The following is a 57,671-nucleotide window of genomic DNA, read 5'->3' on the forward strand; positions in this document are numbered from 1 at the left end:
AGGAGGTGTTCTGTGTGTACTCTCGGTATTGATGTCAGTAAAAATAAAATCGATCTTTGTCTGCTTACTGCCGGCCCCGGCGGTAAAAAAAAGCACAAGGTTCTGACTAACGAACCCGCCGTTGCCCGTAAAGTTGTCGACTGGCTGAACGCACAAAAATGCGTTCCTGAAAGCGTGACTGTCGTACTGGAAGCGACGGGTATTTACCATGAAAATCTGGCGTATGGCCTGCATGAGGCTGGTGTCAGCGTCTGCATGGCCAACCCCTGTCGTGTCCGTGAATTTGCCCACGGGATGGATATCCTCAACAAGAATGATGCTGTCGATGCCTTCGTGCTGGCCTGTTATGGAGAGCTGAAGTCCCCGGCTGTCTGGGTTCCGCCTTCGCCTGAAGTACGTAAGCTGAGGGCATTGCTGCGCCAGCGGGATGCGCTGAGAGAGGATGTACAGCGTACGGTGAACCGGCTGGAAAAAGCGAATTCCACATCCACACCACAGGAGGTCATCCGTTCACTTGAGCGAACAAAGAGCTGGCTGAACGAGGAACTGGCCCGGATAGAGAAGCTGATAACCGATCATACGGATAACGATCCGGGGCTGAAGGCTGATCTCGATTTACTGAAATCAATCAAGGGAGTGAAAGATCAGGTCGGGCGGGAGATGCTGGCGTTGCTGAAAGACGGAATGTTCAAAAGCGCCTCACAGGTAGCGGCCTATCTGGGGCTGACACCGGTAGAGAAAACGTCGGGGAGTTCAGTGCGTGGCAGACCACATATGTCAAAAACAGGGCCGTCAGGAGTGCGGGCTAAGCTGTATGTTGCAGCGCTGACCGCGAGCCGCTGGAACAAACAGGCGAAGGCTATCTATGAAAGGCTGGTCGCAAAGGGCAAGGCGAAGAAAGCCGCGCTGGGAGCAGTGATGCGCAAACTGGTGCATTTATGCTTTGGCGTGTTGAAAACGCGGCTTCCGTGGGATGAAAATTATGTAGCTACCGCTTGACGTTCAAGACGGTAGCTATAAAAGCCAACGGGCCGCATTTGCGGCCCGTTTTATTATGTTCGTTGTAGGCCGGATAAGACGCGTTAGCGCCGCCATCCGGCAATAATGCACTCAGTTAGTCTGATAAATATCCTTATACAACCGACTCTCGAAGCGTACCAGCGGGATTCGGCGATTACGCTGATCGGCAGGTGGAACCGCGTAGCCGGACAAATACTGTACAAATGCCATCCGTTGCCCGCTTGCGGTGGTAATAAAGCCCGCCAGATTATACACGCCCTGCAGTGACCCGGTTTTCGCCGAAACCTTACCGTCTACGCCCGCCTGATGTAGCCCGGCGCGGTATTGCAATGAACCATCATAGCCCGCCAGCGGCAGCATAGAGATAAAGTTCAGCTCGTTATCGTGTTGGGCGATATATTGCAGCACCTGCATCATCGTGGCGGGAGCGATCAGGTTATGGCGAGAAAGACCGGAACCGTCGGCAATAATGGTATTGCCGATATCAATTCCCGCCTGTTGGCGTAGGATCTGGCGAACGGCATCCGATCCCGCCCGCCAGGTGCCAGGCACGTTAAACCTGACATGACCAATCATCCGAAAAACAGTATCGGCGATCATGTTGTCTGACTTTTTCAGCATAATCTTAAGCAGATCGTGCAGTGGCGCCGACTGTTTACTGGCGACGATCGTTCCGGGCTCGTTAACCTGCGTCTGGCGCAGCAGCGTGCCGCGGTAAGTTATCCCGGCCTCTTTCAGTTCCTGCTTGAGGATCGCGCCCGCGTAGCTGGCGCCGTCCTGAATAGCAAAGGCCAGCGGCAGCGGGTCGGCGCGCTGTGGTAAACAGCCGGTAAGCGTATAACGGTTCAAATCGCCAGGCACAACATCCAGCTCGCAATACTGCGCGTCTGCCGAACCGCGCGGCAGAGTCCGTACCTGGCTGAACATCGTTACCGGATAATAAGAGGCCACGCGAATAAAGGCTAAATCGTTTGGTTTTTGCGCGCTATAAAGCGACACAGAAAAACAGTTGCGGTCAACAATGGCGGCGGCGGGAGGCGCGCTGAAACACTGCGTCAGGTCGTTCCACGGCCAGCCTGGCGCTTTATCGTGGCTGGCGAAAATCGACGTGTCGATAAGCACATTACCGTCGATTTGCGTGACGCCGGACTTTTTCAGCGTCGCGACCATATTGCGAATATCCTGACGTCTTAGCGTTGGATCGCCACCGAAGCGCGCAATTAAGTCACCTTTCAGGATGCCGTTATCGACGTTGCCTTTAGTCTCCAGCGTGGTCGTAAAACGGAAATCCGGGCCGAGTTGAATCAGCGCCGCCAGCGCGGTAATCACTTTTTGGGTACTGGCGGGAAGCGCCATCTGCTGACTATGATAATCAATAGCCGGCGCGGGCGCGCCAATCTTTTGCACCATCAGCGCGAGGTTGGCGCCGGCCGGAAGCTGTTTGATGTATTCGTCAATATTCGCGGCCTGAACGCTGAACGCTATACTGGTGGTCAATCCGATGATAAATCTGGAAAATCGCATAATCTCGCGCTAACACCCTGGAAACAAGCCGTCATACTACGGCGCAACGCCCTAAAAAGTAAACGATGACCCATAGGGAACTCCAGGGTAAAATGGTTATCAAAGAGGAAATTGTAGCTGACCTGGGACTGCGCGCCCGGGTTGGTGTTTTTTTGCTTCTGACCCTGGTATGGCATATGCCGGGGCTGGCTTAGCAGCCGGGGTAGAGTTCATTGCCCCCTACAGGAATGTTCAAGAGGTATAACAAATGCAAGCTATTCCGATGACCTTACGCGGAGCCGAAAAACTGCGCGAAGAGCTGGATTTTCTGAAATCTGTGCGCCGTCCTGAAATCATCGCCGCTATCGCCGAAGCGCGCGAACATGGCGATTTAAAAGAAAACGCGGAGTATCATGCTGCACGCGAACAGCAGGGTTTCTGCGAAGGGCGCATTAAAGATATCGAAGCAAAACTGTCGAATGCGCAGGTGATTGATGTCACTAAAATGCCGAACAATGGTCGCGTAATTTTCGGCGCTACCGTCACGGTGCTGAACCTGGACACCGACGAAGAGCAGACCTACCGCATTGTTGGCGATGATGAGGCGGATTTTAAGCAAAATCTCATTTCGGTAAACTCGCCAATCGCTCGCGGTCTGATCGGCAAAGAGCAGGATGACGTCGTGGTGATCAAAACGCCTGGCGGCGATGTGGAATACGAAGTGCTTAAAGTGGAATACCTTTAAGCAGTACTCAATACGCAAATTGTTGGTGTATTGTAAAGAAAGGAAAAAGGCCGCATAGCGGCCTTTTATCAACGGAGAGAGCGTGGCATTTTGCTCTCCTGCTCGTGGAAAACCCCTCGTTTTACACAGATTTTGTGTTCGACTTTAGGATATCCTTAACGCGGCAGCGAGATTTTACGCTCTTTAGTTGGGCGATACAGCACCAGCGTTTTACCGATGACCTGTACGTTACAGGCGCCGGTTTCGCGCACGATAGCGTCCACGATCAAGGTTTTTGTTTCGCGATCTTCCGAGGCGATTTTCACCTTGATAAGTTCATGGTGCTCTAACGCTTGTTCAATCTCGGCCAGTACCCCTTCGGTCAAACCATTATTGCCAAGCATAACAACAGGCTTGAGCGGATGTGCCAGACCTTTTAGGTGCTGTTTTTGTTTAGTACTCAGATTCATCGTATATTTTTGCTTACGTTGGGATTGAAAACGGGTCATTCTACCGCCATCTCCCTTATATCGCCAAATAGGCGTGTAGAAATTTACGCCATTGGCTACGATGAACTGCCCCGACGGGAAAGTTAAATGACAGGTAAAAAGCGTTCTGCCAGCTCAAGCCGCTGGCTTCAGGAACACTTTAGCGATAAATATGTTCAACAGGCGCAGAAAAAGGGGCTACGCTCCCGTGCCTGGTTTAAACTTGATGAAATACAGCAAAGTGACAAACTTTTTAAGCCGGGAATGACGGTAGTCGATCTCGGCGCTGCGCCAGGAGGCTGGTCACAGTATGTGGTCACGCAGATTGGCGGCAAAGGCCGCATCATCGCTTGTGATCTTTTACCTATGGATCCTATCGTTGGTGTGGACTTTCTTCAGGGCGATTTTCGTGATGAACTTGTCATGAAAGCGTTACTGGAACGCGTGGGTGACAGTAAAGTACAAGTTGTCATGTCGGATATGGCACCAAACATGAGCGGAACACCGGCGGTGGATATCCCCCGCTCCATGTATCTGGTGGAGCTGGCGTTAGAGATGTGCCGCGATGTGCTGGCGCCAGGCGGAAGTTTTGTAGTGAAGGTGTTCCAGGGCGAAGGTTTCGATGAGTATCTAAGGGAAATTCGCTCCCTGTTTACGAAGGTTAAAGTTCGTAAGCCGGACTCTTCGCGTGCGCGTTCGCGTGAAGTGTACATTGTAGCGACCGGGCGAAAGTGATAACCGGCAGATTTCAGACGTAAGGTTTGAAAGAAACTGGATATAGAGTATCCTGACGCTGTTTTTAACACAGTTGTAATAAGAGGTTAATCCCTTGAGTGACATGGCGAAAAACCTAATACTCTGGCTGGTCATTGCCGTTGTGCTGATGTCAGTATTCCAGAGCTTTGGGCCCAGCGAGTCTAATGGCCGTAAGGTGGATTACTCTACCTTCCTGCAAGAGGTCAATCAGGACCAGGTTCGCGAAGCGCGTATCAACGGACGTGAGATCAACGTTACCAAGAAAGATAGTAACCGTTACACGACTTACATTCCGATTAATGATCCGAAGCTGCTTGATAACCTGCTGACTAAAAACGTCAAGGTTGTTGGCGAACCACCTGAAGAGCCAAGCCTGCTGGCTTCTATCTTCATTTCCTGGTTCCCGATGCTGTTGCTGATCGGCGTCTGGATCTTCTTCATGCGTCAGATGCAGGGCGGCGGTGGCAAAGGCGCCATGTCGTTCGGTAAGAGCAAGGCGCGTATGCTGACGGAAGATCAGATCAAAACCACGTTTGCTGACGTTGCGGGTTGTGACGAAGCGAAAGAAGAAGTGGCGGAACTGGTCGAATACCTGCGTGAACCGAGCCGTTTCCAGAAGCTGGGCGGTAAAATTCCGAAAGGTGTCCTGATGGTCGGCCCGCCGGGTACCGGTAAAACCCTGCTGGCAAAAGCCATTGCGGGTGAAGCGAAGGTGCCATTCTTTACGATTTCCGGTTCTGACTTTGTGGAAATGTTCGTCGGTGTCGGCGCGTCTCGTGTGCGTGACATGTTCGAACAGGCCAAGAAAGCGGCGCCGTGCATTATCTTCATCGATGAAATCGACGCCGTAGGTCGCCAGCGTGGCGCAGGTCTGGGCGGCGGTCACGATGAACGTGAGCAGACGTTGAACCAGATGCTGGTTGAGATGGACGGCTTCGAAGGTAACGAAGGTATCATCGTTATCGCCGCAACTAACCGTCCGGACGTTCTGGACCCGGCGCTGCTGCGTCCAGGCCGTTTTGACCGTCAGGTGGTGGTAGGCCTGCCGGATGTGCGCGGTCGTGAGCAGATTCTGAAGGTGCATATGCGTCGCGTACCGTTAGCGACGGATATTGATGCGGCGATCATTGCGCGCGGTACGCCGGGCTTCTCCGGTGCGGACCTGGCGAACCTGGTCAACGAAGCGGCGCTGTTTGCAGCTCGTGGTAACAAGCGCGTTGTGTCGATGGTTGAGTTCGAGAAAGCGAAAGACAAAATCATGATGGGCGCCGAACGTCGCTCCATGGTGATGACGGAAGCGCAGAAAGAGTCGACCGCGTACCACGAAGCGGGCCACGCGATTATCGGTCGCCTGGTGCCGGAACACGATCCGGTGCACAAAGTGACGATTATCCCGCGCGGTCGTGCGCTGGGCGTGACCTTCTTCCTGCCTGAAGGCGACGCGATCAGCGCCAGCCGTCAGAAGCTGGAAAGCCAAATCAGCACGCTGTACGGCGGCCGTCTGGCGGAAGAGATTATCTACGGCGTTGAGCATGTTTCCACCGGCGCGTCGAACGACATTAAAGTCGCGACTAACCTGGCGCGTAACATGGTCACCCAGTGGGGCTTCTCGGAGAAACTCGGTCCGTTGCTGTATGCGGAAGAAGAGGGCGAAGTGTTCCTCGGCCGTAGCGTCGCAAAAGCGAAACATATGTCTGATGAAACTGCGCGTATCATCGACCAGGAAGTGAAAGCGCTGATTGAACGTAACTACAATCGCGCTCGTCAGATCCTGACTGACAATATGGATATTCTGCACGCGATGAAAGATGCGCTGATGAAATATGAAACCATCGATGCGCCGCAGATTGATGACCTGATGGCGCGTCGTGAAGTGCGTCCGCCTGCGGGCTGGGAAGATCCAAACGGCACCAATAACTCTGACAGCAATGGTACGCCTCAGGCGCCGCGTCCGGTTGATGAACCACGCACGCCGAACCCGGGCAACACGATGTCAGAGCAGCTGGGCGACAAATAAGCGTTTGTTGTACAACATTATGTTTAGCGCTCACCGAAACCCTGGGGCTTGCCCCGGGGTTTTTCTTTTTTTAACTCACCATAAATAAAACAGGGATTTTGACCATGAAACTCTTCGCTCAGGGCGCCACGCTCGATCTCACTCATCCGCATGTTATGGGGATCCTGAACGTAACGCCGGATTCTTTCTCCGACGGCGGCGCGCATAACACGCTGATTGAGGCGGTGAAACATGCGAATTTAATGGTGAATGCCGGGGCGACAATTATTGATGTGGGGGGGGAATCAACGCGACCAGGCGCGGCAGAAGTGAGCGTGGAAGAAGAGCTGGATCGCGTTATTCCGGTACTGGAAGCAATCGCGCAACGTTTTGAAGTGTGGATTTCTGTGGATACCTCTAAACCCGAGGTGATCCGTGAAGCGGCAAGGGCGGGCGCGCATATTATCAATGATGTCCGTTCACTCTCCGAACCCGGCGCGTTGGAAGCGGCAGCGGAAACCGGCTTGCCGGTCAGTCTTATGCACATGCAGGGCAACCCCAAAACCATGCAGGAGGCGCCGAAATATGACGATGTCTTTGCCGAGGTGAATCGCTACTTTATTGAGCAAATAGCACGTTGTGAGAAGGCCGGCATCGCAAAAGAGAAATTGTTGCTCGACCCCGGATTCGGTTTCGGTAAAAATCTCTCTCACAATTATACCTTACTGGCGCGGCTGGGTGAGTTTCATCATTTTAACCTGCCGCTGCTGGTGGGCATGTCACGTAAAACGATGGTTGGTCAGTTACTTAACGTGGGACCATCAGACCGTCTGAACGGCAGCCTTGCGTGCGCGGTAATTGCCGCGATGCAGGGCGCGCAGATCATTCGCGTCCATGACGTCAAAGAAACCGTAGAGGCGATGCGGGTGGTGGAAGCCACTCTGTCTGCAAAGGGAAACAAACGCTATGAGTAATCGTAAATATTTCGGTACCGATGGGATTCGCGGACGTGTAGGCAATGCCCCCATTACACCTGATTTCGTGCTTAAACTGGGTTGGGCTGCCGGAAAAGTGCTGGCGCGTCATGGTTCGCGTAAAATCATTATCGGTAAAGATACGCGTATTTCCGGCTATATGCTGGAGTCCGCGCTGGAGGCGGGCCTTGCCGCTGCGGGACTGTCGGCCTCGTTTACCGGACCTATGCCAACGCCAGCCGTCGCCTATCTGACGCGGACTTTCCGCGCGGAGGCGGGTATCGTTATCTCGGCTTCGCATAACCCGTTCTATGATAACGGCATTAAATTCTTCTCTATCGACGGTACGAAACTGCCTGACGATGTGGAAGAAGCCATCGAAGCCGAAATGGAAAAAGAGATCACCTGCGTAGACTCCGCTGAGCTGGGTAAAGCGAGCCGCATCGTCGATGCCGCCGGACGCTATATTGAGTTCTGTAAAGGCACCTTCCCGAACGAACTGAGCCTCAATGGCCTGAAAGTGGTTGTGGATTGCGCCAACGGCGCTACCTACCATATCGCGCCGAATGTGCTGCGCGAGCTGGGCGCGACCGTTATCGCCATCGGCTGTGAGCCAAACGGCGTCAACATTAACGAAGAAGTGGGCGCGACCGACGTGCGCGCGTTGCAGGCGCGCGTGTTGGCGGAGAAGGCGGACCTCGGCATCGCGCTTGACGGCGACGGCGACCGGGTCATCATGGTTGACCATGAAGGCAATAAAGTCGATGGCGATCAGATCATGTATATCATCGCGCGCGAAGGGCTGCGCCAGGGGCAACTGCGCGGCGGCGCGGTGGGGACGCTGATGAGCAATATGGGGCTGGAGCTGGCGCTCAAGCAGCTTGGCATTCCGTTTGCCCGGGCGAAAGTGGGCGACCGCTACGTGCTGGAAAAATTGCAGGAAAAAGGCTGGCGCATCGGCGCGGAAAACTCTGGTCACGTTATTCTGCTGGATAAAACGACCACTGGCGACGGTATTGTAGCGGGGCTACAAGTTCTGGCGGCGATGGTGCGTAATCATATGAGTCTGCACGATCTGTGCAGCGGTATGAAAATGTTCCCGCAGATTCTGGTTAACGTGCGTTACACCGCCGGTAGCGGCGATCCGCTGGAAAATGAAGCGGTGAAAGCGGTAACGGCGGACGTAGAAGCCACGCTCGGCAATCGTGGGCGGGTACTGCTACGTAAATCCGGTACCGAACCGCTGATTCGCGTGATGGTGGAAGGCGAGGATGAAGCGCAGGTTACGGCATTCGCCCATCGTATCGCGGATGCGGTAAAAGCCGTTTAAGCGTTTAAGTGACTAAAAAGGCGGCGGTTGCCGCCTTACGGCCCGCAAAAAACAACGCTTTTGCTGTTTTTTTCCGCAGTTGATACAATGCGCTTAAATTGCCCTTGCGAAGGTCATTCGCTTTGGTTAGTATTCACACCCGCTTCAGTGGGAAACAGTAAAAATCCCGCTTTATTGGTAGAAGCATTGGTACGCGGCAACTCCGCAAGGAACAGGTTGATTATGTACGAAGCTCTTTTAGTTGTTTTCCTTATTGTGGCAATTGGCCTTGTAGGTCTGATCATGCTGCAGCAAGGTAAAGGCGCTGATATGGGAGCCTCCTTCGGAGCAGGCGCTTCCGCTACGCTATTTGGTTCAAGTGGTTCTGGTAACTTCATGACCCGAATGACGGCGGTATTGGCGACGCTGTTCTTCATCATCAGTCTGGTGTTGGGTAATATCAATAGCAACAAAACCAATAAAGGAAGCGAGTGGGAAAATCTGAGCGCGCCGGCGAAGACCGAGCAGACTCAACCTGCTGCACCGGCCCAGCCGACCAGCGATATCCCGCGCTAATAGCAGTATCCGTGCCGAGGTGGTGGAATTGGTAGACACGCTACCTTGAGGTGGTAGTGCCCAATAGGGCTTACGGGTTCAAGTCCCGTCCTCGGTACCAATATTCCGAAAGAAAGACGCTGAAAAGCGTCTTTTTTTTCGTCTGTTGAAACTGCTCTCAGAGAGGAGGTTGAAGCACGCTTACACGCGTCCCTGGCATGGCCCCGTCAATACGTTGAGATAGCCCTACATACATACTCATGTATGTCCTCTCTGGTGATCTCCCTGCGTCAGGTTCACTCCACCGATTACGAGATCATCTTCGTTCATTGAAGCCAGTAGTTGCTCAGCTATAATCTGAAATGCTTGTATCTGTTATCCCCCTCCATATCTTTTGCTCAAGTAGTTTTATCTAATCTTCCTTTGCACTGAGCCGAATATCTAAGGAAGAGATTAATGAGTTTATTTTTCGATCGTGCTGGATTGATTGCTGAATTGCGCACATCCAATTTGAGCTCTGCTATTCAGGAGAAAGTCGTGCAACAGGCACGTGCTGCTATTGCATTTAAACGTTGTCTGCGGGATATGGAAACAGTAAAGGTGGGGGCATCGCGGTTGGGCGGTCTACCCGACTGGCCATTAGGACAAAGCTGGCCTATACGAAAAAAATCGGTTAATGCCACATCTCGCGTACTAAAGCTGAAAGCTGAAAAAACGCGAAATGCCAGGTTTGTTCATGAAATGAAAATGAGTTATGAGCTGCTCAATGAAGGGCGTAAGCTGCTTGGGCAGCCAGCGGAAGATTTTGACGAGGAAAAGTATCGGTTAGTGCAGCAGCGGTTATTAACCGAAATTGACATCCGCATAGAGAATCAGTTGGTTGATTTTCCGCTTGCTTTCGTTGCCCAACTAAACTTGAGTGACCTGGCGTTACTCCCGGGGTTTGATCCACTGCTTCCCAGGCGGGGGTTATTGAGCTTCTTTGTCGATGTTACCTGGGAAGATCGGCAGCCCTTTGTTTTCTGGCACGATGTTGAGGTAGATACATTAAGCACGCTAGCTGTGCCAGATGACTTGCTGGCTTTTTACAATAAGATTGAATTTCGTGAACCATGGCAATTGTGTACACAGGTTGAGTGCCTGGAACCTCTTTCCGTTATCAGTGTTTCGTCAGTCTGCGAGGGGTTAAGCGTTACGCAGCAGAAAGCGTATGAATCATGGTATGACGCGTTAAGTGATTACGAACAGGACAACCCGTATCGAGTTGATGCCTGCTATTCCGGCGATCTTCTGGGAGGGTGGACAATTCCTCTCCAACGTAGTGTGGAAGATGAACTGAATCAAAATGATACAAGGTGGCGACAGCTTTTTAGCTGGGATGAAGAAATTCATTCTACAACAGCATTACTGGCTGTCGCTGGGCCGGATTTTGGCGGGGGCATTGACTATATAATGATGACTGAAAAAGACATGGCTGCACAATGCTTTGACAGGGTGCGAAATGTTGTCCAGTTAGATTAACCGGCAAATCAGCCATTTGCATCAACCTGGGGTGATATTCACAAAAAAGGCCGCTTTCGCGGCCTGTTGCATCAACGATGCGGGCTTATTTGCCTTTGTTTTCCAGATTCTCAACCTGCGGCAGACCGGTCGCGGAAGAGGCGGTTAACAGACCCGCTTTCGCGTAGCCGAACAGTTTCTCGCGGGTATCGGTAATGTCCAGATTACGCATGGTCAGCTGGCCAATACGATCGTCCGGTGAGAATACGGACTCGCCTTTCTCCATGGTCAGACGTTCAGCCTTATAGGTCAGGTTGTCTGACACGGTGTTCAGGATGGAGTAGTCGTTGCCGCGACGCAGTTCCAGCGTCACTTCACCGGTAATCTGGCTGGCGACCCAACGTTGCAGGCCGTCACGCAGCATCAGCGCCTGCGAGTCGAACCAGCGGCCCTGATACAGCAGTTTACCCAGCTGACGACCATGAGAATGATACTGTTCAATGGTGTCTTCGTTGTGAATACCGGTCAACAGACGCTCGTAAGCGATGTGCAGCAGCGCCATCCCAGGGGCTTCATAAATACCGCGGCTTTTTGCTTCAATGATGCGGTTTTCAATTTGGTCGCTCATGCCCAGGCCGTGACGGCCGCCGATGCGGTTCGCTTCCAGCATCATCTCAACATCATCGCTGAAGGTTTTACCGTTCAGGGCAACAGGGTGACCCTGTTCGAAGCGGACGGTCACCTCTTCTGCCGGGATCTTCACGCTCTCGTCCCAGAACTTCACGCCCATAATCGGGTTGACGATCTTGACGCTGGAGTTAAGAAACTCCAGATCTTTCGCTTCATGCGTGGCGCCGAGCATGTTGGAGTCGGTGGAGTAGGCTTTTTCGACTGACATCTTATAGTCGAAACCGCAGGCAATCATAAATTCAGACATCTCATGGCGACCACCCAGCTCATCGATAAAGTCGGTATCCAGCCACGGTTTGTAAATCTGTAATTCAGCATTCGTCAGCAGGCCGTAACGATAGAAACGTTCAATATCGTTGCCTTTATAGGTACTGCCGTCGCCCCAGATATTCACGCCGTCTTCTTTCATCGCGGCGACCAGCATCGTGCCGGTTACGGCACGGCCCAGCGGCGTGGTATTGAAATAGGTCAGTCCGCCAGTCGTATTATGGAAAGCGCCGCACTGAATCGCTGCGATCCCTTCTGCAACCAACTGCTTGCGGCAATCAATCAGGCGAGCATTCTCTGCGCCATACTCCATTGCGCGACGAGGAATGGCGTCATAGTCATCCTCATCCGGTTGTCCCAGATTCGCAGTATAGGCATATGGGACAGCTCCTTTTTGTCGCATCCACAGCAGCGCGGCGCTGGTGTCCAGACCGCCGGAAAAAGCGATACCAATACGTTGACCTGCTGGAAGATGCTTAAGAATCGTCGTCATAGAATAGAACCCTGCTTGATTGACTGATAATGAGATCGGTTTCTGCTTTATTGCATTTTTATGCAAAATAAATGAGTTTTCATTTAATCATCTTTTAGCAGAGACAGGAAGCGTTTAGTGAAGGTTTACTGAAATAACGTTGTGAAATGCGTGTATAAGCCGGAGAGGTGGGATGAGTATAACGAAGAGTGATATTCATTCATCTGCATATTGGGAATAGGGTTGACATAACTCATGCCTGGTCACTATACTGTGCGCAGATTTTACGTCCCGTCCTCGGTACCAAATCCCAGCAGTATTTGCAAATTTTGCCCAAAACGAGTAGAATTTGCCACGTTTCAGGCGCGGGGTGGAGCAGCCTGGTAGCTCGTCGGGCTCATAACCCGAAGGTCGTCGGTTCAAATCCGGCCCCCGCAACCACTTTCCCTTAGAGTTCTTTTTCAAATATACTGTGAAGATTATGTCCTTCGTAGCTGGATTTGAAAAAAATTCTTTCGGAAGGTACACCAGACCGCCGTTGCGGTTATAGGGTTCAGTTATCTAAAGCCCCGATTTATCGGGGTTTTTTGTTATCTGACTACAGAATAACTGGGCTTTAGGCCCTTTTTTTATGTCTTGGGGGTGGGCTTGTCCACATTAGAGCAAAAATTAACAGAGATGATTACAGCGCCAGTTGAAGCCTTAGGCTACGAGCTGGTCGGCATCGAATTTATTCGCGGTCGCACATCCACACTGCGCATCTATATTGATAGTGAAGATGGCATCAATGTTGATGATTGTGCTGATGTGAGCCACCAGGTAAGCGCGGTGCTGGACGTTGAAGATCCTATCTCCGTGGCTTACAACCTTGAAGTCTCGTCACCGGGTCTCGACCGTCCTATGTTCACTGCCGATCATTATGCGCGTTTCCAGGGTGAAGAAGTCGCGCTGGTTCTTCGCATGGCGGTACAGAACCGTCGCAAGTGGCAGGGCATTATCAAAGCGGTGGACGGTGAAATGATTACCGTCACAGTCGAAGGCAAAGATGAAGTGTTCGCGCTGAGTAATATCCAGAAGGCGAACCTGGTTCCCCACTTTTAACAGTCTGGATGAGGTGAAAAGCCCGCGATGAACAAAGAAATTTTGGCTGTTGTTGAAGCCGTCTCCAACGAAAAAGCGCTGCCACGCGAAAAAATTTTTGAAGCGCTGGAAAGTGCGCTGGCGACAGCAACAAAGAAAAAATATGAGCAGGAGATCGATGTTCGTGTAGAAATCGATCGTAAAAGCGGTGATTTTGATACTTTCCGCCGTTGGTTGATCGTTGAAGAAGTGACCATGCCGACGAAGGAAATTACGCTGGAAGCGGCGCGTTTTGAAGACGAAAGCCTGAATGTCGGCGACTATGTTGAAGATCAGATTGAATCTGTCACCTTTGACCGTATCACCACGCAGACTGCGAAACAGGTTATCGTACAGAAGGTCCGTGAAGCTGAACGCGCGATGGTTGTCGATCAGTTCCGCGACCAGGAAGGCGAAATCGTCACTGGCGTGGTGAAGAAAGTGAACCGCGACAATATCTCTCTGGAAATTAAATCCGAAGGGATGGCCGGTAACGCTGAAGCGGTGATTCTGCGTGAAGATATGCTGCCGCGCGAAAACTTCCGTCCGGGCGACCGTATTCGCGGCGTGCTGTATGCTGTTCGACCGGAAGCGCGTGGCGCGCAGCTGTTCGTCACCCGTTCCAAGCCGGAAATGCTGATCGAACTGTTCCGCATTGAAGTGCCGGAAATCGGCGAAGAAGTGATTGAAATTAAAGCGGCGGCTCGCGATCCGGGTTCTCGTGCGAAAATCGCAGTGAAAACCAACGATAAACGTATCGATCCGGTCGGCGCTTGCGTGGGGATGCGCGGCGCGCGCGTTCAGGCGGTCTCTACCGAACTGGGCGGTGAGCGTATCGATATCGTGCTGTGGGATGATAACCCGGCGCAGTTCGTCATTAATGCGATGGCGCCGGCAGACGTCGCGTCTATCGTGGTGGACGAAGATAAACATACCATGGATATCGCCGTTGAAGCCGGTAATCTGGCGCAGGCGATCGGACGTAATGGTCAGAACGTCCGCCTGGCTTCGCAATTGAGCGGCTGGGAACTCAACGTAATGACCGTTGATGACTTGCAGGCTAAACATCAGGCTGAAGCACATGCCGCTATCGAGATCTTTACTAAATATCTTGATATTGATGAAGAGTTCGCGACCGTTCTGGTAGAAGAAGGTTTCTCCACGCTCGAAGAACTGGCCTATGTGCCAATGAAAGAACTGCTGGAAATTGACGGCCTTGATGAGCCGACCGTTGAAGCACTGCGCGAGCGTGCTAAAAACGCACTGGCCACTCTGGCGCAGGACCAGGAAGCAAGCCTCGGTGATAACAAACCGGCTGACGATCTGCTGAATCTGGAAGGATTAGATCGCGATATGGCTTTCAAACTGGCGGCTCGTGGTGTTTGTACGCTGGAAGATCTCGCCGACCAGGGCATTGATGATCTGGCTGATATCGAAGGGTTGACCGACGAAAAAGCCGGTGAGCTGATTATGGCTGCCCGTAATATTTGCTGGTTCGGCGACGAAGCGTAATAAACTGTAGCAGGAAGGAACAGCATGACAGATGTAACCCTAAAAGCGCTGGCCGCAGAGAGACAGGTTTCCGTGGATCGCCTGGTACAGCAGTTTGCTGATGCAGGTATCCGGAAATCTGCTGACGACTCTGTGTCCGCACAAGAAAAACAGACTTTACTGGCGCACCTGAACCGCGAAGCGGTTTCTGGTCCCGATAAACTGACGCTGCAGCGTAAGACGCGCAGCACCCTGAACATTCCAGGTACCGGTGGAAAAAGTAAATCGGTACAAATCGAAGTCCGCAAGAAGCGCACCTTTGTGAAACGCGATCCGCAAGAGGCTGAACGCCTGGCCGCGGAAGAGCAGGCGCAGCGTGAAGCGGAAGAGCAAGCCCGTCGTGAGGCAGAAGAACAGGCCAAACGCGAGGCGCAACAAAAAGCTGAACGCGAGGCCGCAGAACAAGCTAAGCGTGAAGCCGCTGAAAAAGCGAAACGTGAAGCTGCGGAAAAAGACAAAGTGAGCAATCAACAGACTGACGATATGACCAAAACCGCCCAGGCCGAAAAAGCCCGCCGTGAGAATGAAGCTGCAGAGCTGAAGCGTAAAGCGGAAGAAGAAGCACGTCGCAAACTCGAAGAAGAAGCGCGTCGTGTAGCAGAAGAAGCTCGCCGCATGGCGGAAGAAAACAAATGGACCGCAACGCCTGAGCCAGTAGAAGACACCAGTGACTATCATGTCACCACTTCTCAGCACGCTCGCCAGGCCGAAGACGAAAACGATCGTGAAGTAGAAGGCGGTCGTGGTCGTGGCCGTAATGCAAAAGCGGCGCGTCCGGCGAAAAAAGGCAAACATGCCGAATCTAAAGCCGATCGCGAAGAAGCGCGTGCTGCGGTTCGCGGCGGTAAAGGCGGCAAGCGTAAAGGATCTTCTTTACAGCAAGGCTTCCAGAAGCCCGCTCAGGCCGTTAACCGCGACGTGGTGATCGGTGAAACCATCACCGTTGGCGAACTGGCGAACAAGATGGCGGTGAAAGGTTCTCAGGTCATCAAAGCGATGATGAAGCTGGGCGCCATGGCCACCATCAACCAGGTCATCGACCAGGAAACCGCACAGCTGGTTGCCGAAGAGATGGGCCACAAAGTTATCCTGCGTCGTGAAAACGAACTGGAAGAAGCGGTAATGAGCGACCGTGATACCGGCGCTGCGGCTGAACCGCGCGCACCGGTTGTGACCATCATGGGCCACGTTGACCACGGTAAAACCTCTCTGCTGGACTACATTCGTTCCACGAAAGTGGCCTCTGGCGAAGCGGGCGGCATTACCCAGCACATCGGTGCCTACCACGTTGAAACTGACAACGGGATGATCACCTTCCTGGACACCCCGGGCCACGCCGCGTTTACTTCTATGCGTGCTCGTGGTGCGCAGGCAACGGATATCGTGGTTCTGGTGGTAGCGGCAGACGACGGCGTGATGCCGCAGACTATCGAAGCTATCCAGCACGCGAAAGCGGCAGGTGTGCCGGTCGTGGTTGCGGTGAACAAAATCGATAAGCCGGAAGCCGATCCGGATCGCGTTAAGAACGAACTGTCCCAGTACGGCATTCTGCCGGAAGAGTGGGGCGGCGAGAGCCAGTTCGTTCACGTGTCTGCGAAAGCAGGTACCGGTATCGACGAACTGCTGGACGCTATCCTGCTGCAGGCCGAAGTTCTGGAACTGAAAGCGGTACGCAAAGGTATGGCGAGCGGTGCGGTTATCGAATCCTTCCTGGATAAAGGTCGTGGTCCGGTGGCTACCGTTCTGGTACGCGAAGGTACGCTGCATAAGGGCGATATCGTGCTGTGTGGCTTCGAATACGGTCGCGTGCGTGCGATGCGTAACGAACTGGGTCAGGAAGTGCTGGAAGCGGGTCCGTCCATTCCGGTGGAAATCCTCGGCCTGTCCGGCGTTCCGGCTGCGGGTGACGAAGTGACCGTGGTTCGCGACGAGAAGAAAGCGCGTGAAGTGGCTCTGTATCGTCAGGGTAAATTCCGTGAAGTTAAACTGGCTCGTCAGCAGAAATCTAAACTCGAGAACATGTTCGCCAACATGACCGAAGGCGAAGTTCACGAAGTGAACATCGTGCTGAAGGCCGACGTACAGGGTTCTGTGGAAGCGATCTCCGACTCTTTGCTGAAACTGTCTACCGACGAAGTGAAAGTGAAGATCATCGGTTCTGGCGTAGGTGGTATCACCGAAACCGACGCGACCCTGGCTGCGGCGTCCAACGCCATTCTGGTGGGCTTCAACGTTCGTGCCGATGCCTCTGCGCGTAAAGTGATCGAATCTGAAAGCCTGGATCTGCGTTACTACTCCGTCATCTATAACCTGATCGACGAAGTGAAAGCGGCGATGAGCGGTATGCTGTCTCCGGAACTGAAACAGCAGATCATCGGTCTGGCTGAAGTGCGCGATGTGTTCAAATCGCCGAAATTCGGCGCGATCGCGGGCTGTATGGTTACCGAAGGTACGATTAAACGCCATAACCCAATCCGCGTACTGCGCGACAACGTGGTTATCTATGAAGGCGAGCTGGAATCCCTGCGCCGCTTCAAAGATGACGTTAACGAAGTCCGTAACGGCATGGAATGTGGTATCGGCGTGAAGAACTACAACGACGTTCGCGTTGGCGATATGATTGAAGTATTCGAAATTATCGAGATCCAACGTACCATCGCTTAATCTTCGTCGTCTTTTGGGCCGCAACGGCGTTGGCTGCGCTCGCTCACCCCGGTCACATAGTTATCTATGCTCCCGGGGATTTACGAGCTTGCCGCCTTGTTGCAATCCAAAATCCTTAGAAGATGATTAGGCGTAGGCCGGGTAAGCGAAGCGCCACCCGGCAAGAAATTTAAAAAGGGGCTTATGGCCCCTTTTTTGTCTTTATTCTGGAGAATTTATTATGGCGAAAGAATTTGGTCGCCCTCAGCGCGTAGCGCAAGAGATGCAAAAAGAGATCGCAATCATCCTGCAGCGCGAAATTAAAGACCCGCGCCTGGGCATGATGACTACCGTCTCCGGTGTCGAAATGTCCCGTGACCTGGCCTATGCCAAAGTGTTTGTCACCTTTTTGAACGACAAAGATGAAGACGCAGTAAAAGCGGGCATCAAAGCGTTGCAGGAAGCGTCTGGTTTCATCCGCAGCTTGCTGGGTAAAGCGATGCGTCTGCGCATCGTACCGGAACTGACCTTCTTCTACGACAACTCGCTGGTGGAAGGGATGCGTATGTCCAACCTGGTGACTAACGTGGTGAAACATGACGAAGAACGTCGTGTGAACCCGGACGACAGCAAGGAGGACTGATGAGTCGTCCTCGTCGTCGTGGCCGCGACATTCACGGCGTTCTGCTGCTGGATAAGCCGCAGGGTATGTCCAGCAATGACGTGCTGCAGAAAGTTAAGCGCATCTACAATGCCAACCGCGCCGGGCATACCGGCGCGCTGGACCCGCTGGCGACCGGCATGTTGCCGATTTGCCTCGGCGAAGCGACAAAATTTTCGCAGTACCTGCTGGATTCTGACAAACGCTATCGTGTTATTGCCCGTCTGGGGCAGCGCACGGATACCTCTGACGCCGATGGTCAAATCGTGCAGGAGCGTCCGGTGACTTTCAGCGCTGAGCAGCTTGCGAGCGCGCTGGAGACCTTTCGTGGGGATATCGAACAGATTCCCTCGATGTATTCGGCGCTGAAGTATCAGGGCAAGAAACTGTACGAATATGCCCGCCAGGGTATCGAAGTGCCGCGCGAAGCCCGCCCGATTACCGTCTATGAGCTGCTGTTTATTCGCCATGAAGGTAACGAGCTGGAGCTGGAAGTTCATTGCTCCAAAGGCACCTATATTCGTACCATTATTGATGATTTAGGTGAGAAACTGGGCTGTGGCGCGCACGTAACGTACCTGCGTCGTCTGACGGTCAGCAAGTATCCGGTGGATCGTATGGTGACGCTGGAGCATTTGCAGACGCTGGTAGCACAGGCGGAACAGCAGGGCGTTCCGGCGGCGCAGTTGCTCGATCCATTATTGATGCCAATGGACAGTCCAGCTTCGGACTATCCTGTTGTTAATCTGCCATTAACATCTTCGGTATACTTCAAAAATGGCAACCCGGTTCGTACCACGGGCGCGCCGTTGAAGGGACTGGTTCGTGTGACGGAAGGTGAAGACGATAAATTTATCGGTATGGGCGAAATTGACGACGAAGGCCGTGTCGCGCCTCGTCGGCTGGTAGTAGAGTACCCGGCGTAATGTCGCTTCGTCTTGCGATAAGAGAGCGCTGCGAGTAGAATACCGCCGCTTAACGTCGCGTAAATTATTTAACAGTTTACGCGGCGTACACTGGGATCGCTGAATTAGAGATCGGCGTCCTCTCATTCTTAAATACTTTGGAGTTTTAAAATGTCTCTAAGTACTGAAGCTACAGCTAAAATCGTTTCTGAGTTCGGTCGTGACGCAAACGACACCGGTTCTACCGATGTTCAGGTTGCTCTGTTGACTGCACAGATTAACCACCTGCAGGGTCACTTTGCAGAGCATAAAAAAGATCACCACAGCCGTCGTGGTCTGCTGCGTATGGTTTCTCAGCGTCGTAAACTGCTCGACTACCTGAAACGTAAAGATGTTGCACGCTACACCGCGCTGATTGAGCGTCTGGGTCTGCGTCGCTAATTCTTTCGAGTTTCAGAAAGAGGGGGCCTTCATGGCCCCTTTTTTCCAGCAGATGGCAGCAATTCGCTGGAAACTAATGTATTGTTGCTATGAATGATCTTCCGTTGCAGAGGTTCGCGCGGCTAATGAGAGGCTTTACCCATATCAGGGTTAGGGTTGTCATTAGTCGCGAGGATGCGCAGAAGATCGGGTATTAACGACGGCGCGTATTATGCCGTCAAAAATTGGAAAGGATATTATTTTGCTTAATCCGATCGTTCGTAAATTCCAGTACGGTCAGCATACCGTTACGCTGGAAACTGGCATGATGGCGCGTCAGGCCACTGCCGCTGTTATGGTAAGCATGGATGACACCGCCGTATTCGTTACCGTTGTCGGCCAGAAAAAAGCCAAGCCAGGCCAGGACTTCTTCCCACTGACCGTTAACTATCAGGAGCGTACCTACGCTGCTGGTCGTATCCCGGGCAGCTTCTTCCGTCGTGAAGGCCGTCCAAGCGAAGGCGAAACCCTGATTGCGCGTCTGATTGACCGCCCGGTTCGTCCGCTGTTCCCGGAAGGCTTCGTTAACGAAGTGCAGGTTATTGCGACCGTCGTTTCCGTTAACCCGCAGGTTAACCCAGACATCGTTGCCATGATCGGCGCATCCGCTGCGCTGTCGCTGTCCGGCATTCCGTTCAACGGCCCAATCGGCGCGGCGCGCGTAGGTTACATCAATGACCAGTACGTGCTGAACCCAACCCAGGACGAGCTGAAAGAAAGCAAGCTGGACCTGGTGGTTGCCGGTACCGAAGCGGCTGTGCTGATGGTGGAATCCGAAGCTGAACTGCTGAGCGAAGACACTATGCTGGGCGCGGTGGTATTCGGTCACGAGCAGCAGCAGGTTGTTATCCAGGCGATCAACGATCTGGTGAAAGAAGCCGGTAAACCGCGTTGGGACTGGCAGCCGGAAGCCGTCAACGACGCGTTGAACGCGCGTGTTGCTGCGCTTGCTGAATCTCGTCTGAGCGACGCGTACCGCATTACCGATAAACAAGAGCGCTATGCTCAGGTTGACGTAATCAAATCCGAAACCATCGAGCAGCTTATTGCAGAAGATGAAACTCTGGATGCTAACGAGCTGGGCGAAATCCTGCACGCCATCGAGAAAAACGTGGTGCGTAGCCGCGTACTGGCAGGCGAGCCGCGTATTGATGGCCGTGAAAAAGACATGATCCGTGGTCTGGACGTGCGCACTGGCGTACTGCCGCGTACTCACGGTTCCGCTCTGTTTACCCGTGGTGAAACGCAGGCGCTGGTTACCGCGACTCTGGGTACTGCCCGTGACGCGCAGGTGCTTGATGAACTGATGGGCGAGCGCACTGACAGCTTCCTGTTCCACTACAACTTCCCTCCGTACTCCGTAGGCGAAACCGGCATGGTCGGTTCTCCGAAGCGTCGTGAAATTGGTCACGGTCGTCTGGCGAAGCGCGGCGTGCTGGCAGTGATGCCGGACATGGATAAATTCCCGTACACCGTTCGCGTGGTGTCTGAAATCACCGAATCCAACGGTTCTTCTTCTATGGCTTCCGTGTGCGGCGCTTCTCTGGCGCTGATGGACGCTGGCGTGCCAATTAAAGCCGCCGTAGCAGGTATCGCTATGGGTCTGGTGAAAGAAGGCGACAACTACGTTGTACTGTCTGACATTCTGGGCGACGAAGATCACCTGGGCGATATGGACTTCAAAGTGGCGGGTTCCCGCGACGGTATCTCTGCGCTGCAGATGGATATCAAAATTGAAGGTATCACCAAAGAGATCATGCAGGTTGCGTTGAACCAGGCTAAAGGTGCGCGTCTGCACATCCTGGGCGTGATGGAACAGGCGATCAACGCGCCGCGCGGCGATATCTCTGAATTTGCGCCGCGTATCCATACCATCAAGATCAGTACGGACAAGATCAAAGACGTGATCGGTAAAGGCGGTTCTGTGATCCGCGCGCTGACTGAAGAGACCGGCACCACCATCGAAATTGAAGATGACGGTACTGTGAAGATCGCGGCGACCGACGGTGAAAAAGCGAAATACGCTATCCGTCGTATCGAAGAGATCACCGCAGAGATCGAAGTCGGCCGTATCTACAATGGTAAAGTGACCCGTATCGTTGACTTTGGCGCGTTTGTTGCCATCGGCGGCGGTAAAGAAGGTCTGGTTCACATCTCTCAAATCGCGGATAAGCGTGTAGAGAAAGTGACCGACTATCTGCAGATGGGTCAGGAAGTCCCGGTTAAGGTTCTGGAAGTTGACCGCCAGGGCCGTGTACGTCTGAGCATTAAAGAAGCAACCGAGCAGTCTCAACCTGCGGCTGCGCCGGAAGCTCCGGCGAGCGAACAGGCCGAGTAAGGTAGCCTTTTGCCCTCCGCAGTGCGGAGGGCTTTAGACCTGGCTGGACGCCTTGTTGAGCCACCGGGGAACAGGACGTTCATTCAATCGTTGTCTTCGGGAGTGGGAAATGAAGCCTTTTTTGCGCTGGTGTTTCGTTGCGACAGCACTTACGCTTGCAGGATGCAGTAATTCCGCTTGGCGTAAAAGTGAAGTCCTCGCAGTACCATTGCAACCGACTTTACAGCAGGAAGTGATTCTGGCGCGTATGGAACAGATTCTTGCCAGTCGGGCTTTAACCGATGACGAACGCGCACAGCTTTTATATGAGCGCGGAGTGTTGTATGATAGTCTTGGTTTGAGGGCATTAGCGCGAAATGATTTTTCACAAGCGCTGGCAATCAGACCGGATATGCCTGAAGTATTCAATTACTTAGGCATTTATTTAACGCAGGCAGGCAATTTTGATGCTGCCTATGAAGCGTTTGATTCTGTACTAGAGCTTGATCCAACTTACAACTACGCGCACTTAAACCGCGGTATCGCATTGTATTACGGCGGCCGTGATAAGTTAGCGCAAGATGATCTGCTGGCGTTTTATCAAGACGATCCCAATGATCCTTACCGCAGCCTGTGGCTGTATCTTGTTGAGCAGAAGCTTAATGAGAAGCAGGCGAAAGAAGCGTTAAAAGCACGCTTCGAAAAATCGGATAAAGAGCAATGGGGATGGAACATTGTCGAGTTCTACCTGGGCGACATTAGCGAAGCAACGCTGATGGAAAGGCTCAAGGCGGACGCAACGGATAACACCTCGCTCGCTGAGCATCTCAGTGAAACCAACTTCTATTTAGGTAAGTATTACCTAAGTCTGGGGGATTTGGACAGCGCCACGGCTCTGTTCAAACTGGCGGTGGCCAACAACGTTCATAACTTTGTTGAGCACCGATACGCATTGTTGGAATTATCGCTCCTGGGCCAGGACCAAGATGACCTGGCAGAATCGGACCAGCAATAGCTGACGAACATATCAGCCCGTAATCTTTTTGATTGCCATCACCTTCGCGGGTGAGGGCGTTGTTGTTCGTTAATACACCTACTTTGAGCCGGTTCACACTTTTCAATGAAAATTGCAGATCAATTTCATGATGAGTTATGTAGACTGGCCGCCATTAATTTTGAGGCACACGTACTACATGGCTGAATTCGAAACCACTTTTGCAGATCTGGGGCTGAAGGCTCCTATCCTTGAAGCCCTTACCGATCTGGGTTACGAAAAACCATCTCCAATCCAGGCAGAGTGCATTCCGCATCTGCTGGGCGGTCGCGACGTGCTGGGCATGGCCCAGACCGGTAGCGGCAAAACCGCAGCGTTCTCTTTACCGCTGCTCAACAATCTTGATCCTGAGCTGAAGGCACCTCAGATTCTGGTGCTGGCGCCAACCCGCGAACTGGCGGTACAGGTTGCCGAAGCCATGACGGATTTCTCTAAACACATGCGCGGCGTAAACGTGGTTGCCCTGTACGGCGGTCAGCGTTATGACGTGCAGTTACGCGCCCTGCGTCAGGGGCCGCAGATCGTTGTCGGTACGCCGGGACGTCTGCTTGATCACTTAAAACGCGGCACCCTCGACCTCTCTAAACTGAGTGGTCTGGTGCTGGATGAAGCCGACGAAATGCTGCGTATGGGCTTCATCGAAGACGTTGAAACTATTATGGCGCAGATCCCGGAAGGTCATCAGACCGCTCTGTTCTCCGCCACCATGCCGGAAGCGATTCGTCGCATTACCCGCCGCTTTATGAAAGAGCCGCAGGAAGTGCGCATTCAGTCCAGCGTGACTACCCGTCCTGACATCAGCCAGAGCTACTGGACTGTCTGGGGTATGCGTAAAAACGAAGCGCTGGTGCGTTTCCTGGAAGCGGAAGACTTTGATGCGGCGATTATCTTCGTGCGTACCAAAAACGCGACCCTGGAAGTAGCAGAAGCGCTGGAACGTAGCGGCTACAACAGCGCCGCGTTGAATGGCGATATGAACCAGGCGCTGCGTGAGCAGACTCTGGAACGCCTGAAAGATGGTCGTCTGGACATCCTGATCGCCACCGATGTTGCGGCACGTGGTCTGGACGTTGAACGTATCAGCCTGGTGGTGAACTACGATATCCCGATGGACTCCGAGTCCTACGTTCACCGTATCGGTCGTACCGGTCGTGCGGGTCGCGCCGGTCGCGCGCTGCTGTTCGTTGAGAACCGCGAGCGTCGTCTGCTGCGCAACATCGAACGCACCATGAAGCTGACCATTCCGGAAGTGGAACTGCCGAACGCAGAACTGCTGGGCAAACGCCGTCTGGAAAAATTCGCCGCGAAAGTTCAGCAGCAACTGGAAAGCAGCGATCTGGATCAGTACCGTGCGTTGCTGGCGAAAATCCAGCCGTCTGCTGAAGGTGAAGAGCTGGATCTCGAAACGCTGGCCGCCGCACTGCTGAAAATGGCGCAGGGCGAGCGTCCGCTGATTCTGCCGCCGGATGCGCCGATGCGTCCTAAGCGTGAATTCCGTGACCGTGACGACCGTGGTCCGCGCGAGCGTAATGACCGTGGCCCGCGTGGCGATCGTGAAGAACGTCCGCGTCGTGAACGTCGTGACGTTGGCGATATGCAGTTATACCGCATTGAAGTGGGCCGTGATGACGGCGTTGAAGTTCGTCATATCGTGGGCGCTATCGCTAACGAAGGCGACATCAGCAGCCGTTACATTGGCAACATTAAGCTGTTCGCGTCTCACTCCACCATCGAGCTGCCGAAAGGTATGCCGGGCGAAGTGCTCCAGCACTTCACGCGTACCCGCATTCTGAACAAGCCGATGAATATGCAGCTGTTGGGTGATGCGGTTCCGCACGCGGGCGGCGAACGTCGCGGCGGTGGTCGTAGCTTCAGTGGCGAACGTCGTGAAGGCGGTCGTAATTTCAGCGGCGAACGTCGTGAAGGTGGTCGTGGTGATGGTCGTCGCTTCAGCGGCGAGCGTCGTGAAAGCCGTGGTCCGCGTCGTGATGACTCTACCGGTCGCCGTCGTTTCGGCGGTGATGCGTAACTCACGCTGACCTGCGCATTCACAGCGTAAAGTAAAATATACAGCCCCGATCGTCACAATCGGGGCTTTTTTTATTTCTTTTGTACTCATGTACTGGTACAGTGCAACGTATTGAGAGATAGTCACATTATAAATGACTGGAGAGAGAGCTGAATGGCAACACTTACCACCACCCAAACGTCACCTTCGTTGCTTGGCGGCGTGGTGATTATCGGCGGCACCATCATTGGCGCGGGGATGTTCTCCCTGCCGGTGGTCATGTCCGGGGCGTGGTTCTTCTGGTCGATGGCGGCGCTGGTCTTTACCTGGTTTTGTATGCTGCACTCCGGGCTGATGATCCTCGAAGCCAACCTGAACTATCGTATTGGCTCCAGTTTCGACACCATCACCAAAGATCTGTTGGGGAAAGGCTGGAACATTGTTAACGGCATTTCTATTGCCTTTGTGCTCTACATCCTGACTTACGCCTATATCTCGGCGAGCGGCTCGATTCTGCATCATACCTTTGCTGAGATGTCACTGAACGTTCCGGCGCGAGCGGCAGGTTTTGCCTTTGCGCTACTGGTGGCGTTTGTTGTGTGGCTGAGTACGGAGGCGGTCAGCCGGATGACGGCGATTGTGCTGGGCGCGAAAGTGATTACTTTCTTCCTGACCTTCGGCAGCCTGTTAGGGCACGTTCAGCCTGCCACGTTGTTTAACGTGGCTGAAAGCCACGCGTCATATACGCCGTACCTGCTGATGACGCTGCCATTTTGTCTGGCCTCTTTTGGTTATCACGGTAACGTACCGAGCCTGATGAAATATTACGGCAAAGATCCGCGCACCATCGTGAAATGCCTGATTTATGGGACGTTACTGGCGCTGGCGCTCTATTCCGTCTGGCTGCTGGGGACGATGGGCAACATCCCACGTCCGGAATTTATCGGCATTGCGCAGAAAGGCGGCAATATTGATGTGCTGGTACAGGCGTTGAGCGGCGTGCTGAACAGCCGCAGCCTGGATCTGCTGCTGGTGGTGTTCTCTAACTTTGCGGTCGCCAGTTCCTTCCTCGGCGTGACGCTGGGGCTGTTTGACTATCTGGCGGATCTGTTTGGTTTTGATGACTCGGCAATGGGGCGTTTCAAAACGGCACTGCTGACGTTTGTCCCGCCAATTGTCGGTGGCCTGCTGTGGCCGAACGGTTTTCTGTACGCCATTGGTTATGCAGGTTTAGCTGCAACTATCTGGGCTGCCATTGTGCCAGCGCTGTTGGCACGTAAATCCCGCGAACGTTTCGGCAGCCCGAAATTCCGTGTCTGGGGCGGTAAACCGATGATTGCCCTGATTCTGGTCTTCGGTGTCGGCAATGCGGTTATCCATATCCTGTCGAGCGTTAACCTGCTGCCAGTGTACCAGTAGAAAAATTGCCCGGTGGCGCTACGCTTACCGGGCCTACAGAGATTGAGTAGTCTGGATAAGGCGCAGCCACCATCCGGCACAAATTGTACTACCCCAACAATTCCTGCTTCACATCCATCGCCAAATCAAATGAGTGTAGCCGCGCCTGGTGATCAAAAATCTGGCCGTTAACCATAATTTCATCAGCCTGGGTTTCACGCAAGATAGCCTCCAGCCCGTGTCGCACTTTCGCCTTATCACCGACCAGCGACATACTCAGCGCCTGTTGCACGCCATACTGCTCGGATGGCGACCAGAAGGTCTCCATATTCTCAATCGGCGGCGGCAGTTGGCCGGTTTCCCCACGGCGTAGCTTCACGAAAGCCTGCTGCATGGAGGTAAACAGGAATTCGGCGTCGCGGTTGCTGTCGGCGGCGATAATATTGATACACACCATCGCGTACGGTTTTTCCAGCCGCGCTGAAGGTTTGAACTGGGTACGGTACAGATGCAGCGCCTGGAACAACATATCCGGCGCGAAATGCGAAGCAAAGGCGAACGGCAGACCAAGCTGGGCCGCCAGTTGCGCGCTATACAGGCTGGAGCCCAGCAGCCAGACCGGGACCTGCTCGCCGTAGCCGGGCACCGGGCGCACATGCGGATTAGGGTCGCGAGCGTCGAACCAGTCCACCAGCTCTGCGACATCGCGTGGAAAGTTATCGATATCGCCGCTCATATGGCGACGTAGCGCGCGCATCGTCGGCTGATCGCTACCCGGCGCGCGTCCCAACCCTAAGTCGATACGTCCCGGATAGAGCGTATTCAGCGTGCCGAACTGCTCGGCAATCACCAGCGGTGAATGGTTAGGCAGCATCACGCCGCCGGAGCCAAGATGTAATGTTGTGGTATTGGCCGCCAGATAACCAATCAATACCGAGGTCGCCGCGCTGGCGATACCGGTCATGTTGTGATGTTCTGCCAGCCAGTAGCGGTGATAACCGCGCTTTTCAGCCAGCCGTGCGAGATCCAGCGAGTGCGTGAAGGCTTCTTTTGCCGAAGATCCTTCAGGGATCGGCGCCAGATCCAGCACCGAGAACGGAATAGTTTTGTCAGTCATAACGGCTCACTTTGTTACCGGTTAATCTTTTAATACTGCATTAAAGATTAGCGAATGTTGTTAACAAAGTGAGCTTTATGAGACTGACGGCAAAAACAATACCCGATGGCGCTGCGCTTATCGGGCCTACGGGATCGCTATTTGTAGGCCGGATAAGGTATTGATGCCGCCATCCGGCTAGGACTGTAGCTCCAGCCCGGCCAGCCGCTTCCAGTAGCCGTTGCAGTCGCTATGCGCGGCAAGCGCTAATGGCGCGCCGCCGTTTTCGTTAGCGCGAAAGGCATCAAGCATGGCAAATGTCTCCGTACCCAACGGCGACAGCCGCACGATATCGACCAATCCCTGCATCGACGTCAGTTCGTTGCCAAGGTTATAGACATAGCCGCTCATGGTCTGAATACCGTTAAGCACAAACACCTGCTGATTCTCTTGCGAGAGCACGTCACGACCGTTTGGATACTTGATACAGCAGGTTTCGCACTCATCTTTCGGGCGGTCTTCCGAACGGGCGGTAAAGCAGCGAGCGGAGTAGGCCAGCGGCAGATGCCCGTAGCTCAACACTTCCACTTCAAACTGATTGCGGATGCCCAGTTCATCGCACTGATTAAGCAAATTCACCAGCCAGTCGCGGGACAGCTCCACCGGCATACACCAGCGTACCATGCCTTCTTTCAGCAACCGGCGCAGCGTGACCGCGTTGTAGCAGTTCAGCGCATGGCCGGCGACAAACGGCAGTTTGCGCTCGGCGCACAGATTCACCACGCCAAGATCGCTGGCTTCCAGCAGAAAATCGCCGTTGTCCACATAGCGTTTCAGCTCGCTTAATTCAGATGACGCCTGTACCAGCGCCAGGGTGGAGAGCGCCACCTGCTTACCGCTGGCGGCGAGGGATTTCGCCATTTCCAGCCAGTCGCCGACTTTGGTTGCGCGACGCTTGCTGCACACCGCTTCGCCCAGATAAATGACATCAGCGCTGCTTTTTGCGGCCTGCTGATAAAAATCTTCCAGCGTCTCTTTCGGCCAGTAATAAAGCACCGGTCCTAAGGAATATTTCATAGCTCCTCTCACTGCCATTTACGGTGATATGCGCCAAGCGTGGTTTGGGTGCCTTCGGACATCGCGCCGAGCGTCTCCATCCAGTCGCGCTGTGGAACGAAGTTTTGCGGGGCGGCTTTGCAGCGATCGATCGCCTGGCGCCACACTTTCGCCACCTGGCTGACGTAGGCCGGGCTGCGCTGGCGGCCTTCGATCTTCACCGAAGCGATGTTCGCCGCCATGAGCTCCGGCAGCAGTTCCAGCGTGTTCAGGCTGGTTGGCTCCTCCAGCGCGTGATAGCGCTCGCCGTCCACTAAATAGCGGCCTTTACACAGCGTTGGGTAGCCTGCGTTTTCGCCATCCTGGTAACGGTCAATCAGGACATCATTCAGGCGCGATTCCAGCCCCTGCGGCGTTTGCTGCCAGCGGACAAAGCGGGCGGGCGAGCAGGCGCCGACGGTATTGGGCGACTCCCCCGTCAGATAAGAAGAAAGATAGCAGCGACCTTCCGCCATAATGCACAGGCTGCCAAACGCGAATACCTCCAGCGGCACCGGCGTGACGCGGGCCAGTTGTTTTACCTGGTGAATCGACAGTACACGCGGCAGTACTACGCGGTGGACATCAAAGTTGCGGTGATAAAAGCGAATCGCCTCTTCGTTGGTTGCCGAGGCCTGAACGGAAACATGGCGCTCAATATGCGGGTAACGCTCTGCGGCATATTCCAGCATAGCGAGGTCGGCGAGAATCAACGCGTCGGCGCCAAGCTGCGCCGCCATATCCACGGCGCGCTGCCAGCGGGCATAGCCGTCCGGATGCGCAAAAGTATTAATGGCGATGTGTAATTTGCGGCGATGCTGGTGAACAAAACTCACCGCTTCCTGCAATTTTTTTTCGGTAAAGTTAAGGCCGGCAAAATGACGGGCATTGGTATCGTCTTTTAACCCGATATAAACGGCGTCAGCGCCGTTTTCGATGGCCGCCTTCAGCGCCGGGAGATTTCCGGCAGGGCAGAGCAGCTCCATAATTTATCCTGAGGGTTACGTCTGAGACGCAAAATTGTTAACGAACAGGGATTTTAGTTAACCTTGCTGCGACAATTTTTGATTTAAGGCAGTTAAAGGCGTATTGGTAACACCAATAATGGGGTAGAAAATCAGACCCAATTGTTGATTTACGCCGCCATGTGATTTATTGGATATGGCAAAATAACAGGACTATTGAAACAGGGAGTAAAGCTCGTGTTAGATAAACTGCGTTCACGCTTAGTCCATGCTGGCCCGTCTCTGATGAGTGTACCGGTTAAACTGACGCCCTTTGCGCTAAAGCGCCAGGTTCTGGAACAGGTTCTGAGCTGGCAGTTTCGTCAGGCGCTGGCCGATGGAGAGCTGGAATTCCTCGAAGGTCGTTGGTTAAGCATTCATGTTCGTGACATCGACTTAAAATGGTATACCACGGTTGAAAATGAAAAACTGATCGTTAGCCAGCAGGCGGATGCCGACGTCAGTTTTAGCGCCGACGCCAGCGATCTGCTAATGATTGCCGCCCGTAAACAGGACCCGGATACGCTCTTTTTCCAGCGTCGACTGGTCATTGAAGGCGATACTGAGTTAGGGTTGTATGTGAAGAATCTGATGGACGCCATCGAACTGGAGCAGATGCCGAAAGCGTTACGCGTTATGCTGCTGCAACTGGCGGATTTTGTTGAGGCGGGTATGAAAAACTCGCCGGAAACCAAACAGACCTCGGTAGGTGAACCATGCTAATTCGAGTAGAAATTCCCATTGATGCGCCTGGTATTGATGCGCTGTTACGCCGTTCATTCGAAAGCGATGCGGAAGCGAAGCTGGTTCACGATTTGCGTGAAGATGGTTTTCTGACGCTCGGACTGGTGGCCACGGATGATGAAGGCCAGGTGGTGGGCTATGTCGCCTTTAGCCCGGTTGATGTGCAGGGCGAAGATTTACAGTGGGTCGGCATGGCGCCGCTGGCGGTCGATGAAAAGTATCGCGGGCAAGGGCTGGCGCGCCAGTTAGTGTATGAAGGGCTGGATTCGCTCAACGAGTTCGGCTACGCGGCGGTCGTGACGCTGGGCGACCCGGCGTTATATAGCCGCTTCGGTTTTGAACTGGCCGCGCATTACGATCTTCACTGCCGTTGGCCCGGTACGGAAAGCGCTTTCCAGGTACACCGTTTGGCTGAGGATGCGCTGGAAGGCGTGACGGGGCTGGTGGAGTATCACGACCACTTCAATCGTTTTTAAGCACCGGCGTTTGCAGGCTGGACAGCAGCGCCTCAAACGCTTCGCGTTCCGTCACAAGGCGCTCCTTCTGGCGCTTTGTGAGCTGTTTGATGCGATACTCTATGCGCAGGGCCAGCGAGCGATCGCCGACCTGCGCCGCAAACGCCAGCGTTAACTCGCCTTTTCCCCGTAATGCTTTTGCGCCTTTTCCCGTTTGATGCTGCCTGTAACGACGCGCCACATCGGTGGTTATTCCGGTGTAAAGCGCATTGTCTGCAGTACGAATCAGATACAGATACCAGGGTGTCATTGTCGCCATCAGCATGATAATTTTCAGGTTCCCAGTATAAGCGAGAATAAAGATGGACACACTTACCGCTATTGGCCGTTGGCTGGCGAAACAACACGTGGTGACCTGGTGCGTACACCATGAGGGAGAGCTGTGGTGCGCCAATGCGTTTTATTTGTTTGATGCGCAAAACGTCGCGCTGTATCTGTTAACGGATGATAAAACCCGGCATGCGCAAATGTCCGGCGCGTGCGCGCCAGTTGCGGGAACGGTCAATGGTCAGCCGAAAACGGTGGCGCGCATTCGCGGCGTGCAGTTTAAAGGGGAAATTCGCCGTCTGGAGGGGCAGGAGAGCGACGCCGCGCGTAAAGCTTACCTTCGTCGCTTCCCGGTCGCCAGGGTGCTGCCAGCGCCGGTATGGGAAATCCGGCTGGATGAAATTAAATTCACCGACAACACGCTGGGGTTTGGTAAAAAACTGCACTGGTTACGCGACTCACGCGCCCAGCAGGCGTAGCGCCTCGCGGTTAAATGCCGGCAGGTCGTCAGGCGTGCGGCTGGTCACCAGCTGATCTTTATCGACGACGACTTCCTGATCGTAAAATTCCGCGCCCGCATTCTTCACATCGATAATAATCGGTTTCACCGCCGTGAGTTTGCGGCCACGAATGACATCGGCGCTGATCAACAACTGTGGGCCGTGGCAAATGGCAAAAACCGGTTTACCGCTGTTAACGAAATCGCGGGTAAAATCCACGAAACGGCTGTCGCCGCGCAGGTAGTCCGGCGAATGACCTCCCGGCAATAGCAAGGCGTCGAACTCGTCGGGACGAACGTCATCAATAGCCTTATCAATGGTGACGCTGGCCTCGCCTTTTTTTCCTTTCACCGTTTTACCCGCCTCTTTTTCGATGGTGATGACCTCATGGCCGGCCTGACGGAATTCTGCTGCCGGCGAGGTAAATTCTGAATCTTCAAATTCATCGGTAATCAAAACGGCAATTTTCTTACTCATGCGTTTCCTCCGCAGTGGTGGCGTCGGGTAAGGCAAATTTTCCACAATGATGGATACTTACCTCGTAGACTATTAAGCCTGGTCGATAGGGCCGAGAGTGCAAGGTGGACAAATCTGTAAAGGAGCGAGGATGAGTCAGGTACTGATTACCGGCGTGACCGGACTGGTCGGCGGACATCTGCTGAGAATGTTAATCAACACGCCGCAGGTGAGCGCTATCGCCGCGCCGACGCGTCGTCCGCTGACGGATATTGTCGGCGTTTATAACCCTCACGATCCGCAGCTTACCGACGCGTTAGCTCAGGTGACCGACCCGGTGGATATTGTTTTTTGCTGCCTGGGCACGACCCGGCGTGAAGCGGGAAGTAAAGCGGCGTTTATTCATGCGGATTATACGCTGGTGGTTGATACCGCGCTGACCGGGCGTCGACTGGGCGCGCAGCACATGTTGGTGGTCAGCGCAATGGGAGCAAACGCGCACTCTCCGTTTTTCTACAATCGGGTGAAAGGAGAAATGGAGGAGGCGTTAATCGCGCAAAATTGGCCTCGTTTGACGATTGCCCGGCCTTCTATGCTGTTCGGCGACAGAACAACGCGGCGGGTGAATGAAACGCTTTTCGCTCCGCTATTTCGGCTGTTGCCAGGAAACTGGAAATCGATCGATGCGCGGGATGTGGCGCGGGCCATGCTGGCGGAAGCGCTGGCGCCAGCACAAGAAGGCGTGACGATTCTGACCTCATCGCAACTGCGGGAAAAAGCGGGGTAGCGAAGCCGGATGATTTACCGGATGGCGACGCGGTTTACACATTTTTATCGCCACCCGGCACACCGGTTACTTAATATACGTAAAGGCGGTGGTCACGCGTTTCACGCCGCTCACCCGGCTGGCGATGTCCGCTGCCGCTTTACCTTCACGTTCAGTCACCAGGCCCAGCAGGAACACTTCGCCATTCTCGGTGGTGACTTTCACATTTGACGATTTTACCTGATCGCTGGTCAGTAGCTGTGAGCGAACTTTCGTGGTGATCCAGGTATCGTTAGAGGCGGTCCCCAGGCCGATAGGCTGACCCTGGCGAATCTCGTTATAGACCTCGGTGGTGCCTTCAACGCCCATCGCTATCTGTTTAGCGCGTGCGGAGAGTTCGCTGTTTGGCGACTGCCCCACTAACAAAACTTTGCCCTGATAAGCCGTGACATTGATGCGCGTCTCTTTTTTGATTTGCTCATCTTTCGACAGCGCGCTGCTGACACGCAGTTCCAGCGTTCCGTCATCCACCTGGGTGCCCACGCTACGCGGGTCGGTTGCGGCTTTGGTGCCGACGGCTGCCGTACCCACTACCGCGGCGGCGACGCAACCTTGCAATAGCAACGCAGAAATAAGGACTGCGAGCGGCGAAAATGCCTTCATGTGTACTCCTTAATCATCCTGGTGAGGAAAAAGCGTGTTATCGATCAAATCGCACAGGCAGTTTACCGTCAGCATATGCATTTCCTGAATGCGCGCGCTGTGGTGTGAAGGGATACGAATTTCGACATCCTGCGGCCCTAATAGTCCGGCCAGCTCACCCCCGTCATACCCGGTTAGCGCCACAATGGTCATGTCACGTGTGACGGCTGCTTCAACGGCTTTTACGATATCGCGACTATTACCACGCGTAGAGATCGCCAATAAAACATCGCCTGCATGTCCCAGCGCCCGGACTTGTTTTGCATAAACTTCATCGTGCAAGCGATCGTTAGCGATCGCAGTTAAGACCACATTATCGGTATTTAGTGCAATGGCGGGTAAACTGGGTCGCTCCGTTTCAAAGCGGTTAATCATGCTGGCAGCAAAATGCTGTGCGTTGGCCGCGGACGTCCCGTTTCCACAACAGAGGATTTTGTTGCCGTTAAGCAGGGAATGAACCAGCGTCATGGCGGCGCGGGAAATGGCATCCGGAAGCGCTTCCGCCGCAGCAATTTGAGTTTGAATGCTTTCTGTAAAGCAAACTTTGATTCTTTCGAGCACGCTAATCCTTAAAATCTTCAATTATGAGTGGTCGTTAAACGCATCCCGAAACCACTCAATCTCATTTCCGGTGAAGGCTAACACATCGAACCGACAATCCACAGTATCAAAACTCCCATTCTGGCGGGCGAGCCACAAGCGGGCAGTATGTAATAATTTGTGTTGCTTGCTGCGGGTCACACTAGCCGCTGCGCCGCCATAAAGCCCGGAGCGCCGATAGCGGACCTCAACAAAAACCGTCGTTTTTCCGTCGCGCATGATCAGATCGATTTCGCCGCCGCGCTCGCGCACGTTGGCGGCGATAAACTGCAGTCCTTTGCTTTCCAGCCAGCGACGCGCGGCAGCTTCCCACGCGTCGCCAGCCTGTTTACGCGTTAGCTGGCGGGAACAATCTCCCCTTGCTGGTATTTGAGCCATGATAACTTCCTGTTAATCACACAATCCGGGCTGGCGGTTAATGCGCCGGTATTGCCATTGATCTCAAATCCCTGCACCTGACGCATCTGCGAAAAGTGGTTCGCCAGCGTCCAGGCATCCACGCCCATGGCGTACATCCGCGCCAGAGAATAGTCGTTATGTACAGCGCTCAGCGCCTGCTGCATCAACGGCATATTGCCGCCTGCCAGCATAGGAATTTCACTGTATTGTAAACCCTCCATTTCCAGACGGAAGTCGGGGCCGGAGGTGCCTTGCGCGCTGCGAGAGCTGGCATACAGCGTCGCGCCGCTCTGGGTGCCGTTACGCATGGCGATCATCGGTTTGATAAAGCCAATCTCTTCCGGCGTAGCCAGAATATAGACCGCGTCTACGCGTCCGCCTCCGGTGATTTGCGCGTCGGTCGGCGGCGCAGGGATAGTCAGACCGCCAATGGTGACGCCAGGCTGCGCAGGCACGCTGGCGGCGACCGGACTGCCCGTCAACGCGATACCCGCGCCGCCGTTCACGCCCATTTTCAGCTCGGCTACGGAGCCGAATTTTTGCTGTAACACGATGCCGCCGCCCAGTTTTTGCCACTCCTGGGTGAAGGCGTTCGCCACGCGATCGCCAAGCGTGCTGCGTGGGATCAACAGCAGCGGCGACTGCTTGCCCTGGTCATAAATATGATGCGCCGCGTCACGGGCTTCATCTTCTGGAGAGAGCGCGAAATAGCAGATATTAGGGAAGCTACGTACCGTTTCCGGCTGGTTGAGCGCCAGCACGTTGAGCGGCGTGTTGCTTTTCATCAGCGCTTCCACATTGTTTTTCAACAGCGGCCCGACCACGATACTGGCGCCGTCTTGCTGAACTTGAGCAAGCACCTGATCCAACGGCTGGGAAGAGGTATCGTAGATTTTTAACTCAGCGGAGGGATCCGCCGGCGCGCTTGCTGTAGCAGGGGGAGTTTGTGGCGCGCTGACTGGCGTAGCGGACTGGGCTGGAGCGTCATCAGTCAGATCGCTCACCGAGGCCTGCGACGGACTGGCGACGCCGTTGGTCATTTGTGGCTGCGTCTCCTCCACGCCAGGTTCGACCGGCGCGTCAGGCGCGGCGGCAGGCTGCATCTCTACCGCCTGGGTGCCGAGGTTTTTCGCGGCTTCGAAACCTTGCTGGATGGTACGGCCAAACACGGCAGCCTGACCGTTCAGCGGCAGCAGCAGAGCGATTTTGCTGGTGGAAGCTGGTTTAAAACGTTGTACATTGACGAGCTGCGTCGGCAGCATTTTCGCCCCCGGATTTTGCGGGTAGCGTTTTTGCCAGTCGGCGATCCCGGCTTTCAGCATGTCCGGATCGTTGCGGTTGTCAAACCAGACGCGTTGCAGATCCAGCCAGCCCTGAAGCACATTTTCATCAGCGTTGATAACTAACGTCCTGGCCTGATCCGGCGTCATGGCGGAGAGCGCCTGCCAGGTGGCGTCGATATTTTTTTGTTTATCTTTCGCCGCCAGTAGCGGTTCCTGGGCGATTAACGCCCGCAACAGGGTAAGCGACGGGCGTCCCTGGCTGGCAACGATCTGCGCCTGCCAGTAACGCGCTTGCTGATGTGGCGCAAAGTCGGCGGGTTTTAGTTTATCCAGCAAGGCCTGCGCGCCTGCGACATCTTTTTGCGCCAGTTTGATTTCTACCGCTAATAAAGACTGTTCGCGACGCTGGGTATCGTTCAGATTTTGCGGGAGTTGGTTGAACAGGTCGACGGCCTGCTGGCTTTTTCCTTCTTTCAGCAGTGCATGAATGGCGAGTAATTGCCAGTTGGTCTTGCTATCATCTGCGCTTTGCTGCATCTGATGCAGGTAAAAGGCGGAGTCAGCTTGCGCTGAACCCTGCATATAGGCTGCGCTTTGATCTGGCGCCTGGGTGCCGCACCCGGCGAAAAGTAGCGCAGCCAGGACGACAGGCAGCGCACGTGCGGCGTTCAAACGAGAAAATGTTGAGGGTACCATACTGTATCCAGTGATATTTTTTTACGCAATGCTCAATATTAAATCGGCAATACGGACGACACAATGAAACAAAACGAATCGGCGGATAATTCTCAGGGCCAACTCTTTATTGTACCTACTCCTATCGGTAATCTGGCGGATATCACCCAGCGTGCGTTGGAGGTGTTACAGGCTGTAGATCTGATTGCCGCCGAGGATACTCGTCACACCGGTTTATTGCTGCAACATTTTGGGATTAATGCCCGATTGTTCGCGCTGCACGACCATAACGAACAACAAAAAGCGGAAACGCTGGTCGCGAAGCTAAAAGAAGGGCAGAACATTGCGCTGGTTTCCGACGCCGGTACGCCGCTGATTAACGATCCGGGCTACCACCTGGTGCGTACTTGTCGCGAAGCGGGGATTCGCGTGGTGCCGCTACCGGGGCCGTGTGCGGCGATTGCCGCCCTGAGCGCCGCTGGCCTGCCATCCGACCGTTTCTGCTATGAAGGCTTTTTACCGGCGAAATCCAAAGGCCGCCGTGATGCGCTAAAAGCCATTGAAACGGAACCGCGAACGCTGATTTTTTATGAGTCAACCCACCGCCTGTTAGATAGCCTGGAAGATATCGTCGCGGTATTGGGAGAATCCCGTTATGTGGTGCTGGCGCGTGAGCTGACCAAAACCTGGGAAACCATTCACGGCGCGCCGGTCGGCGAGCTGCTGGCGTGGGTCAAAGAAGATGAAAACCGTCGCAAAGGCGAAATGGTGCTGATTGTCGAAGGCCATAAAGCGCAAGAAGACGACCTGCCCGCCGACGCGCTGCGCACGCTGGCGCTGCTACAGGCAGAACTGCCGCTGAAAAAAGCGGCGGCGCTGGCAGCAGAAATTCACGGCGTGAAGAAAAATGCGCTGTATAAGTATGCGCTGGAGCAGCAGGAAGAATAAAAGCGAGCGCCCGGGAACCGCCTTTTATCGCCATCGCGTTAATACTCAATCAGGTGATTGATGTGGGTAAATTGATGGGGGCATTGGGCGGTGATAGCGGGCCGGACCTTTCCTTCGGGCTTACTCTCGCGATCAGCAACGCATAACCGACTCCTTTTTAGACGATCATTAATTCCACGCCTGTTTTCGCTAATGCCGCTTTATCCTGTTTGCTTATGGTGTCATCGGTTATCACACAGTCGATCTTGTCCATCGGTAATACCTGGTTAAAGCCGCGACGGTTAAATTTGGTCGCGTCCAGTACCGCGATAACTTTGTGTGCCGCCGCCGCCATGACGCCGCTAATGGAATAACCTTCGTTAAACGTGGTAATACCGTTTGTCGCATCAATGCCATCCGCCCCGACAAACATGACATCGGCGCTGATGCCGTGTAGCGATCGTTCTGCAATCGTGCCGTGCATTGAGTGGGTTTTATGCCGTACCGTACCGCCGCAGACCACCAGCGTGAGATCTTTATTTTCTGATAGCGTAAAAGCGGCAGGCAAGCTGTTAGTGATCACCGTAATATTGCTTTTTCGCGCGAGCGCTTCCGCAATCAGTAATGTTGTGCTCCCGCTATCCAGAATGATGGTCATTCCTTCTTCAACCATTGCCGCAGCCGCCTGGGCAATCCGCTTTTTCGGATCGCTGGCGAGTTGATACCGATCTTCCAGAATGACTTCCTGATTGTCGCCTTCCGCCAGATGACTTCCCGGTTTTGCCGCGCCGCCATGAAAACGGGTGACAAGGCCTTTCTCTTCCAGCAGACGCAGGTCAGCACGGATAGTCACTTCAGAAATACCAAAGGTATTTGAAAGGTCCATCACTAGCACGCTGCCTTGCGTATTAATCAGGTCGACAATTTTATTTCTTCGCTCAAATGAGTTCATATTGATTTGCCTGATAATTAACTGTAACTAGTTTAAACGAAGGATTGCGAAAGGTGAACGCTAAATTTCGAAAGGAAATGTGAGCCAGCGCAGGTTGCTGGCTCGTACCATCAGGAAAGTTGAAGTAAAATTTTGCCCTGCATGGGCGCGCCATTAAGCGCTTTGACTGCTTCTGCAAAGCTTTCCGCATCGCCGCGATGGGCAATGAGAGGGGCCAGTTGAAGACGTTTTTCAGCCAACAGGCGCGCTGCGGTTTCCCATTCCTCTCCTGGCCATGGCGCGGAGTAGTTCATCCAACTGCCGAGGAGCGTGAGCTCTTTACGCAAAATTAACCCGAATGTACGCGTTGTCAGGGTGAGATCGTGATGTAACGTCCCCACCAGCGCCAGTTGCGCGCGCGGCCCGGCGATATCGATAGCCAGCGAGACGGTCTGGGGAGTTCCTGCCGTTTCGAGAACCAGTTGATCAAACTGAATGTCGGACAACGCGGTCTGGATGTCGTCGGCGGTCATTTCCCGGCTATTACAGGTATGCGTTGCGCCGAGCGCTTTCGCAAGTTCCAGTTTCTGCGGATTGATATCAATCGCCGTTACGCTTCGCGCGCCCAGTTCCCGCGCGCACTGTAAGGCCAACAGGCCAATTGTCCCGGCCCCGACGATAATTACGTTTTTCCCCTCGCAGCCCTGCGCCAGATGAAAGGCGTGTAAGCCCACGGTAATCGGTTCGATAAACGCGCCATCTTCAATTGGCATATCAGACGGCAAGCGGAAAAGATTGGCCCGTTTGACCACCACATATTCCGCATTACCGCCTTCGCTGCGCGATCCTACAAACTGATACTGTTTGCATAAAGAAAAGTAACCGCGTTCGCATTGCGGACAGTGAAAGCAGGGAAGAAGCGGGACACAAGCGACGGCATCGCCGGGCTGCATATCCGTTACGCCTGTGCCGTAGGATTCAACGTAGCCGCTGAATTCATGACCTAACGTAATAGGATAATAATGGGCGCCCTGCGCGAAAATACGCGGGATATCCGACCCGCAAAGCCCTGAGCTAACGACCTTGACCAACACATCGTCCTCGGCTTGCAGTTGTGGTAAGGGGCGTTCTTCAACGCGCACGTCTCCCTCAGCGTGAATAACCACTGATTTCATAACATTCTCCAGGAAGGTGAGGGGAGCGATTGCTCCCCTAAAATTAAGAGGCGATTTGACTTTGCTGTAGCGCCGTGGCTTTCTCAGCCGCGACAAACTGTCGGGCGCGACGCCAGGTCAGCAGTACACCGGCCAGATAGATAATGGCAATGACGGCGAAGCCGACGATATTCTGCCAGGTAAAAAGTTGAATCAGCAGCCAGGTGATGGGGGAACCGCCCTGATCCAGCGAGGCGACTTGTCCGCCAGCTTTTAGCGCTCCGGCATTGGCAGCCAGTTGGGTATGCAGGCCAATCGTCTGGGTGGCTATCCACAGGGTGATACCCATAATAATGACACCTGAAATCAGCGTGCGGAACAGGTTGCCCTGGTGTACCGCGACCGCCATCGCAATAAAGAAACCGATGGTGGCGAGGTCGCCGAACGGCAGCACCTGGTTCCCCGGTACTAAGACGGCAATCAGGATGGTCAGCGGAATGAATATCAGGCTCGCGGAGACAACAGAGGTATGACCGAGCAGTAGCGCTGGATCAAGGCCTATCAGGAACTCCTGCCCGCCAAATTTAGCCTGTAGACGTTTACGCGCATGTTTCGCGATAGGCGTTAGGCCATCCATAATAGGTTTAATGACGCGTGGCATAAGCAGCATCACCGCTGCGGTTTTGACCGCCAGTTGCAGAACGGCTTTGGCGTCGTAGCCTGCCAGTACACCAATCACCAGCCCCATCACGAAGCCGACAGTCACCGGCTCGCCAAACGGTCCGAAGCGTTTCTGGACATCGTCTGCGCTAAAGTGAATACGATTGAGACCCGGAATTTTCTCGATAATGGTATCAACGAGCACCGCCACGGGGCCCAGGTACGCGGATGAGCCGTGTGGGATAGCAATCCCCTCGAGGCCAAAATAGTCGCGGGTATCTTTGGCAAACCAGTCCCCCAGTTTGTAGACAAAGGCGGCATGAACCACAACGCCCAGAATCCCCAGCCAGTATGAACCGGTCGCCAGATGCAGCATGGCGCCCGTGAAGGTCATGTGCCAGATATTCCAGATATCAACATTCACCACGCGGGTCATGCGGGTCACCAGCATCAGGACGTTAACCCCGATGGCGACAGGGATCGCGACCAGCGCGATTTGTGACGCCCAGGTCATGGGCGATGAACCCGGCCAGCCGACGTCAATAACGTGGAGATTGATTTGGAAATGTTCCGCCATGGCTTTCGCCGCGGGGCCGATAGAATCCAGCATCAGGCCGATGACCAGACCAATACCCACGAAGCCGATACCAATATGCAAACCCGATTTAAAACAATCCCCAAGCTTCATTCCCAGCAGTTTAGAGAACACGATGATCACCAGAGGCAACATCACCGTTGGGCCTAAGTCGAGGATATAACGCATTATTTCGCTAAACATACGTTACCCCATGAGAATGGACAGAATTTTTTGCTGTAATGCTTCAATACCCACGCCGGAAACAAAAGGCATACCGTGAACGACGGGAATATCGCCGAAGGCGCGATCGACCCTGGCAGTGGTACAGATAAGATCGGCGCCGTCCATATAGGTTTCGATTTCGGTGACCCGGCATTGCACTAAGTCGAGCTCAATATGGTTGGCATCACATAGCTCTTTAATTTCTTCCGCAGCCATCGTTGAGGTTGCAACCGCACCGCCACAGGCCACAATTACTTTACGTTTCATAGGGTATTCCTCATTATTATCAATTTATTATCAAACCTGGACGCACTGCTCAGGCTCAAGGATGGTTTCCTGAAAGCGTATCGCCAGTTCGGCATCCGGCGCGCTTAACAGGGCATCGAGGGTGCTTGGGTTCTGTAGCTCACTAAACAGGCGGCGCAGAAGTTTTAGCTGTGCCGCCGGGTTTTCAACGATTAAGGCGATGATTAACGAAACGGCAATCTCTTCGTCATCATCCGCCTGTTGAAACATGACCGGCTTATCTGGACGAATCAGATAGATAGCGGGTGATTTCGCATGAACCGCCTCGCAATGAGGGATAGCGACGGCGTGACGCTCCAGCGCAATGCCGGTAGGAAAAGACGCTTCACGTTCCACCAGCGCCTGCGGATAACTATCATGTACCACGCCTTTCGCCAGCATCTCTTTGCCAATGTGCGCCAGCGCCTGTTGGCTCGAGTCGAATGTGATTCCGGTTCGGACAAATAGTTGGCTCATAAATTCTCCATTATTCAGGCGACATCCGGCGTGCAACCGAAGCGATAAGCGCGCAGAACATCCTGAATTTTGTCAATAATCAGGTTATGCGGCGTGGGGGGGAGCACGCCCTCAGACAGGCGTTCAAACTGTACGGGCATAAACTGGCTAATTAATCCCAGCGGCAATGTGACGTTATTCAGATTGGCGATTAACTTCTCTACGCTTTGACGAATACGCGGGTGCGGCCAGTAATAGCGAATACGGTCAGACAAACTAAAGTGGATGTCGACCATCGCCTGGCTCCAGGTTGGACGGTAGTATTTTTTCCAGTAGCCCGGTTCGTTTAGCATAACTTCATCAATGACCTCCAGTACCCGACTACGTTGTTCCGGGGAGATCAGCTCGTTTTCCATTTGCGCAAGTGCGAAAATGGCTTCGCGCAGCGCGAAAGTGAGCGCCGGGCCGACCTTCAGAATGGCGTAATGATCGCGTACCAGCGCACGGTAGGCCTGTCGCGTCTGATAATCAGTCGAATGCGCTTCATAGACCATCGGCGTTTCTTTTATCCATGCGGAGAGCGCCTGTGCCGCCTGCGGCTGATAATGAATAATCTGGGTATGATCAAATTCAACGCCCGGCTGTACGACAATCGCGATAACACGGTTCAATGCCTCCTCCAGCCCCAGGGCGCGAAAAGCAGCCTGATGCGTTTGCAGCGTGCGGGCCGCATCCTGTTCGCGGGTAACATGCACGGCGTTAATGGCGCTGGCTTCCCCGCCCGGAACCGGAACTTCAGTGCCGATAACATAGGTTAAATGGCGTTTTTGTTCGTCGGTCGCCGTCGTTTCCGCTGCCTGGCAAAGCAGGGCGGCGCGTTTAGCGACAACCATTGGGTCCAGCGGCGTCGGGTCGTCAGCGCAGGACATAGAGGCATCAAGATGGATTTTGCTAAACCCGGCAGCGACGTAAGCCTTAATGAGTTCGACAGATTTTTCCATCGCCGTATCTGCAGGTTCGTTTTGCCAGCAGTTAGGTCCCAGGTGATCGCCGCCTAAAATAAGCCGTTCGCGTGGAAAACCCACTTCCTGGGCGATGCCATAGACAAAATCACGAAAGTCAGCCGGTTTCATGCCGGTATAACCGCCAAACTGATTAACCTGGTTAGAGGTCGCTTCGATCAGAACTTTGTTCCCGCTATTCAGATCAAAACGTAATGCGGATTCAATCACCAGCGGGTGTGCTGAACATACGGAACAGATCCCTATCTGTTCCCCTGCTTTGTGACGAGAAATTATTTCTTTCACTTCTGGCTCCGATATCTTTTGTTTATCTTCATAATATTTTTGGTTTGAAGGCAAAGGATAATAATGGCTTTCGTGATCCAGCTATGAAAACGCCCTTTGCCGTGCTAAATCCGGGGGCTTTAGAGCTTCCCTTCACAACCGCAGTCGGCAATCACTTTACGTACAACCTCTTTCATGGCCGCTTTCGCCGGGATCATGTAATGGCGGGGATCGCTGGCCTCTGCGTGTTGCGTTAAATAGTTTTTAAGCGCGCCAGAAAAGGCGATTTTAAGCTCGGTGGCGACGTTAACTTTGCAGATGCCCAGCGAAATAGCGCGGGTAATATCGCGGGTCGGCAGGCCAGAGGCGCCGTGAAGGACTAAGGGGACATCAACCCGCTGACGAATTTCCGTCAGTCGTTCAAAATCAAGTTTTGGTTCAGCGGTGTAGAGGCCGTGAGCGGTGCCGATAGCAATGGCTAACGAGTCGATACCCGTTTTTTCTACAAATTCCCGGGCCTGTTCCGGATGGGTATAAAACGCATCTTTACCGTCAACGATAAGATCGTCTTCCTGCCCGCCGAGACGCCCAAGTTCAGCTTCAACGCTGACATCGTAGCGATGACAGTAATCAACCACGCTTTTCACCAGCGCAATATTGTCGGCAAAGGGGAAATGCGACCCGTCGATCATGACCGAGCGTACCCCGGCGGCGACTTTCATTTTGATGTCGGCCAGTTTTTCATGATGATCGAGATGTACCGCGAGAGGATGGTTCCAGCTTTTCGCCAGTTCTGCGGCGATAGCCACGATATTACCGACGCCTGCGTAGCTAAAGGTGCCTGGCGTACCGGCGACAATCAGCGGAGAGCGCAATTCTGCGGCGGTTTCCACCACCACTTGCAATGTCTCCAGGTTGTGGATGTTAAACGCCGGCACAGCATAGCCTTCCTGCTGCGCCTTCTTTAGCATTGTTCTGCCTGAAATGATAAACATCCTTCCTCCGAAATCTTTCGTTTGTTTTCTTTGAAAGAATTTATAGGCTTTCGGAATGTTTTTTTGTGATTTTGATCTGATAAATGAAAGTTTCGAAATAAAATGGAAGTTATCGAAAGTCAGGAGTAAAAAAAGCATGTCGGGCAGACATACTTCAGGCTACAGACTAAGGGCGAAAAAATACCGGGTAGCGCTGGCGCTTACCCGGTCTACAGATTATGCGGTTATACCCTGGTCGGAGAAGGGTACTGACTGGATCAGGTCACTGGCGCCGGGTTAAATATCGCCAGTTGGTTATGTAGGCCCCACTGGTCCGAGAAAGTCTTTTTCCGGCCGCTGGCGACATCGAGAATAAAGTGAAACAGCTTCCAGCCCACATCTTCGATTGTCTCTTCACCCGTGGCGATGGTGCCTGCATTGATATCCATTAAGTCATACCAGCGGTTCGCCAGCTCGGTACGCGTCGCCATTTTAATGACCGGCACCGCCATCAGCCCGTACGGCGTGCCGCGTCCGGTGGTAAAGACCTGTACGGTAATGCCGGAAGCGACCTGCTGCGTGCCGCAGACGAAATCGCTGGCGGGCGTCGCGGCGTAAATCAGGCCGCGTTTGGTGGGGCGTTGGCCCGGCGACAATACTTCGACAATGGCGCTCTTACCCGATTTAGCGATAGAGCCCAACGCTTTTTCCACGACGTTCGCCAGACCGCCTTTTTTGTTGCCAGGGGACGGGTTAGCGCTGCGATCGGTTTTCCCCATATCAAGGTAGTTATCGTACCAGGCCATTTCATCCAGCAGGCGTTTACCCACGGCTTCGTTGATGGCGCGCGGCGTCAGAAGATGAATGGCATCGCGCACTTCGGTGACCTCCGAGAACATGACGGTCGCGCCGCAGCGTACCAGCAGATCGGAAGCATAACCCACCGCCGGGTTTGCCGTGACGCCGGAAAACGCATCGCTGCCGCCACACTGCATCCCGACGACCAGCTCGGAGGCCGGGCAGGTTTCGCGCTGGCGTTGGTTCAGTTTCGTCAGATGGCGTTCGGCGACCCGTAAAATATCGTCGACCATTGATTTAAAGCCGACATGCTGCTCGTCCTGTAAACGCACAATACTGGCGCTTTCAACGGCGATGGCGGGAACATCCTCGGTGCCTTCCAGCAGTCGTTCCGGCTGCAGTTTTTCGCAACCGAGGCCAATCACCATCACTTCGCCGCCAAAATTGGGGTTGAGTGCGATGTTATGAATTGTGCGAATCGGCACGACCGCCGCCGGCGCGTTGATTGCCACGCCGCAGCCGTACAGATGGTTTAGCCCTACAACGCCATCGACATTCGGGTATTTGGGCAGGAGATCGCGCTCAATCACTTTCACCACATAATCGACCACGCCCGCCACACAGTGCACGCTGGTGGTAATGCCAAGCAGATTTTTGGTGCCGACGCTGCCATCGGCGTTACGATAGCCCTCAAACGTGTAGCCTTCCAGCGGCGGCAGCGGTTCCGGTACTTTGGTCGCCAGCGGTAGCGTATTCAGCGGCGGCGCTTTTGGCAGTTCAACCAGCGACTCGTCGATCCAGCTTCCGCGCGGGATGTCGCGTACCGCATAACCGATGACTTCGCCATAACGGATGATTTCGCCGTGAGCGGGGATATCCGTCAGAGCGACTTTATGGCCTTGCGGAATATGTTCAGTCAGTTCCAGGCCATCCGGAAAACGTGTTCCGGCTTTAAGACCGTGGTCATTAACAATAATTGCGACATTATCGGTTTCATGTACTTTTATATAAAACGCCGATGGCGATTCCTGGCGAATTTCGATATTGGCCATTGTTCAACATTCTCCAGCCTGGATGATAGAAATAGGATTATCTATTTTGGTTATGGTTAAATCGTTAAATCTCAATATAAGAAATAAAGTTCATGCATAATGAAATAAGAATGACAGGAGTATAAATATAAGAATGTGATCCAGATCACCGCAAATTATGAAATTTTTTATGCAGGCCGGGTAAAGCGTAAATGTGTGCATTAGCGCCCAGTATCATGGGCGTATGCTCAAAAATAAGCGTTAAATAATCCCTTTTTAATGAGCGTTTGCACAATGATTATCCGCCATAGGCTGTTTATACTGAATGGCGAATTCAGTGTATCTGACGAGTTATTTGAAAATACCATGATAATAATAAAAGACGATAAAGATATCAGAACGGTATATTGTGCTACAGGATGTGTACCACATTAGAAATAGAATGCGGAGACCCATTCTGATTTCAGATAAGCATTTTATTGTCGTTGCTATAAGTTATGGTGGCGGCATCACATGTAGAGAATTAAAGAAATAAGCGAAGGTATAAGCGATGAATAACGCTATTTTCCCGAATAAGTTTAAAGCGGCGCTGGCGGCGCAACAGGTGCAGATTGGCTGCTGGTCTGCACTGGCAAGCCCAATCACCACCGAAGTTCTCGGTCTGGCGGGATTTGACTGGCTGGTGCTGGATGGCGAACATGCGCCGAACGATGTGACCACCTTAATTCCGCAGTTAATGGCATTGAAAGGCAGCGCCAGCGCGCCTGTGGTACGTGTGCCAACCAATGAACCGGTCATTATCAAACGGATGCTGGATATTGGGTTTTATAATTTCCTGATCCCCTTTGTTGAAACGCAAGAGGAAGCGGCTCGCGCCGTCGCCTCGACGCGTTACCCGCCGGAAGGCATTCGCGGCGTCTCCGTTTCTCACCGCGCGAATATGTTCGGTACGGTGCCTGATTACTTTGCGCAGTCGAACAAAAACATCACCATTATTGTTCAAATCGAAAGCCAGTTGGGTGTCGACAATGTTGATGCCATCGCCGCAACGGAAGGCGTTGATGGCATTTTTGTCGGCCCAAGCGATTTGGCCGCCGCGCTGGGTCATCTCGGCAATGCTTCTCACCCTGACGTGCAGCAGACGATTCAACATATTTTCGCCCGCGCTAAAGCGCACGGTAAACCGTGCGGCATTCTGGCGCCGGTAGAGGCGGATGCCCGCCGTTATCTGGAATGGGGCGCGACCTTTGTCGCCGTTGGCAGCGATTTAGGCGCATTCCGCGCCAGCACGCAGAAGCTTGCCGACACCTTTAAAAAATAATCCTGGTATGGAAAGAGAGAACGCTATGACGATGAAAGTTGGCTTTATTGGCTTAGGCATCATGGGTAAGCCCATGAGCAAAAACTTACTGAAAGCAGGGTATTCGCTGGTGGTGTCCGATCGTAATCCTGAAGCGATTGCTGACGTCATTGCCGCAGGCGCGGAAACGGCCTCTACGGCGAAGGCGATCGCTGAACAGTGTGACGTCATCATCACGATGCTGCCTAACTCTCCGCATGTGAAAGAGGTTGCGCTGGGCGAGAACGGTATCATCGAAGGCGCGAAGCCGGGAACCGTATTGATTGATATGAGTTCTATCGCGCCGCTGGCAAGCCGTGAAATCAGCGATGCGCTGAAGGCGAAGGGCGTTGAGATGTTGGATGCGCCGGTCAGCGGCGGCGAGCCGAAGGCGATTGATGGCACGCTGTCGGTGATGGTGGGGGGCGATAAAGCCATTTTCGACAAGTACTACGACCTGATGAAAGCGATGGCGGGTTCCGTGGTGCATACCGGCGATATCGGCGCAGGCAACGTCACAAAACTGGCTAACCAGGTGATCGTGGCGTTGAATATCGCCGCCATGTCTGAAGCGCTGACGCTGGCGACTAAAGCGGGCGTCAACCCGGATCTGGTCTATCAGGCGATTCGCGGCGGTCTGGCTGGCAGCACGGTACTGGATGCGAAAGCGCCGATGGTCATGGACCGAAACTTTAAACCAGGTTTCCGTATCGATCTGCACATTAAAGATCTGGCGAATGCGCTGGATACCTCCCACGGCGTTGGCGCGCAGCTCCCGCTGACCGCCGCCGTTATGGAAATGATGCAGGCGTTACGCGCGGATGGACACGGTAATGACGACCATAGCGCGCTGGCGTGCTACTACGAAAAACTGGCGAAAGTGGAAGTCACTCGCTAACGACGTTGTGCCCGGATGGCGTGTAGCGATCCGGGCCTGAATTTCAGGCTGGATAAGTGAAACGCCATCCGGCGTTGTGCAGTAACAGGCTACCACTATGAAAATCGTAATTGCCCCCGACTCCTATAAAGAAAGCCTTTCTGCCGCCGAGGTAGCGCAGGCGATAGAAAAAGGATTTCGGGAAATTTTCCCCGATGCGCAATATGTCTCTGTTCCGGTTGCCGATGGCGGCGAAGGAACGGTCGAAGCCATGATTGCCGCGACGCAGGGCGTTGAACGCACCGCATGGGTGACCGGGCCGTTGGGTGAAAAAGTGAAAGCCTGCTGGGGAATGTCCGGGGATGGTAAAACCGCGTTTATTGAAATGGCGGCGGCCAGCGGACTGGCGCTGGTTCCACCAGAAAAACGCAACCCTTTGATTACTACCTCGCGGGGAACGGGGGAGCTGATATTGCAGGCGCTGGAAAGCGGCGCAAGCAATATCATTATCGGCATTGGCGGCAGCGCGACAAATGACGGCGGCGCAGGGATGATGCAGGCGTTAGGCGCAAAACTGCGCGATGCAAACGGCGCGGATATCGGTTACGGTGGCGGAAGCCTTCATTGTCTAAGCGACATTGATATTTCAGAGCTCGATCCCCGTTTAAAACTCTGCGCTATTCGTGTCGCTTGCGATGTCTCTAATCCTCTGATCGGCGACAACGGCGCATCACGAATTTTTGGGCCGCAGAAAGGCGCGACCGAAGAGAACATTGTTGAGCTGGACAGAAATCTTGCTCACTATGCCGACATCATAAAAAAATCGCTGAATGTCGACGTAAAGGCGGCGCCCGGCGCAGGCGCGGCAGGCGGTATGGGGGCGGCGTTAATGGCTTTTCTCGGTGCGGAATTACGCAGCGGGATCGAAATTGTCACGGCGGCACTGAACCTGGAGGAGCATATCCACGACTGTACGCTGGTGGTGACGGGAGAAGGGCGGATTGATAGCCAAAGTATTCGCGGTAAAGTGCCGATTGGCGTCGCGAATGTGGCGAAAAAATATCATAAGCCAGTGATTGGCATTGCCGGCAGCCTGACGCACGATGTAGGGATAGTGCATCATTATGGCATCGACGCTGTCTTTAGCGTACTCACGCGCATCGTGACGCTGGAGGAGGCTTTTCGGGGCGCTTTTGACAATATTTATCGGGCATCCAGAAATGTTGCTGCCGCTCTGGCGATAGGAATGCGCAGCGCAGGGTGACAAAGTCGCGCGAACCCTCTATACTGCGCGCCGAAGCTGACCAGACAGTCGCCGCTTCGTCGTCGTCCTTTCGGGGAGACGGGCGGAGGGGAGGAAAGTCCGGGCTCCATAGGGCAGGGTGCCAGGTAACGCCTGGGGGGGAAACCCACGACCAGTGCAACAGAGAGCAAACCGCCGATGGCCCACGTAAGTGGGATCAGGTAAGGGTGAAAGGGTGCGGTAAGAGCGCACCGCGCGGCTGGTAACAGTCCGTGGCACGGTAAACTCCACCCGGAGCAAGGCCAAATAGGGGTTCATAAGGTACGGCCCGTACTGAACCCGGGTAGGCTGCTTGAGCCAGTGAGCGATTGCTGGCCTAGATGAATGACTGTCCACGACAGAACCCGGCTTATCGGTCAGTTTCACCTCTTCATGCAAAAACCCGTCAGTGTAAGCTGGCGGGTTTTTGCTTTTACAGGGCGGCAGGATGAATGACTGTCCACGGCACTATACCCAAAAGAAAGCGGCTTATCGGTCAGTTTCACTTCTTCATAAAACCCGCTTCGGCGGGTTTTTGCTTTTACAGGGCGGCAGGATGAATGGCTGTCCACGACGCTATACCCGAAAGAAAGCGGCTTATCGATCAGTTTCACCTCTTCATAAAACCCGCTTCGGCGGGTTTTTGCTTTTACAGGGCGGCAGGATGAATGACTGTCCACGACGCTATACCCAAAAGAAAGCGGCTTATCGGTCAGTTTCACCTCTTCATAAAACCCGCTTCGGCGGGTTTTTGCTTTTACAGGGCGGCAGGATGAATGACTGTCCACGACACTATACCCAAAAGAAAGCGGCTTATCGGTCAGTTTCACCTCTTCATAAAACCCGTCAGTGTAAGCTGGCGGGGTTTTGCTTTTACAGGGCGGCAGGATGAATGACTGTCCACGACGCTATACCCAAAAGAAAGCGGCTTATCGGTCAGTTTCATCTCTTCATAAAACCCGCTTCGGCGGGTTTTTGCTTATCAGGCCGGTGAAGGGTATAGAGGTTGCAGAAGACGCCAGCGTCACTATCCGGCAATTAATTGACAGCCGTGGTGACATAATATTATTCGTTTTTGTGATGAGAAACACAAAACGCTATGGATTGCGCTCTTTTTAGTTGAAGTGAAAAGCAATCGATTTCTTTCACAAAATTACATCCTGCAAAACAGCAAGAAAGCGGTGTAAATTATTTGTTGTAAATGAAAATTAAATGTATGAAATATTTTGGTTAAAATTTTATTAAATGTTTCTTTACAAACAAATAAGGTAAAAAAATGTGACGCGTAACGGTTTTTAAGCGCATTTACCTTCGGTTTATACTTAAATTTGAGAAATTACGCTTTAAATTTAACGCTGGAATTGCCGATAAAATGTCCCGTAATTGATTGAAATATCGTCTTCATGGGATGTCGAAAATAGGAGATAAAATAGGCTGGTTATCGCCATAATATATCGTTATCCCGACCCTATTTTTTGATTGAAATCAGGCTAAGTTGCTGTTTTGTTTTTGTAACTCATTGAATTAATGGGTTTTCTTTATTTAATAAAGACCATGTAAAAATTGTGGTAAGTTAATTTGTGAGTGGTCGCACATAACCTTTAAGATTTAATTTGCTACACTTCCTGCCGTTCACAATGTTATTTCAGAGCGGTAGATATGAATACTCTTGTTCTCCCTAAAACACAGCATTTGGTGGTCTTTCAGGAAGTCATTAGAAGTGGTTCTATCGGTTCTGCCGCAAAATCGTTAGGGTTAACCCAACCCGCCGTCAGTAAAATCATTAGCGATGTTGAGGCCTATTTTGGCGTTGAGCTAATTGTACGCAAAAATACCGGCGTTACGTTGACCGAAGCGGGACAGGTACTGCTTTCCTGGTCTGAATCTATCACCCGCGAAATGAAAAACATGATCAACGAGATGAACAGTATGACGTGCAATACCGTTGTCGACGTCTCGTTTGGTTTTCCTTCGCTGATTGGCTTTACCTTCATGTCCGATATGATTCATAAGTTCAAAGAGGTATTTCCAAAAGCGCAGGTATCCATGTACGAAGCCCAGCTCTCTTCATTCCTGCCGGCCCTGCGCGACGGGCGGCTGGACTTTGCTATCGGTACGCTCAGTAATGAAATGCAGCTACAGGATCTGCATGTCGAGCCGCTGTTTGAATCAGAGTTTGTCCTGGTAGCCAGCAAGTCCCGAACATGCACCGGCACCATCACACTGGAGTCGTTAAAAGACGAACAGTGGGTGTTGCCGCAAACGAATATGGGCTACTACAGCGAATTACTCACCACTCTACAACGAAATGGCATCAGCATCGAAAACATTGTTAAAACAGATTCCGTTGTCACAATATATAATCTTGTTCTCAATGCTGATTTCTTAACTGTTATTCCCTGCGATATGACCACGCCTTTTGGCTCTAATCAATTTATCACGATACCCATAAAAGACACGTTACCCGTCGCACGTTATGCGGCGGTATGGTCTAAAAATTATCGTATCAAAAAAGCCGCTTCAGTATTAGTAGAATTGGCTAAGCAATATTCATCATATAATGGATGCAGACGCAGGCAGTTAATAGAAATTAAATGATATGGAATAAACATATTTAGCGAAATTGACGTCACCTGTTTCTTTTGAACAGTGGGCAACGGTAACTTATTTTTAATACCCAGGTTAAGAGGTTATAATGCACATTACATACGATCTCCCGGTTGCAATTGAAGATATCCTCGAAGCGAAAAAAAGACTGGCGGGGAAGATATATAAAACGGGAATGCCTCGCTCTAACTATTTTAGTGAACGTTGCAAAGGCGAAATATTTCTCAAGTTTGAAAATATGCAGCGTACGGGTTCATTTAAAATTCGTGGCGCTTTTAACAAACTTAGCTCGTTAACGGAGGCGGAAAAACGTAAAGGCGTCGTGGCCTGTTCCGCAGGTAATCATGCACAGGGCGTTTCTCTTTCTTGCGCAATGCTGGGTATTGACGGCAAAGTCGTGATGCCGAAGGGCGCGCCAAAGTCAAAAGTGGCGGCCACCTGTGATTATTCGGCGGAAGTGGTGCTCCACGGTGACAACTTCAATGACACCATTGCTAAGGTGAGTGAAATTGTCGAAACCGAAGGCCGCATTTTTATTCCGCCTTACGACGATCCAAAAGTCATTGCCGGGCAGGGTACTATTGGTCTGGAAATTATGGAAGATCTGTACGATGTCGATAATGTCATCGTGCCTATTGGCGGCGGCGGTTTAATTGCAGGTATTGCCATTGCGATTAAATCGATTAACCCGACCATTAAAGTTATCGGCGTACAGGCCGAAAATGTTCACGGTATGGCGGCGTCTTATTACGCTGGCGAAATAACCGCGCACCGAACGACCGGCACCCTGGCGGATGGTTGTGATGTCTCCCGCCCGGGTAATTTAACCTATGAAATTGTTCGTGAATTAGTCGATGACATTGTTCTGGTTAGCGAAGATGAAATTCGTAACAGCATGATCGCTTTAATTCAGCGCAATAAGGTTATTACTGAAGGCGCTGGCGCACTGGCCTGCGCCGCACTATTAAGCGGGAAATTAGATAGCCATATTCAGAACAGAAAAACGGTCAGTATTATTTCTGGCGGCAATATCGATCTTTCTCGTGTATCACAAATTACGGGTTTAGTTGACGCTTAATCTTTTCGTGAGGATAGGATATGAGTACTACTGATAGCATTGTATCCAGCCAGGCAAAACAGTCGTCATGGCGTAAATCGGACACGACGTGGACGCTGGGTTTATTTGGTACCGCCATTGGCGCCGGGGTGCTGTTTTTCCCTATCCGCGCCGGGTTTGGCGGGCTTATCCCCATTCTGCTGATGCTGGTTTTAGCTTACCCCATTGCGTTCTATTGTCACCGGGCGCTGGCGCGTCTGTGTTTATCCGGATCTAATCCGTCCGGCAATATTACGGAAACGGTCGAAGAGCACTTTGGTAAAACGGGCGGGGTAGTTATCACGTTCCTTTACTTCTTTGCGATTTGTCCGCTGCTGTGGATTTATGGCGTCACCATCACTAACACGTTCATGACGTTTTGGGAAAACCAGTTGCAGATGCCAGCGTTGAATCGCGGTTTCGTGGCGCTGTTCTTGCTGCTGCTGATGGCCTTTGTGATCTGGTTTGGTAAAGATCTGATGGTTAAGGTGATGAGTTACCTGGTATGGCCGTTTATCGCCAGTCTGGTGCTAATCTCATTATCGCTGATTCCTTACTGGAACTCGGCGGTTATCGATCAGGTTGATCTCAGTAATATCGCGCTGACCGGGCACGATGGCATACTGGTTACGGTGTGGCTGGGCATCTCTATTATGGTGTTCTCCTTTAACTTTTCGCCCATCGTCTCTTCCTTCGTGGTGTCTAAGCGGGAAGAGTATGAGAAAGAGTTTGGCCGCGAATTTACCGAGCGTAAATGTTCACAGATCATCTCGCGCGCCAGTATGCTGATGGTCGCCGTGGTGATGTTCTTCGCCTTTAGCTGCCTGTTTACGCTCTCTCCACAGAACATGGCGGATGCGAAAGCGCAGAACATTCCGGTACTTTCCTACCTGGCCAACCATTTCGCCTCTTTGTCGGGGACAAAATCTACTTTTGCAACGGTGCTGGAGTATGGCGCGTCTATCATCGCGCTGGTTGCTATTTTCAAATCTTTCTTCGGTCACTACCTGGGGACGCTGGAAGGGCTGAACGGCCTGGTGCTGAAATTCGGTTATAAAGGCGATAAAACCAAAGTCTCTATGGGCAAGCTTAATACCATCAGCATGATCTTCATTATGGGGTCTACCTGGGTCGTAGCTTACGCAAACCCGAACATTCTGGACCTGATTGAAGCGATGGGCGCGCCGATTATCGCCTCGCTGTTATGTCTGCTGCCGATGTACGCCATTCGTAAAGCGCCGTCGCTGGCGAAGTACCGTGGTCGTCTGGATAACGTGTTCGTCACCCTGATTGGTCTGCTGACCATCCTGAATATTGTCTACAAATTGTTCTAATCCTCACGTTTAGCCTGCGTTCCGCCCCAGGGCGCGGACGCAGGCTGACATCGACGGAGGCACTACATGAATGAATTTCCGGTCGTTCTGGTCATTAATTGCGGATCATCTTCTATCAAATTCTCTGTACTGGATGTCGCTACCTGTGATGTTTTAATGGCGGGAATAGCAGATGGAATGAATACTGAAAACGCCTTTTTATCTATTAATGGCGATAAGCCGATAAACCTCGCGCACTCTAATTATGAGGACGCGTTAAAAGCCATTGCCTTTGAGCTGGAAAAACGTGATTTAACGGATAGCGTGGCATTAATTGGTCACCGTATCGCGCACGGTGGAGAGCTATTTACGCAGTCCGTCATTATTACCGATGAGATTATCGATAATATTCGTCGGGTATCGCCTTTAGCGCCGCTGCATAATTACGCTAATTTAAGCGGCATTGACGCGGCGCGGCACCTTTTCCCGGCCGTGTGTCAGGTGGCGGTATTTGATACCAGTTTCCACCAGACGCTGGCACCGGAAGCCTATTTATACGGATTGCCGTGGGAGTATTTTTCCAGTCTGGGTGTGCGTCGCTACGGCTTTCACGGTACGTCGCATCGCTATGTTTCGCGGCGCGCGTATGAACTGCTTGACCTCGATGAAAAAAACTCGGGTCTGATTGTCGCGCATCTGGGCAATGGGGCGTCTATCTGCGCGGTACGCAATGGTCAGAGCGTGGATACCTCAATGGGGATGACGCCGCTTGAGGGGCTGATGATGGGTACTCGCAGCGGCGACGTTGATTTCGGCGCGATGGCGTGGATAGCCAAAGAAACCGGGCAGACGTTGAGCGATCTGGAGCGAGTGGTGAATAAAGAGTCCGGTTTGCTCGGCATCTCCGGGTTGTCATCCGACCTTAGAGTCCTGGAAAAAGCCTGGCACGAAGGACATGAGCGCGCCCGGTTAGCGATAAAAACATTTGTCCACCGTATCGCCCGTCATATTGCCGGACACGCGGCATCGTTACATCGGTTGGATGGCATTATTTTTACCGGCGGTATTGGTGAAAATTCAGTATTAATTCGCCAGTTGGTAATTGAACATTTGGGCGTACTGGGGCTTACGTTAGACGTTGAAATGAATAAGCAGCCGAATTCTCACGGCGAGCGCATTATTTCCGCTAACCCTTCTCAGGTTATTTGCGCTGTTATTCCCACGAATGAAGAGAAAATGATTGCCCTTGATGCCATTCATTTAGGCAACGTGAAAGCACCAGTGGAATTTGCATAACTTAACGGCTGTTCTGTAGAGAGATTATTTTTCATGAAGGTAAATATCGATACCAGCGATATGCTGTATGCCGAAGCATGGCGTGATTTTAAAGGTACGGACTGGAAAGAAGAAATTAATGTCCGTGATTTTATTCAGCATAACTATACGCCCTATGAGGGGGATGAATCTTTTCTCGCCGACGCGACGCCAGCGACCACGGCGTTGTGGGAAAAGGTGATGGCGGGAATACGTATCGAGAATGCGACCCATGCGCCGGTGGATTTCGATACCAATATCGCGACGACGATTACCGCGCACGATGCGGGATATATTGAAAAAGAGCTGGAAAAAATCGTCGGTTTACAAACGGATAAGCCGCTTAAACGCGCTTTGCATCCGTTTGGCGGCGTTAACATGATCAAAAGTTCATTCCACGCCTATGGTCGCGAAATGGACGCCGATTTTGAATATACCTTTACCGACCTGCGGAAAACCCATAATCAGGGCGTATTCGATGTTTACTCGCCGGATATGCTGCGCTGCCGTAAATCCGGCGTATTAACCGGTTTGCCGGATGGTTATGGTCGCGGGCGCATTATTGGCGATTATCGTCGCGTCGCGCTGTATGGCATCCGTTATCTGGTACGCGAACGCGAGCTGCAATTCGCCGACCTGCAGTCGAATCTGGAGCAGGGACAGAATCTTGAGGCGACGATTCGCCTGCGTGAGGAGTTGGCGGAGCACCGTCGCGCGCTGCTGCAAATGCAGGAGATGGCGGCGAAATACGGCTATGATATCTCCCGCCCGGCGCGGAACGCGCAGGAAGCGGTACAGTGGCTCTACTTCGCTTATCTGGCGGCGGTAAAATCGCAAAATGGCGGTGCAATGTCGCTGGGAAGAACCGCCTCGTTCCTTGATATCTACATTGAGCGCGATTTCAACGCGGGCCTTCTGACAGAGCAGCAGGCGCAGGAACTGATCGACCATTTCATCATGAAGATCCGCATGGTGCGCTTCCTGCGCACGCCGGAATTTGATTCACTCTTTTCCGGCGATCCGATCTGGGCCACCGAAGTTATTGGCGGGATGGGGCTCGATGGCCGCACGCTGGTGACGAAGAACTCTTTCCGTTATCTGCATACCCTGCACACGATGGGGCCAGCGCCGGAGCCGAACCTGACCATACTGTGGTCAGAAGCGTTGCCGGTGGCATTCAAGAAATATGCTGCGCAGGTCTCCATCGTGACCTCATCTTTGCAGTATGAAAACGACGATTTAATGCGTACCGACTTTAACAGCGACGATTACGCCATCGCTTGTTGCGTCAGCCCGATGGTCATCGGTAAGCAGATGCAGTTCTTCGGCGCGCGCGCCAACCTTGCCAAAACGTTGCTGTACGCTATCAATGGCGGCGTTGATGAGAAACTGAAAATCCAGGTTGGGCCGAAAACCGCGCCATTAATGGATGAGGTGCTGGATTACGACGCGGTAATGGAGAGCCTCGACCACTTTATGGACTGGCTGGCGGTGCAGTACATTAGCGCGCTGAACATCATTCACTACATGCACGATAAGTACAGCTATGAAGCTTCGCTGATGGCACTGCACGACCGTGATGTGTATCGGACGATGGCGTGCGGCATCGCCGGACTGTCGGTGGCGGCGGATTCCCTGTCCGCCATCAGGTACGCTCAGGTGAAGCCGATCCGCGACGAAAACGGCCTTGCCATCGACTTTGCTATTGAAGGCGAGTATCCGCAGTACGGCAACAACGATGAGCGCGTGGACAGCATCGCCTGCGACCTGGTGAAACGCTTTATGCAAAAAATTAGCGTGTTGCCAACGTATCGCAATGCGGTGCCGACGCAGTCCATTTTGACCATCACCTCGAACGTCGTGTACGGGCAGAAGACCGGCAATACGCCGGATGGACGCCGCGCCGGAACGCCGTTCGCGCCGGGGGCGAACCCGATGCACGGTCGTGACCGCAAAGGGGCGGTGGCCTCGCTGACGTCGGTGGCGAAACTGCCGTTTACCTACGCCAAAGACGGTATTTCGTACACCTTCTCGATTGTGCCTGCGGCGC

The 57,671-nt window shown here is 53.1% G+C and carries 53 protein-coding genes, 2 tRNA genes and 1 other RNA gene (1 of these 56 running past the window's edge); 35 read left to right on the top strand and 21 right to left on the bottom strand.

Going from position 1 to position 57,671, the window contains the following annotated elements; translation table 11 throughout:
• Nucleotides 1–12 precede the first annotated feature (12 nt).
• Nucleotides 13–999, top strand: coding sequence for an IS110 family transposase (locus tag J4650_RS19005; RefSeq protein ID WP_000337539.1), 987 nt, complete (start codon nucleotides 13–15; stop codon nucleotides 997–999).
• A 111-nt stretch (nucleotides 1,000–1,110) separates the two neighbouring features.
• Here J4650_RS19005 and dacB read toward each other — a convergent pair whose 3' ends face one another.
• Nucleotides 1,111–2,544, bottom strand: coding sequence for a serine-type D-Ala-D-Ala carboxypeptidase (gene dacB, locus J4650_RS19010; RefSeq protein WP_023195695.1), 1,434 nt, complete (start codon nucleotides 2,542–2,544; stop codon nucleotides 1,111–1,113).
• 247 nt (nucleotides 2,545–2,791) lie between these two features.
• Here dacB and greA point away from each other — a divergent pair, with 247 nt between their 5' ends.
• Nucleotides 2,792–3,268 (top strand): transcription elongation factor GreA, encoded by a 477-nt coding sequence (gene greA / locus J4650_RS19015; protein ID WP_001148008.1) that lies wholly within the window; start codon nucleotides 2,792–2,794, stop codon nucleotides 3,266–3,268.
• Between the two features lie 155 nt (nucleotides 3,269–3,423).
• On the opposite strand, the gene yhbY is transcribed toward greA, so the two are convergent.
• Nucleotides 3,424–3,717: a ribosome assembly RNA-binding protein YhbY gene (gene yhbY, locus J4650_RS19020; protein WP_001592995.1), complete on the bottom strand. Its 294-nt coding sequence runs from the start codon at nucleotides 3,715–3,717 to the stop codon at nucleotides 3,424–3,426.
• A 126-nt stretch (nucleotides 3,718–3,843) separates the two neighbouring features.
• Here yhbY and rlmE point away from each other — a divergent pair, with 126 nt between their 5' ends.
• From rlmE to J4650_RS19055, 7 genes are all read left to right on the top strand, one after another.
• Nucleotides 3,844–4,470: a 23S rRNA (uridine(2552)-2'-O)-methyltransferase RlmE gene (rlmE, locus tag J4650_RS19025; protein ID WP_023994014.1), complete on the top strand. Its 627-nt coding sequence runs from the start codon at nucleotides 3,844–3,846 to the stop codon at nucleotides 4,468–4,470.
• Nucleotides 4,471–4,573: 103 nt separating this feature from the next.
• The gene (gene ftsH, locus J4650_RS19030; protein WP_001107481.1) at nucleotides 4,574–6,508 is read left to right on the top strand and encodes an ATP-dependent zinc metalloprotease FtsH; all 1,935 of its coding nucleotides are present in this window, start codon (nucleotides 4,574–4,576) and stop codon (nucleotides 6,506–6,508) included.
• A 104-nt stretch (nucleotides 6,509–6,612) separates the two neighbouring features.
• Nucleotides 6,613–7,461, top strand: a complete 849-nt coding sequence (gene folP / locus J4650_RS19035) for a dihydropteroate synthase (protein WP_000764711.1) — start codon at nucleotides 6,613–6,615, stop codon at nucleotides 7,459–7,461.
• On the top strand, nucleotides 7,454–8,791 hold the full coding sequence (glmM, locus tag J4650_RS19040; RefSeq protein ID WP_000071169.1) for a phosphoglucosamine mutase: 1,338 nt from the start codon (nucleotides 7,454–7,456) through the stop codon (nucleotides 8,789–8,791). The genes folP and glmM overlap by 8 nt, the downstream gene beginning before the upstream one ends.
• Nucleotides 8,792–9,013: 222 nt before the next feature.
• A complete protein-coding gene (gene secG, locus J4650_RS19045) occupies nucleotides 9,014–9,346 on the top strand; it encodes a preprotein translocase subunit SecG (RefSeq protein WP_000272680.1) in 333 nt (110 codons plus the stop codon).
• Nucleotides 9,347–9,359: 13 nt separating this feature from the next.
• Nucleotides 9,360–9,446: transfer RNA gene (locus J4650_RS19050), tRNA-Leu, on the top strand.
• A gap of 335 nt (nucleotides 9,447–9,781) precedes the next feature.
• Complete coding sequence (locus tag J4650_RS19055) at nucleotides 9,782–10,846, top strand: DUF1963 domain-containing protein (protein ID WP_000051504.1); 1,065 nt, start codon at nucleotides 9,782–9,784, stop codon at nucleotides 10,844–10,846.
• An 85-nt stretch (nucleotides 10,847–10,931) separates the two neighbouring features.
• Here J4650_RS19055 and argG read toward each other — a convergent pair whose 3' ends face one another.
• Complete coding sequence (gene argG / locus J4650_RS19060) at nucleotides 10,932–12,275, bottom strand: argininosuccinate synthase (RefSeq protein ID WP_000207646.1); 1,344 nt, start codon at nucleotides 12,273–12,275, stop codon at nucleotides 10,932–10,934.
• Between the two features lie 343 nt (nucleotides 12,276–12,618).
• Between argG and J4650_RS19065 the strand changes: the two genes are divergently transcribed.
• The 12 genes from J4650_RS19065 (at nucleotide 12,619) to mtr (ending at nucleotide 26,411) form a co-directional block, all read left to right on the top strand.
• Nucleotides 12,619–12,695 (top strand) — tRNA-Met (locus J4650_RS19065).
• Between the two features lie 207 nt (nucleotides 12,696–12,902).
• Nucleotides 12,903–13,355: a ribosome maturation factor RimP gene (rimP, locus tag J4650_RS19070; RefSeq protein WP_000105461.1), complete on the top strand. Its 453-nt coding sequence runs from the start codon at nucleotides 12,903–12,905 to the stop codon at nucleotides 13,353–13,355.
• Nucleotides 13,356–13,382: 27 nt separating this feature from the next.
• Nucleotides 13,383–14,885, top strand: coding sequence for a transcription termination factor NusA (gene nusA, locus J4650_RS19075; protein WP_001031038.1), 1,503 nt, complete (start codon nucleotides 13,383–13,385; stop codon nucleotides 14,883–14,885).
• 24 nt (nucleotides 14,886–14,909) lie between these two features.
• Nucleotides 14,910–17,588, top strand: coding sequence for a translation initiation factor IF-2 (gene infB / locus J4650_RS19080; RefSeq protein WP_000133064.1), 2,679 nt, complete (start codon nucleotides 14,910–14,912; stop codon nucleotides 17,586–17,588).
• 220 nt (nucleotides 17,589–17,808) lie between these two features.
• The gene (rbfA, locus tag J4650_RS19085) at nucleotides 17,809–18,210 is read left to right on the top strand and encodes a 30S ribosome-binding factor RbfA (RefSeq protein WP_001040199.1); all 402 of its coding nucleotides are present in this window, start codon (nucleotides 17,809–17,811) and stop codon (nucleotides 18,208–18,210) included.
• Nucleotides 18,210–19,154, top strand: a complete 945-nt coding sequence (truB, locus tag J4650_RS19090; RefSeq protein ID WP_000089674.1) for a tRNA pseudouridine(55) synthase TruB — start codon at nucleotides 18,210–18,212, stop codon at nucleotides 19,152–19,154. Before rbfA ends, truB begins: the two co-directional genes overlap by 1 nt.
• A gap of 150 nt (nucleotides 19,155–19,304) precedes the next feature.
• Nucleotides 19,305–19,574 (top strand): 30S ribosomal protein S15, encoded by a 270-nt coding sequence (gene rpsO / locus J4650_RS19095; protein ID WP_000059465.1) that lies wholly within the window; start codon nucleotides 19,305–19,307, stop codon nucleotides 19,572–19,574.
• A 241-nt stretch (nucleotides 19,575–19,815) separates the two neighbouring features.
• On the top strand, nucleotides 19,816–21,951 hold the full coding sequence (gene pnp, locus J4650_RS19100) for a polyribonucleotide nucleotidyltransferase (protein ID WP_001670767.1): 2,136 nt from the start codon (nucleotides 19,816–19,818) through the stop codon (nucleotides 21,949–21,951).
• Nucleotides 21,952–22,060: 109 nt separating this feature from the next.
• Nucleotides 22,061–22,945 (top strand): lipoprotein NlpI, encoded by an 885-nt coding sequence (gene nlpI / locus J4650_RS19105; RefSeq protein ID WP_000802069.1) that lies wholly within the window; start codon nucleotides 22,061–22,063, stop codon nucleotides 22,943–22,945.
• 105 nt (nucleotides 22,946–23,050) lie between these two features.
• On the top strand, nucleotides 23,051–23,131 hold the full coding sequence (gene yrbN / locus J4650_RS19110; protein ID WP_010723222.1) for a protein YrbN: 81 nt from the start codon (nucleotides 23,051–23,053) through the stop codon (nucleotides 23,129–23,131).
• A complete protein-coding gene (gene deaD / locus J4650_RS19115; RefSeq protein ID WP_000807252.1) occupies nucleotides 23,124–25,013 on the top strand; it encodes an ATP-dependent RNA helicase DeaD in 1,890 nt (629 codons plus the stop codon). Before yrbN ends, deaD begins: the two co-directional genes overlap by 8 nt.
• Before the next feature lie 153 nt (nucleotides 25,014–25,166).
• On the top strand, nucleotides 25,167–26,411 hold the full coding sequence (gene mtr / locus J4650_RS19120) for a tryptophan permease (protein WP_023994015.1): 1,245 nt from the start codon (nucleotides 25,167–25,169) through the stop codon (nucleotides 26,409–26,411).
• 88 nt (nucleotides 26,412–26,499) lie between these two features.
• Here the strand turns inward: mtr and J4650_RS19125 are convergent, their stop codons facing one another.
• The 3 genes from J4650_RS19125 to J4650_RS19135 form a co-directional block, all read right to left on the bottom strand.
• On the bottom strand, nucleotides 26,500–27,507 hold the full coding sequence (locus tag J4650_RS19125; RefSeq protein WP_023994016.1) for an LLM class flavin-dependent oxidoreductase: 1,008 nt from the start codon (nucleotides 27,505–27,507) through the stop codon (nucleotides 26,500–26,502).
• A gap of 177 nt (nucleotides 27,508–27,684) precedes the next feature.
• Nucleotides 27,685–28,581, bottom strand: coding sequence for a U32 family peptidase (locus J4650_RS19130; RefSeq protein WP_077677855.1), 897 nt, complete (start codon nucleotides 28,579–28,581; stop codon nucleotides 27,685–27,687).
• Nucleotides 28,572–29,567 (bottom strand): peptidase U32 family protein, encoded by a 996-nt coding sequence (locus tag J4650_RS19135; protein WP_000421309.1) that lies wholly within the window; start codon nucleotides 29,565–29,567, stop codon nucleotides 28,572–28,574. The genes J4650_RS19130 and J4650_RS19135 overlap by 10 nt, the downstream gene beginning before the upstream one ends.
• Nucleotides 29,568–29,783: 216 nt before the next feature.
• On the opposite strand from J4650_RS19135, the gene J4650_RS19140 reads away from it, so the two are divergent.
• Entirely contained in the window at nucleotides 29,784–30,308 is a 525-nt protein-coding gene (locus J4650_RS19140; protein ID WP_000884721.1) for an SCP2 domain-containing protein, read from the top strand.
• Nucleotides 30,302–30,805 (top strand): N-acetyltransferase, encoded by a 504-nt coding sequence (locus J4650_RS19145; RefSeq protein ID WP_000908562.1) that lies wholly within the window; start codon nucleotides 30,302–30,304, stop codon nucleotides 30,803–30,805. The genes J4650_RS19140 and J4650_RS19145 overlap by 7 nt, the downstream gene beginning before the upstream one ends.
• Here J4650_RS19145 and J4650_RS19150 read toward each other — a convergent pair.
• A complete protein-coding gene (locus tag J4650_RS19150; RefSeq protein ID WP_000928379.1) occupies nucleotides 30,792–31,109 on the bottom strand; it encodes a GIY-YIG nuclease family protein in 318 nt (105 codons plus the stop codon). The two genes, J4650_RS19145 and J4650_RS19150, sit on opposite strands and share 14 nt — an antisense overlap.
• A 37-nt stretch (nucleotides 31,110–31,146) precedes the next feature.
• Between J4650_RS19150 and J4650_RS19155 the strand changes: the two genes are divergently transcribed.
• The gene (locus J4650_RS19155; protein WP_000380404.1) at nucleotides 31,147–31,590 is read left to right on the top strand and encodes a YhbP family protein; all 444 of its coding nucleotides are present in this window, start codon (nucleotides 31,147–31,149) and stop codon (nucleotides 31,588–31,590) included.
• Here J4650_RS19155 and yhbO read toward each other — a convergent pair.
• Nucleotides 31,570–32,088 (bottom strand): protein/nucleic acid deglycase, encoded by a 519-nt coding sequence (gene yhbO / locus J4650_RS19160; protein WP_000037599.1) that lies wholly within the window; start codon nucleotides 32,086–32,088, stop codon nucleotides 31,570–31,572. The genes J4650_RS19155 and yhbO overlap by 21 nt on opposite strands.
• Before the next feature lie 130 nt (nucleotides 32,089–32,218).
• Here yhbO and J4650_RS19165 point away from each other — a divergent pair, with 130 nt between their 5' ends.
• The gene (locus J4650_RS19165) at nucleotides 32,219–32,854 is read left to right on the top strand and encodes an NAD(P)H-binding protein (RefSeq protein ID WP_023994018.1); all 636 of its coding nucleotides are present in this window, start codon (nucleotides 32,219–32,221) and stop codon (nucleotides 32,852–32,854) included.
• 66 nt (nucleotides 32,855–32,920) lie between these two features.
• Here J4650_RS19165 and dolP read toward each other — a convergent pair whose 3' ends face one another.
• The 4 genes from dolP to J4650_RS19185 are packed head-to-tail and all read right to left on the bottom strand — an operon-like array spanning nucleotide 32,921 to nucleotide 36,513.
• The gene (gene dolP / locus J4650_RS19170; RefSeq protein ID WP_000643280.1) at nucleotides 32,921–33,496 is read right to left on the bottom strand and encodes a division/outer membrane stress-associated lipid-binding lipoprotein; all 576 of its coding nucleotides are present in this window, start codon (nucleotides 33,494–33,496) and stop codon (nucleotides 32,921–32,923) included.
• A 9-nt stretch (nucleotides 33,497–33,505) separates the two neighbouring features.
• A complete protein-coding gene (gene diaA, locus J4650_RS19175) occupies nucleotides 33,506–34,096 on the bottom strand; it encodes a DnaA initiator-associating protein DiaA (RefSeq protein ID WP_000893481.1) in 591 nt (196 codons plus the stop codon).
• 21 nt (nucleotides 34,097–34,117) lie between these two features.
• The gene (locus J4650_RS19180) at nucleotides 34,118–34,513 is read right to left on the bottom strand and encodes a YraN family protein (protein WP_023994019.1); all 396 of its coding nucleotides are present in this window, start codon (nucleotides 34,511–34,513) and stop codon (nucleotides 34,118–34,120) included.
• Entirely contained in the window at nucleotides 34,471–36,513 is a 2,043-nt protein-coding gene (locus J4650_RS19185; RefSeq protein ID WP_023206308.1) for a penicillin-binding protein activator, read from the bottom strand. Before J4650_RS19185 ends, J4650_RS19180 begins: the two co-directional genes overlap by 43 nt.
• Nucleotides 36,514–36,576: 63 nt before the next feature.
• Here J4650_RS19185 and rsmI point away from each other — a divergent pair, with 63 nt between their 5' ends.
• A complete protein-coding gene (gene rsmI, locus J4650_RS19190; RefSeq protein ID WP_000812288.1) occupies nucleotides 36,577–37,440 on the top strand; it encodes a 16S rRNA (cytidine(1402)-2'-O)-methyltransferase in 864 nt (287 codons plus the stop codon).
• A gap of 157 nt (nucleotides 37,441–37,597) precedes the next feature.
• On the opposite strand, the gene J4650_RS19195 is transcribed toward rsmI, so the two are convergent.
• From J4650_RS19195 to garD, 8 genes are all read right to left on the bottom strand, one after another.
• Nucleotides 37,598–38,371 (bottom strand): DeoR/GlpR family DNA-binding transcription regulator, encoded by a 774-nt coding sequence (locus J4650_RS19195; RefSeq protein WP_001083899.1) that lies wholly within the window; start codon nucleotides 38,369–38,371, stop codon nucleotides 37,598–37,600.
• A 110-nt stretch (nucleotides 38,372–38,481) separates the two neighbouring features.
• Entirely contained in the window at nucleotides 38,482–39,525 is a 1,044-nt protein-coding gene (gene gatD / locus J4650_RS19200) for a galactitol-1-phosphate 5-dehydrogenase (protein ID WP_000844173.1), read from the bottom strand.
• A 43-nt stretch (nucleotides 39,526–39,568) separates the two neighbouring features.
• Nucleotides 39,569–40,942, bottom strand: a complete 1,374-nt coding sequence (locus J4650_RS19205) for a PTS galactitol transporter subunit IIC (RefSeq protein ID WP_000490601.1) — start codon at nucleotides 40,940–40,942, stop codon at nucleotides 39,569–39,571.
• A gap of 3 nt (nucleotides 40,943–40,945) precedes the next feature.
• On the bottom strand, nucleotides 40,946–41,230 hold the full coding sequence (gene gatB / locus J4650_RS19210) for a PTS galactitol transporter subunit IIB (protein WP_000824293.1): 285 nt from the start codon (nucleotides 41,228–41,230) through the stop codon (nucleotides 40,946–40,948).
• Between the two features lie 30 nt (nucleotides 41,231–41,260).
• Nucleotides 41,261–41,725 carry a PTS galactitol transporter subunit IIA gene (gene gatA / locus J4650_RS19215; protein ID WP_000080445.1) on the bottom strand — a complete coding sequence of 155 codons (465 nt, stop codon included), beginning with the start codon at nucleotides 41,723–41,725 and terminating at the stop codon, nucleotides 41,261–41,263.
• Nucleotides 41,726–41,739: 14 nt separating this feature from the next.
• On the bottom strand, nucleotides 41,740–43,011 hold the full coding sequence (gene gatZ / locus J4650_RS19220) for a tagatose-bisphosphate aldolase subunit GatZ (protein WP_023994020.1): 1,272 nt from the start codon (nucleotides 43,009–43,011) through the stop codon (nucleotides 41,740–41,742).
• 119 nt (nucleotides 43,012–43,130) lie between these two features.
• Entirely contained in the window at nucleotides 43,131–43,985 is an 855-nt protein-coding gene (locus tag J4650_RS19225; protein WP_023994021.1) for a tagatose bisphosphate family class II aldolase, read from the bottom strand.
• Between the two features lie 257 nt (nucleotides 43,986–44,242).
• On the bottom strand, nucleotides 44,243–45,814 hold the full coding sequence (garD, locus tag J4650_RS19230) for a galactarate dehydratase (RefSeq protein ID WP_001273722.1): 1,572 nt from the start codon (nucleotides 45,812–45,814) through the stop codon (nucleotides 44,243–44,245).
• A 529-nt stretch (nucleotides 45,815–46,343) separates the two neighbouring features.
• Between garD and garL the strand changes: the two genes are divergently transcribed.
• The 4 genes from garL (at nucleotide 46,344) to rnpB (ending at nucleotide 49,680) form a co-directional block, all read left to right on the top strand.
• Nucleotides 46,344–47,114, top strand: a complete 771-nt coding sequence (gene garL, locus J4650_RS19235) for a 2-dehydro-3-deoxyglucarate aldolase (RefSeq protein ID WP_001057715.1) — start codon at nucleotides 46,344–46,346, stop codon at nucleotides 47,112–47,114.
• A 25-nt stretch (nucleotides 47,115–47,139) separates the two neighbouring features.
• Nucleotides 47,140–48,030, top strand: coding sequence for a 2-hydroxy-3-oxopropionate reductase (garR, locus tag J4650_RS19240; protein ID WP_000178106.1), 891 nt, complete (start codon nucleotides 47,140–47,142; stop codon nucleotides 48,028–48,030).
• A 97-nt stretch (nucleotides 48,031–48,127) separates the two neighbouring features.
• Nucleotides 48,128–49,273 carry a glycerate 2-kinase gene (gene garK, locus J4650_RS19245; protein WP_000706464.1) on the top strand — a complete coding sequence of 382 codons (1,146 nt, stop codon included), beginning with the start codon at nucleotides 48,128–48,130 and terminating at the stop codon, nucleotides 49,271–49,273.
• Nucleotides 49,274–49,305: 32 nt separating this feature from the next.
• Nucleotides 49,306–49,680: RNase P RNA component class A (gene rnpB, locus J4650_RS19250), an RNA gene on the top strand.
• Here rnpB and J4650_RS19255 read toward each other — a convergent pair.
• Complete coding sequence (locus J4650_RS19255; RefSeq protein WP_123220249.1) at nucleotides 49,675–50,121, bottom strand: hypothetical protein; 447 nt, start codon at nucleotides 50,119–50,121, stop codon at nucleotides 49,675–49,677. The two genes, rnpB and J4650_RS19255, sit on opposite strands and share 6 nt — an antisense overlap.
• An 829-nt stretch (nucleotides 50,122–50,950) precedes the next feature.
• Here J4650_RS19255 and tdcA point away from each other — a divergent pair.
• From tdcA to pflB, 5 genes are all read left to right on the top strand, one after another.
• A complete protein-coding gene (gene tdcA, locus J4650_RS19260; RefSeq protein ID WP_001534138.1) occupies nucleotides 50,951–51,889 on the top strand; it encodes a transcriptional regulator TdcA in 939 nt (312 codons plus the stop codon).
• A 97-nt stretch (nucleotides 51,890–51,986) separates the two neighbouring features.
• On the top strand, nucleotides 51,987–52,976 hold the full coding sequence (tdcB, locus tag J4650_RS19265) for a bifunctional threonine ammonia-lyase/L-serine ammonia-lyase TdcB (protein WP_000548366.1): 990 nt from the start codon (nucleotides 51,987–51,989) through the stop codon (nucleotides 52,974–52,976).
• A gap of 20 nt (nucleotides 52,977–52,996) precedes the next feature.
• The gene (tdcC, locus tag J4650_RS19270; RefSeq protein WP_000108129.1) at nucleotides 52,997–54,328 is read left to right on the top strand and encodes a threonine/serine transporter TdcC; all 1,332 of its coding nucleotides are present in this window, start codon (nucleotides 52,997–52,999) and stop codon (nucleotides 54,326–54,328) included.
• Between the two features lie 66 nt (nucleotides 54,329–54,394).
• The gene (gene tdcD, locus J4650_RS19275; protein ID WP_023205496.1) at nucleotides 54,395–55,603 is read left to right on the top strand and encodes a propionate kinase; all 1,209 of its coding nucleotides are present in this window, start codon (nucleotides 54,395–54,397) and stop codon (nucleotides 55,601–55,603) included.
• Nucleotides 55,604–55,636: 33 nt separating this feature from the next.
• Nucleotides 55,637–57,671: the 5' portion of a formate C-acetyltransferase gene (pflB, locus tag J4650_RS19280; RefSeq protein WP_000867321.1), read on the top strand. 260 nt of this gene lie beyond the right edge of the window; 2,035 of the gene's 2,295 nt are visible here — the first part of the coding sequence; the start codon lies at nucleotides 55,637–55,639; its stop codon lies beyond the right edge, outside the window.

The sequence above is a fragment of the Salmonella sp. 32120201201600049SM genome (assembly GCF_017572835.1).
Taxonomy (GTDB): domain Bacteria; phylum Pseudomonadota; class Gammaproteobacteria; order Enterobacterales; family Enterobacteriaceae; genus Salmonella; species Salmonella enterica.

Coding starts and splice junctions, on each gene's coding strand:
- deaD (WP_000807252.1), top strand. CDS start 23,124: ATGGCTGAATTCGAAACCACTTTTGCAGATCTGGGGCTGAAGGCTCCT.
- rpsO (WP_000059465.1), top strand. CDS start 19,305: ATGTCTCTAAGTACTGAAGCTACAGCTAAAATCGTTTCTGAGTTCGGT.
- J4650_RS19165 (WP_023994018.1), top strand. CDS start 32,219: ATGAGTCAGGTACTGATTACCGGCGTGACCGGACTGGTCGGCGGACAT.
- garK (WP_000706464.1), top strand. CDS start 48,128: ATGAAAATCGTAATTGCCCCCGACTCCTATAAAGAAAGCCTTTCTGCC.
- J4650_RS19135 (WP_000421309.1), bottom strand. CDS start 29,567: ATGGAGCTGCTCTGCCCTGCCGGAAATCTCCCGGCGCTGAAGGCGGCC.
- gatA (WP_000080445.1), bottom strand. CDS start 41,725: ATGAGCCAACTATTTGTCCGAACCGGAATCACATTCGACTCGAGCCAA.
- J4650_RS19145 (WP_000908562.1), top strand. CDS start 30,302: ATGCTAATTCGAGTAGAAATTCCCATTGATGCGCCTGGTATTGATGCG.
- yrbN (WP_010723222.1), top strand. CDS start 23,051: ATGAAAATTGCAGATCAATTTCATGATGAGTTATGTAGACTGGCCGCC.
- J4650_RS19185 (WP_023206308.1), bottom strand. CDS start 36,513: ATGGTACCCTCAACATTTTCTCGTTTGAACGCCGCACGTGCGCTGCCT.
- glmM (WP_000071169.1), top strand. CDS start 7,454: ATGAGTAATCGTAAATATTTCGGTACCGATGGGATTCGCGGACGTGTA.
- nlpI (WP_000802069.1), top strand. CDS start 22,061: ATGAAGCCTTTTTTGCGCTGGTGTTTCGTTGCGACAGCACTTACGCTT.
- J4650_RS19195 (WP_001083899.1), bottom strand. CDS start 38,371: ATGAACTCATTTGAGCGAAGAAATAAAATTGTCGACCTGATTAATACG.
- garL (WP_001057715.1), top strand. CDS start 46,344: ATGAATAACGCTATTTTCCCGAATAAGTTTAAAGCGGCGCTGGCGGCG.
- infB (WP_000133064.1), top strand. CDS start 14,910: ATGACAGATGTAACCCTAAAAGCGCTGGCCGCAGAGAGACAGGTTTCC.
- ftsH (WP_001107481.1), top strand. CDS start 4,574: ATGGCGAAAAACCTAATACTCTGGCTGGTCATTGCCGTTGTGCTGATG.
- folP (WP_000764711.1), top strand. CDS start 6,613: ATGAAACTCTTCGCTCAGGGCGCCACGCTCGATCTCACTCATCCGCAT.
- secG (WP_000272680.1), top strand. CDS start 9,014: ATGTACGAAGCTCTTTTAGTTGTTTTCCTTATTGTGGCAATTGGCCTT.
- dolP (WP_000643280.1), bottom strand. CDS start 33,496: ATGAAGGCATTTTCGCCGCTCGCAGTCCTTATTTCTGCGTTGCTATTG.
- nusA (WP_001031038.1), top strand. CDS start 13,383: ATGAACAAAGAAATTTTGGCTGTTGTTGAAGCCGTCTCCAACGAAAAA.
- garD (WP_001273722.1), bottom strand. CDS start 45,814: ATGGCCAATATCGAAATTCGCCAGGAATCGCCATCGGCGTTTTATATA.
- gatB (WP_000824293.1), bottom strand. CDS start 41,230: ATGAAACGTAAAGTAATTGTGGCCTGTGGCGGTGCGGTTGCAACCTCA.
- tdcC (WP_000108129.1), top strand. CDS start 52,997: ATGAGTACTACTGATAGCATTGTATCCAGCCAGGCAAAACAGTCGTCA.
- yhbO (WP_000037599.1), bottom strand. CDS start 32,088: ATGAGTAAGAAAATTGCCGTTTTGATTACCGATGAATTTGAAGATTCA.
- J4650_RS19150 (WP_000928379.1), bottom strand. CDS start 31,109: ATGCTGATGGCGACAATGACACCCTGGTATCTGTATCTGATTCGTACT.
- tdcB (WP_000548366.1), top strand. CDS start 51,987: ATGCACATTACATACGATCTCCCGGTTGCAATTGAAGATATCCTCGAA.
- truB (WP_000089674.1), top strand. CDS start 18,210: ATGAGTCGTCCTCGTCGTCGTGGCCGCGACATTCACGGCGTTCTGCTG.
- tdcA (WP_001534138.1), top strand. CDS start 50,951: ATGAATACTCTTGTTCTCCCTAAAACACAGCATTTGGTGGTCTTTCAG.
- dacB (WP_023195695.1), bottom strand. CDS start 2,544: ATGCGATTTTCCAGATTTATCATCGGATTGACCACCAGTATAGCGTTC.
- J4650_RS19130 (WP_077677855.1), bottom strand. CDS start 28,581: ATGGCAGTGAGAGGAGCTATGAAATATTCCTTAGGACCGGTGCTTTAT.
- J4650_RS19205 (WP_000490601.1), bottom strand. CDS start 40,942: ATGTTTAGCGAAATAATGCGTTATATCCTCGACTTAGGCCCAACGGTG.
- rlmE (WP_023994014.1), top strand. CDS start 3,844: ATGACAGGTAAAAAGCGTTCTGCCAGCTCAAGCCGCTGGCTTCAGGAA.
- yhbY (WP_001592995.1), bottom strand. CDS start 3,717: ATGAATCTGAGTACTAAACAAAAACAGCACCTAAAAGGTCTGGCACAT.
- tdcD (WP_023205496.1), top strand. CDS start 54,395: ATGAATGAATTTCCGGTCGTTCTGGTCATTAATTGCGGATCATCTTCT.
- gatD (WP_000844173.1), bottom strand. CDS start 39,525: ATGAAATCAGTGGTTATTCACGCTGAGGGAGACGTGCGCGTTGAAGAA.
- J4650_RS19225 (WP_023994021.1), bottom strand. CDS start 43,985: ATGTTTATCATTTCAGGCAGAACAATGCTAAAGAAGGCGCAGCAGGAA.
- J4650_RS19155 (WP_000380404.1), top strand. CDS start 31,147: ATGGACACACTTACCGCTATTGGCCGTTGGCTGGCGAAACAACACGTG.
- rbfA (WP_001040199.1), top strand. CDS start 17,809: ATGGCGAAAGAATTTGGTCGCCCTCAGCGCGTAGCGCAAGAGATGCAA.
- argG (WP_000207646.1), bottom strand. CDS start 12,275: ATGACGACGATTCTTAAGCATCTTCCAGCAGGTCAACGTATTGGTATC.
- J4650_RS19125 (WP_023994016.1), bottom strand. CDS start 27,507: ATGACTGACAAAACTATTCCGTTCTCGGTGCTGGATCTGGCGCCGATC.
- mtr (WP_023994015.1), top strand. CDS start 25,167: ATGGCAACACTTACCACCACCCAAACGTCACCTTCGTTGCTTGGCGGC.
- greA (WP_001148008.1), top strand. CDS start 2,792: ATGCAAGCTATTCCGATGACCTTACGCGGAGCCGAAAAACTGCGCGAA.
- J4650_RS19180 (WP_023994019.1), bottom strand. CDS start 34,513: ATGGCTCAAATACCAGCAAGGGGAGATTGTTCCCGCCAGCTAACGCGT.
- garR (WP_000178106.1), top strand. CDS start 47,140: ATGACGATGAAAGTTGGCTTTATTGGCTTAGGCATCATGGGTAAGCCC.
- J4650_RS19055 (WP_000051504.1), top strand. CDS start 9,782: ATGAGTTTATTTTTCGATCGTGCTGGATTGATTGCTGAATTGCGCACA.
- rsmI (WP_000812288.1), top strand. CDS start 36,577: ATGAAACAAAACGAATCGGCGGATAATTCTCAGGGCCAACTCTTTATT.